We start from the raw sequence: 56,983 nt of genomic DNA, 5'->3' as shown, positions 1-56,983 counted from the left end.
TCCGGCTCGCCTATTCCCACTGGAGTGACACATGGCAGATGCGCTTTCGAACGGCCGGATGATGTCCGGGGCCAGGCGGACGGCGATGCTGGGCGCGGTGTTCCTGATGGCCACGAGCGCCATCGGGCCCGGGTTCATTACCCAGACCACGGTGTTCACGGTGCAGATGGGCGCGGCGTTCGCGTTCGCCATTCTCGTGTCGACGCTGCTGGATATTGCGGTGCAGCTCAATGTCTGGCGTGTGGTCGGCGTGTCGGGGCTGCGTACGCAGGAGCTCGGCAACCGGGTGGCGCCGGGGTTGGGCTGGTTTTTGTCGGCGCTGGTTTTTCTTGGCGGGGTGGTGTTCAACGTCGGCAACATCGCCGGTGCCGGGCTGGGCGCGAACGCCATGCTCGGCGTGGACCCGAAGATCGGCGGTGTGGTCTCGGCGGCGATCGCGGTGGGCATTTTCTCGATCCGCAAGGCTGGCGTGGCCTTGGATCGGGTGGTGATGGTACTTGGCGTGGTGATGATCGCGCTGATGCTGTATGTGACATTCGTGTCCAGCCCGCCACTCGGGGCTGCGCTTGTGAACACAGTGCTGCCGGGCCAGATCAATTTTCTGGTGATCACGACACTGGTCGGCGGCACGGTCGGCGGTTACATCACCTATGCCGGGGCGCACCGGCTACTGGATTCGGGCGCAAAGGGCCCCGAGTACGCGGGCGAGATCGCCAGGAGTTCGGTGCTGAGCATCGTCATTACGGCCGTGATGCGGGCGTTGTTGTTCCTGGCGATTCTGGGCGTGGTGGCGGGCGGTGCGCATATCGCCGGCGAGAACATGGCGGCGGATGCCTTCAAAGCGGCGGCCGGCGACATCGGCATGCGCGTGTTCGGCGTGGTGTTGTGGGCGGCGGCGCTCACTTCGGTGGTTGGTGCGGCGTTTACGTCGGTATCGTTCATCACGCTGTCGAGCACCGCGCCGCGCACGCGCCAGTGGGTCACGGTCGTGTTCATCGTCTGCTGTGCCGCGATCTACGCCGCGCTCGGGCAGGCGCCGCAGGTGCTGTTGATCTTCGCCGGCGCCTTCAATGGGCTGATCCTGCCGGTGGGCTTCGGGCTGCTGCTGTGGGTGGCCTGGCGTCGGCCCGATCTGCTTGGCGGTTACGCGTATCCGCGTTGGCTGCTTGTTATCGGTGCGGTGGCCTGGTTGCTCACGGTGTTTCTGGGTATCAGTTCGCTTGGCGGGCTGGCCAGGCTGGCTGGCTAAGGGTGTGCCTGATCGTCGCGTCTTGGCTGATCGACGGTGTGTTCGTCAGGGAGCGGCGTTCTGGTTCTAACCACGAGGCGACCAAAACCTCGTTTTCGCACTGATGTGCGAGTCACCTTTCTTGCTTGCCCAAGAAAGGTAACCGAAAGAAGGGCACCCGACACGGCGCCGGCTAGCGCCGGTTCACTGCGATGCTCGCGACGACGGGATGCCGTCTGAACTCGGGCCGCTTTGGCGGCCCTCAAACATGCAGACCGCACCGGCGCTGTGCGCCGGATACCCGGCGCCACTGCGCTTCTCGTCGCCGCGTAACGGGACTGAATGCAGACGAGCTACTCGCAGGCTTGCGCAGTAGTGCGACACATCCGGCTGAATCGAGCGCGTGATTCGTTTCACGCCGCAAAGCTAGGCGTTATCTTCCAGATGCCCGAGCAGTTCGGCTTCGGCGGCGTCGAGGTAGTGCCGCAGGCGCTCGGCGGCGTCCTGCCGCCGGCCGGCGCGTAGCAGGGCGACCAGTTCGCCGTTGCGTTCGACGTAATGGCTGTGGAAGTCGGGCATGGACGCCATCGCGTGGAAGATCAGGCGCATTTCGGCCAGCACGCGTTCCATGAGCCGTTCGAGCGTGCGGCTGCCGGTGAGCGTGACGATCGCCTTGTGCAGCGCCTGGTTGGCGTCGGCCATGGCGGTGATGTCGCCGGCATCGCGGGCACGGCACGCCTGATCGATGATCGCCGCCATATGCGCGAGCGCGTCTTCGCTCGGCCGGCCCCAGAGCACCGCGCCGGGTTCGATTGCACGGCGCACGTTGTAGATTTCGCGCACGTCGTCCGGCCCGGGTGCTGCGACGAACACGCCGCGGTTGGGGATGCGCCGCACGATGGATTCGGCCGCCAGCATGGTGAAGGCTTCGCGCAGCGTGTTGCGCGAAACCCCCAGCGCGGTCGCCAGCGCCTGTTCGGACAGCCGGGAACCCGGCTTGAGCTGCCCATCGGCGATTCGCGTGCGCAGGATGCCCGCAACCCAGGCGCCCGTGTGGGCGTGTTCGGCCCGCGGTTGGTCGTTGATCGTGACTGGTGTGCTGTCGCGCAAATTCATGGTCCTGTTTCGGCGTTCTGGCGGCGAAAGCGCGATGCTACTCGATGCGGCCCAGCGCCTCGCCGTTGGTCACGTGATCGCCAGGCTGTTGTTCGCCGCGTGAAAACCGCCCGGCGCGCGGGGCGGCGACGGTGGTTTCCATTTTCATGGCTTCGAGCACGGCCAGCGCATCGCCGGAGGCGACTTCGGCGCCGTCTTCGACCACCCATTTCACGAGATTGCCGCTGATGGAGGCGACGACCTGCGATTCGTCGGCCGCGTCCTCGCCGGCGTCCGGCGCCCCGCTCGCCGCGCCGTGCTGGCCGGGATGCATCAGGGCCGCATAGAGCGCGGCCGGCAGGCCGAGCTGTACCGCGCGGCCATCGACATCGATCGTCAGTTTTTGTCGCGTGCCCTCCGGCGTGGCGGCCGCCAGCTCCGGCGACGCCGCCAGCCGCTGCCTGAATTCGGTCTCGATCCAGCTTGTGTGGACGCCGAAGGTGTGGGCATCGGTGAACGCCGGCTCGTTGAGCACGGCGCGATGAAAGGGCACGACGGTCGGCAGGCCTTTGATCACGAGCTCGTCCAGCGCGGCCCGGGCGCGGGCGAGCGCCTGCGGGCGCGTCTCACCATGCACAATCAGCTTGGCCAGCAGCGAGTCGAAGGTCTCCGGCACCACCGAGCCCGAGCGCACGCCGGTGTCAACGCGAACGCCGTGGCCGGTCGGTGCTTCGAAAGTTTCAACCGTGCCCGGGAACGGCAGGAATCCGCGCGCCGGGTCTTCGGCGTTGAGACGGAATTCGAAGGCGTGGCCGGTCGGTTCGGGGTCCTCGGTCACGCGCAGCGCCTGGCCGTCGGCGATACGAAACTGTTCGATCACCAGATCGATGCCGCTGGTGGCCTCGGTGACCGGATGCTCGACCTGAAGGCGGGTATTGACTTCGAGAAAGGAGATTTCGCCCTCGTGGCCGACCAGGTATTCGACGGTACCGGCCCCGGTATAACCCGCCTCGCGGCAGATCGCCTTGGCCGAGCGATGGATTTCGGCGCGCTGTGCATCGGTGAGAAACGGCGCCGGGGCTTCCTCGACCAGCTTCTGGTTGCGCCGTTGCAGCGAGCAGTCGCGCGTGCCGACGACGATGATATGGCCGTGGGTGTCGGCCAGGATCTGCGCTTCGACGTGGCGCGGCTTGTCGAGAAAGCGTTCCACAAAGCATTCGCCGCGGCCGAAGGCCGTCTTGCCCTCGCGCACCGCCGAATCGAAGGCGTCCTCGATATCCTCGGCGCGGCGCACGATCTTCATGCCGCGTCCGCCGCCGCCGAAGGCCGCCTTGATGATAATCGGCAGCCCGTGCGCCTCGGCGAATTCGCGCACCGCATCGGCATCGTCGATCGGCCCGTTCGAGCCCGGCACCAGCGGTGCGCCGGCGGCGACCGCGATTTCGCGCGCGGTGACCTTGTTGCCGAGATCGCGAATCGCCTGTGGCGACGGCCCGATCCAGATCAGCCCGGCATCCATGACCGCCTGGGCGAAATCCGCGTTCTCGGAGAGAAAGCCGTAGCCCGGGTGTACCGCATCCGCGCCGGCGTGTTCAGCGACGTCCAGCAGTTTGTCGATACTCAGATACGTCTGTTCGCCGGTGGTCCCCTCGAGGCCGTAGGCGGCATCGGCCAGACGCACGTGCAGCGCATCGGCGTCGTTGTCGGCATAGACGGCCACCGAGGCGAGCTCGGCATCGCGGCAGGCCCGCACGATACGTACGGCGATTTCGCCGCGGTTGGCGATCAGCACTTTCTTCATGGCGATTCCTCGGCCGGCGGCCGGCCGTCGTCCTGGTCGTCTTCGATCGGCGCCAGCGTGTCTGGATCGACCACCGCGAAGCGCACGGCCTCGCCCGGCGCGATCTGGGCGGCGAGGGGCAGGTCTTCGGCGATGACCACGGCGATCACGGGATAGCCGCCCGTGACCGGATGATCCTTCAGAAACAGCACGGGCAGGCCCGACGGCGGTATCTGCAGGGCGCCGGGCACCGTGCCCTCGCTCGGGAGTTCGCCGTCGCGGTCGCGTTCGAGCGCGGCGGCGTCGTTGTCGGTGTCCAGATTCAGGCGTACGCCGATACGGTTGGACTGCTCGGTCGCGCGCCAGCGCTGGCGGGTGAAGCGCGCCCGGGTCGCCGGGCTGAACCAGTCGTCCCTGGGGCCGAGGACGACGCGCAGCACGAGGGTGTTGTCTTCGTCGCGCTCGGCGAGGGTCGTGGGTTCGGGCGCGCCGACGATATGCGATGGTCCGGCGGCCCCGACCGGCAGCACGCGGCCGGCGGCCAGCGGTTCGGGCCCGATGCCGGACAGGGCATCGTGCGAACGGCTACCCAGCACCGCCGGTACATCGAGCCCGCCGCGCGCGGCGAGATAACTGCGCAGGCCTCGTTGCGGCGTGGCCAGCGTCAGCGTTTCGCCATCGTGCAGGGCGAACGGCGCCCGCAGCGGCGCGGTGCGCGGGCCGCGTTCGCTGTCGATCGTGGCCTGAGTGTCGGCCCCGGTCCGGGCCAGCGTCAGATCGCCGTGGGCGCGGATCGTCAGTCCGCCCAGCAGGGTTTCGATCACCGCGTCGTCGGCCGGGTTGCCGACCAGCCGGTTGGCCTGGCGCGCCGCGGTTTCGTCGGCCGCTCCCGAGACCGATACGCCGAGATGGCTCAGCCCGGGCCGACCGAGATCCTCGATCAGCGACTGCAGGCCGGGGTCCACGATCTCGAGGGCCGGTTCGGCGACGGTGTCCGGTGCATCCGCGCGGGCCGTGGCCTCGTTACCCTGTTCGCGCTGCAGGCGGTCGACGGCTTTGTAGCGCACGAGATCGCCGGCCTGGATCAATGCCGGTTCCTCGCGCTCGATATCCCAGACGCGCGCATCGGTCCGGCCGATCAGCTGCCAGCCGCCGGGCGAGCGGCGCGGATACACGGCGCTGAACGGGCCGGCCAGGGCCACCGAGCCGGCCGGTACGGCGGTACGCGGCGAATCGCGGCGCGGCACATCGAGCGTGTCGTCCTCGGCGGCGAGATAGACGAAGCCCGGGGCGAAGCCGCTGAAGGCGGCGCGCCAGGTCTGGCGCGTATGGGCTTCGATCACGCCGTCCACCCCAAGCCCGGTCAGTTCGGCCACGGTTTCCAGATCCTCGCCGTCGTAGACCACCTCGATCTCGACGGTCTTGCCGTCGGTTTGCTCGATCGGCGGGGCGTGGATGTCGTGCACGGCGGCGTGGGCCCGGGCCGCGTTGCGATGCGAGTCGCACTTGATCAGCAGCGTCTTCGCCGCCGGCACGAGATCGATCTGTCCGGGCAGGGGGTGATCGAGCAGATACGCATGCAGGGCAAGCACCTCGTCCAGCGTGTCCCGCTCGACCATCACGGCCCGGCTGCCGACCCAGCGTATGGGGCCGCCGCTCATACGAAGCTGCGGATCTCGATTCCGGCGTCTTCCAGCGCGCGACGCACGGCCGCCGCGGTCGCCACGGCATGCGGGTTGTCGCCGTGCACGCAGATGCTGGCCGCGTCGACGTGGATTTCGGTGCCGTCTCGCGCGATCAGCACGCCCGCCTTCGCCAGCCGGATCATGTTGGCAGTGATGGTGTCGTTGTCCTCCAGCACTGCGTCTTTCTCGCGCCGCGAGACCAGCGTGCCGTCGGCGTTGTAGGCGCGGTCGGCGAAGGCTTCGACGATGCCGCGCAGGCCTTGACTCTCGGCTTTCTTGAGTACCACGGCACCCGGCAGACCGAGCACCGGCAGGCTATCGTCGTAGGCCTGGATCGCGTCGACGACGGCCTGGGCGTGCGCCTCGTGGGCCACGACGGCGTTGTAGAGCGCGCCGTGCGGCTTGACGTAGCGCACGCGTGCCCCGGCGGCCCGGGCGAATGCGTCCAGCGCGCCGATCTGGTAGAGAATATCGTCGGCGAGTTCGCTTGCCGTGCAGTCGAGAAAGCGGCGGCCAAAGCCCGCGAGATCGCGATAGGACACGTGCGCGCCGATGGTCACGCCCGCGGCGACCGCGTCGCGACAGGTTTGGGCGAGCGTGGACGGGTCGCCGGCATGAAAGCCACAGGCCACATTGGCACTGGAAACCGACTCGAAGATCGCGGCATCGTCGCCAAGGTGCCAGCGGCCGAAGGATTCGCCCACGTCGCTGTTGATGTCGATGGCCGTCATCGCGAATAGCCTCTGGTGCGGTATCTTGCTAAACCATGCCTCAGCGCCTTAGATTGTTCAACAATCACGCGCCGCCCGGCGCCGGGATATTTTCAAGCGGTGCCAGTGGAGCAGGCAATGGACGATCAACGCGATACCGGATCGAACGCCCCTTACGCGGACTGGTCGCCCCAGGCCGCGCGCGACGCATTCCGCGGCGGCTTGTCACCGCAGACGTCGCCGTTTTGCCACGGTTATGCACAGGCCAATCTGATCATCGTACCGGCATCGCAGGCGTTCGATGTGCTGCTGTTCGCCCAGCGCAATCCCAAGCCCTGTCCCTTGCTCGGTGTGCTGGAGGCCGGGCAAGTCGACGGATCCCTGCTGCCGGGCGGCGATATCCGTACCGACCTGCCGCGCTACACCGTCTACGAGGACGGCGTGAAAACCGCGGAGCCAACCGACATCCGCGACCTGTGGCGCGATGATTTCGTCACCTTCATCATCGGCTGCAGCTTCACTTTCGAAGCCGCGCTAATGGCCGAGGGCATCCGCATGGCGCATATCGATCAGGGCGTGAACGTGCCGATGTACCGAACGGCACGCCGCTGCACGCCGGCCGGCACCATGGACGGGCCGCTGGTGGTCTCGATGCGGCCGATCCCGGCCGGGCAAGTGGCCGACGCCGTGCGCGTGACCTCGCGCTACCCGTCGGTCCATGGCGCGCCGGTGCATGTCGGCAATCCGCACGAGCTCGGCATCGATGATCTTTCGCGGCCCGATTTCGGCGAACCAGTGACGATTGCCGAAGGCCATATCCCGGTGTTCTGGGCCTGCGGCGTCACGCCCCAGGCGGCGGTGATGGAAACCCGCCCCGCGATCGCCATCGGCCACGCGCCCGGTCATATGCTGATCACCGACGCACCGGATCGCGCCTATCTGATTCCGTAGTACCGAGCCCAGCACACGCGGTTCGCGATGCGCTATGGTCCGCCGGTATCACCGTCGACGCCGATTGATCGGTGCCGGGACGAGCCCACCCAATGATGCTATTCGACGGTGGTCAGCATGTGCATCACCAGCCGGATCATCACATCCTTATTGGCCGGGTCGGACTCGGCGACGAGCAATGTGAGCGCGGCCAGGCCGACGTCGTTGATGAGGACATTGCCGTTGTCGTCCAGCAGCCGATTGTTGCGATACAGAAAATCGACGAACAGGAATGCTGCACTGCGCTTGTTGCCATCGGCGAACGGGTGGTTCTTGATCACAAAGTAGAGCAGGTGGGCGGCCTTGGCTTCGATGGTGGGATAGGCGGGTTCGCCGAATACGCTTTGATCCAGATTGGTCAATAGGGCGTCGAAGCCGTCGCCTCGCTCGCGTGCGAAAAGATCGGTGGCTTCGCCGCGCTCGATGAGATCGGCCTTGAGATCGGCAAGCGCCTTGCGCGCCTCGGCCAGGCTCGGCAGGCGCCCGCCGGTCTCGGCTCGTGGTTCGGTGAGCAGGCCTTCGTCGTAGCGCTGCAGCAGCAGAAAGGTTTGCGCGTAGCGGGTCGCGATATCGACCAGGCCGCGGCCTGTTGTGGCATCGAGCGCTGGGCTTTGGGCGGTCTGCCGCAGCAGCCGCATCGCGGCGTCGAGTTCCTGCGCATTCGTTTCGAAGCGCTGTCGCGCGAGCGTCCAGCCTTGTACAAGGTGTTCGCGCAATACGCGCGTTGCCCATTGGCGGAACTGCACGGCGCGCTTGGAATTGACGCGGTAGCCGACCGAGATGATGGCGTCGAGGTTGTAGTGTCGGATCTCTCGCCGGACCCGGCGTTTGCCTTCCTGGCGAACTACTAAGAAATCCTTAGTAGTTGCCGATGCCGCCAGTTCGCCGTCGGCGTATATGTTTTGCAGATGCATCAGCACGTTTTCCGGTGAGGTGCCGAATACCTCGCCCATCTGCCGTTGTGTCAGCCAAACCGTTTCTTGCGATGTGTCCAGTCGAACTTCGACGGATTTGTCATCGTCTTGATAGATCAGCAGCGGCGCTTGTTTGTTATCACTCATTCGCAGACGGCTCGCCCGAATAATTCACCCCACGACCCAGTTCGCAGCAAAACCCGCCACAATGCAATCGGCTGTTCCGGTTTACCGAACCGGAATCACTGTCAACGATCGCACCCCCTGGGCACCGCGTACCAGCACGCCCTCGATATCCGCCGTGGCCGATGGGCCGGTGTGGAAAACCGTGTAGCGGGCGGTTTTGTAGTCGTCGCGCCGGTAGGCCCGGTGCAGGTTGGTCTCGATCGCGGCCGGGTCGAGCAGGACGACGAGGTGCTGGGCGAGATAGGCCACGGCGTTGACGGTGAGTTCGGCTTCGGTGAAGCACACGCTGCCGGTTTCGGCCACACCGAAGCGCGCGCGCAGCACGGCAACATCGATGTCGTGCAGCGACGCTGGGGTGTCGTCGGCGCGGACGGGGCGGTTGCCTTTAATCTCGCCTACGTTGGAGGCGATGATGCTGTTGGCGTCGAGCCGGTCGGCCAGTACCCGGCGCAGGGTGGCCGCAAGGGACTCGCCGGGTTCCGGCTCGGCCCAGGCGCCGCCCATTTTTTCCAGCACGTCGATGAAGCGGGCCTGCAGGCCGGCCGTATCGCTCGGGTAATCGCCGTCGTAGTTCGGCACATCCGGCGCGGCGGCCGCGAATTTCGGCTTGTTGGCACGAATGTCGGCCAGGATTTCGTTGCGGCCTCTCATTCGCTGTCTCCGGTGGCGGCTTCTTCTTTTTTCAGACGATGCTTGCGATACCAGTCATGGAAGCTGCCCTCGGCCGGCACTTCGGGCAGATCGCGGACCTGGCCCCAGGCATTGAGCTTGTTGTAGAGCGCCCAGTCGGGGAGGTGTTTGAGCGCCGAATGGGCGGATTTGATCGCCGTACGGTAGGCACGCGGCGAAGCCAGCGTACGCCCGGCAGCGGCGAGCGTGGATTTCTTGGTCCACGGGATCATGTCGTCCTCGGCCAGCACCTGGCGCCATTCGAAGATCTGCTCGTGGATGTTGATCTTGACCGGGCAGACATTGGTGCAGCTGCCGTTGAGCGTCGAGGCGAACGGCAGGTTCGAATAGCGATACGCGTCGATCGACGGATCGAGAATCAGCCCGAGCGGGCCGGTGTAGGTCGCGCCATAACTTAGCCCGCCCGAGCGACGGAACACCGGGCAGGTGTTCATGCAGGCGCCACAGCGGATGCATTTCAGCGACGACCAGAAGCGTTCGTCCGCCAGGCGCTTCGAGCGGCCGTTGTCGACCAGCACGATATGCATTTCGCCGTCCGACTTCGGCGCGCGGAAGTGCGAGGTGTACTGGGTGATTGGCGAGCCGAGCGCGGATCTGGAGAGCAGCCGGATGAACACGCCCAGGTCGGAGAGCTTCGGCACGATCTTTTCGATGCCGATGGAGGCCACATGCAGATTCGGCACGTTGGCCGAGAGATCGGCGTTGCCTTCATTGGTACAAACCACGAAGCCGCCGGTTTCGGCGATGGCGAAGTTGGCGCCGGTCATGCCGGCATCGGCATCCAGAATCAGTGGACGGGTGGCCTGGCGTTGCTGCTCGGTGAGGTAATGCGCATCGTCGTTGTCCGGGTCGGAGCCGAGTGTCTTGGCGAACACCTGCGAGACGTCCGAGCGCATCTTGTGCACGGCGGGCACGACCACGTGGCTCGGGTCCTCTTTGTCGAGCTGCTGGATGCGCTCGCCGAGGTCGGTTTCGACGATATCGATGCCCACGCCTTCCATGTAATGCCGGAAGCCGCATTCCTCCATCAGCATCGACTTGGACTTGATGACCTTTTTCACGCCGTGGCGCGTAAAGATCTCGTGCACGATGCGGTTGTGATCGGCGGCGTCGCCCGCCCAGTGCACGTGCACGCCGTTGGCGGCGGCATTGTCGGCGAACTGCTCCAGGTACTCGTCGAGATGGGTCAGCGCATGGGTCTTGATCTGGCTGGCCAGATCGCGCAGTTCTTCCCATTCTGGAATGGTCTCCATCGCCGCGTCGCGGCGCTGGCGCATGGCCCAGACGCGTTCGTCGTGCGATTGGGCGTGGACCGGCGAGTGCAGGAACTCGCGCGCCGCACCCGCGTGGTCGACTCGCTGGCCGGCGCGGGCCTTGGCCGGTTTCGGCTGGGCTTCGCGCACCGCCTCGGCGGAATTGAGGGTCTGGTTCGGATCGGGCGTACTCATGCCGCGCTCCCGTTGAGGACTTCGGCGATGTGCTTGAACCGGATCGGCGCACCGATGCGCCTGGCGCAGCCCTGCTGGTGCATCAGGCAGGAGGTATCGGCGGAGACGATGTACTCGGCGCCGGCGCGGCCGTGATCGGCGATCTTGTCGCGGCCCATGCGGCCGGAGACTTCCGGCTCGGTAACCGAGAACGTGCCGCCGAAGCCGCAGCATTCATCCGGCCGGGCCGGGCTGACCAGTTCGATGCCCGCGACTTTTTCCAGCAGCGCGCGTGGTTTAGAGAAAGAGCGTCCGCGCAGCTCGCTCGGTTTGCCGTGGCCGAGGTTGCGCAGCGTGTTGCAGGAGTCGTGGTAGCCCACCTTGTGCGGGAATTTGGCCCAGGGAAAGGCCTCGACCTTGAGCACGTCGTGCAGATACTCGACCAGCTCGTAGGTGTTTTCGCGCACATGCCTGACCGCGGCGGTCTGCTCGATCGCGGTGAGGTTGTCGCGGATCTGGTGCACGCAGGAACCCGAAGGCGCCACGATCACGTCGTAAGCGGCGAAGTTGTCCACGAACAACTGCTCGGTCGCCGCAGCTTCCGCGTGGCAGCCGGAGTTGACCATGGGCTGGCCGCAACAGGTCTGGTCGAACGGATAATCGACATCGCAGCCGAAACGCTCCAGCAACTCGAGCGTCGCAACGCCGACCTGCGGATAGAAGGCATCAATAAAGCAGGGTACGAACAGACCGATGCGCATGGGCCACCATTGCGGATTGCCGGGAGCACCAGATTAGGGCCTGTTGCCGTTTCGTGCGAGCGCCGCGTTGGCGACCGCAAATCGTGTCCGGCAAGGCGCGAGTCGCCGATCGTGGCGTGTCACGATCAAGACTTGCAACGCCGCCGGGCGCCCCAAGTAAATTTTTATGGGCGGCCCAGCCCTTCGGGCCAAGCGCTGTTTTGCGGCAATCCAGCGTTGTAGCTCTCTCACGTAGAATAACTACGCCACGTTCGCTACGCCTCGTCTTGCCGCAAAACAGCACTTGGCGCGGACTCGCACGAAACGGCAACAGGCCCTTGCGCGTCTGGCGCGAACGGCAATGGCTGGGCCGGGGCTGTGCGATGCAATCCGTGATTGGGCCGATGTCTTCGGGGTGGTGTAGACGACCACGGCTTGCGCCGTGGCCGCTCGGCCTGCGCTATTTCGGCTTCGGCCCCTGAACCACGCGCACCAGATCGCCCGGCCGGAACCATTTCTTCACGGCCGCCTGGATCTGTTTGGCATCGATGGACTGGTAGGCCCTGGCCGCGCGATAGGGCTCGTCCAGCGGCTGGTCGAGTTCGACGCGCGACAGCAGGCCGTAGCCGATCGAGTCGGCGCCAGCTTCGTTGAGCGGCACCTGCCGGATCAGGCCGGCGCGGGCGCGGTGCAGTTCGCCGCTGGAGATCGGCACCTTGGCCATTCGTACCAGTGCCTGGCGAATCAGCTTGTCGGCCTCGTCGACCTTGTCCGGGTCGCTGCCGTACTGGAAGGCAAGCTGGGTTCGGGTACGCGAGGTACCGAGGCCCGACGACACGTAATAGACCAGCCCGCGCTGCACGCGCAGTTCGCGATACAGCCGGCTGGCGAAGGCGCCGCCGGTGAGCACCTGGTTGGCCATCTTCAGCGCACGAAAGTCGGGCGCGTTCGACGTCAGCCCGAGCGACTCGGCGAGCTGGACCGTATCCTGCGACTGTGCCTTGTCCGGCACGTGATGGAAGCTCGACTTGTTGTCGCCGATCTTCGGCAGGGTCACATCCGGCTTTTGGCCTTCGGCCTTCCAGTCACCGAACGCGCCGGCCACGGCCTGCTTCGCCGTGTCGGGGCTGATGTCGCCCACCACCACGATCGTGGTCAGGTCGGGGCGAAATACCTTGTGGTAGTAGGCGGTGACATCGCTATAGGTGAGCCCGGCGATCGATTTCGGCGTGGCGAAGCGCAGGGCCGGATCGCCCTTCGGCAGGATGCCCTTTTTCATCGCCTGGTTGGCCTTGAAGTCCGGGCTGGCGATGGTGCCGGCCTGGGACGCCGCCGCGCGCTGCTTGAGAACCTCGAACGCATGCTTGGGCAGCGCCGGGTGCAGCTCGTTCTCCGCCAGCAGACCGAGGCCCTTGTCGAAATGATCGGGCAGCACGGTGAGCGAGAAATCGGTACCGGCCGAGGCCTGGGCGCCGATGGCGTCGAGTGCGGCCTGGTAGGCCTTGCGATCGTGCTGGGTGGTGCCAAAGTCGAGCAGTTCGGAGAGCACGTCGCTCACGCCCTCCTGGTGCTTCGGCGTTTCCAGATCCGGCTCGTTGCGGATATGGCCGTAGACGTGCACGGCATGGACCGAGCTCGACTGCACCGTGATCAGCTTCACGCCGTTATCGAGCGTGGTTGCCACCGGCTTGATCGACTGCGCCGGCGTGGTGATCCTGGCCAGCGGCTTGGCGGCCCAGTCCGGCAGTTTCACGTGGCCGACGTTCTTCGGCGAGAACGATTCGCTGCCGCCGTAGCCGCCGCCGGTCTGCGGCGCGCCCGAGCCTTCCGGCTTGAGAATGGCCAGCACGCTCTGGTCCGGCTGGACCAGTTTGGCCAGCATCTTGTTCACGTCGGCCGCGGTGACGTTCTTGATCGCGGCCAGTTGATCCGCCGGCGACTGCAGGTGATCCACCGCCACGGCCTGCGTCCAGCGATGCGCCAGCCCCGAGATCGAATCGCGTGCGGCGGTGTCCCGGGTGATGAGCTGGCGCTTGGCCGCGGCCACCTGGTCGGGGCTGATGCCGTGCTTGGCGATACCGCCGAGAATCGAGCGCATTTGCTTGACCAGCGCATCGGCATCCGCGCCCTTGGGAAACACGACATAGCTCACGCCGATCGAACCCAGCGCCGCCGGCAGGGTGGTGTACTGCGCGGCCAGACTCTTGCCGCTGGCCACCATCTGCGTGTACAGCGGGCCGCGCGGGTTGTTGAGCACGCTGGCCAGCACTTCGGTGGTGGCCATGGCCCGGGCATCGCGGCTGCCCGGGGCCCGCGAGCCGATCAGCGCGAAGCCGTAGCCGCTGTCGGTGGGCATATGGATGGTCTTGGATTCGATCTTGCCCGGCTTGACCGGCTTGCGCTCGGGCAGCTTCTTGGCCGGGATGCCGCCGAACAGATTCCTGGCCTCGGCCAGGATCTTGTCGGCGTCCACGTTACCGGCGACCACCAGCACCGCGTTGTTCGGCGCATACCACTGGTCGTGGAAATGCTTGAGCATCTTGGCGGTCGTCTTGTTGAACGACGCACGTGTGCCGAGCGCATCATGCGAGTAGGGCGTGCCCTGGTAGAGCGCTTCGCGCATGCGCTTGATCGCGACCTGGATCGGCGAGGACATGTCCTGATTGACTTCCTGCTCGATCGCGCCGCGCTCCTGTTTCCAGGCGGCGGGCTTGTCGAGCACGCTCTTCATCCGCACCGACTGCAGACGCAGCGCGACGTCCGTGAACTGGTTGGGCACCGTGTAGTAGTAGGTCGTCGAGTCGTTGGTCGTGAACGCGTTCGATTGACCACCGAGCGCGGCGCCAATGCCGGCGATCTGCTCGGCCGACAGCCCCTTGGCGCCGCGAAACATCATGTGTTCCTGGGCATGGGCCATGCCCGGGAAGCCCTTCGGCGCTTCGCGCGAGCCCACCTTGTACGTGAGCATCGTGGTCGCCACCGGGGCCATGCGATTCGGCACCACGATCACCTGCAGGCCGTTGTCGAGCGTCTCGCGGGCCACCCGGTCGGGGCTCGCGTCGCCGGCGGTTTGGGCCGGCGGTGTATTCGGCGTGGACGCGGTGTCGGCCCAGACGGTCTGGGCGCCGGCGGCCATAAAGGCCGCGGCGGCAAGCGGTAGAACGCGTTTGAACATCAATTTTTCCCCGTGAATCGGTTTCGCCGACGCGTAAAATATTAACCCGGCTTCGCGGCCGATGGCCGCAGCGAGCATGCCTGCGCATACTCGCGTTATTAATCCGGCATGAAGGTATTTTCATGCTGGATTAATAATGACGGTGTATCACGAAGCGGTGCGAGCCCGGAAAACGATCAGGGCTTCGGGCCGAGTATGTCGGTCAGCGTGTCGCCCTGTGGCATGCCTTGATGGATATGGATCCCGCCCTGCTTGTCGCGGGTTACGATGCCCGGCGTCCCGCGGATCCCCAGGCCGGTCATGAGGGCGTCGTTGGCGGCGAGCTTGCCCGACAACGACGACGGAACAGGGTTGAGCGGCTGAATGCCGCCGGTGCGGTCATCGGCCTCGTGCCGGCGATAGGCCGCGACCGGGTTTTTCGCCGCCAGGATCGCCGCGGCCTTGCCCGGGCTGGACGGCTTGAGCACACCAACGAGGATCGTACGCAGCTGCACCTTGCCGGCCTTCACCCACGGCCGCGCGGCTTCATAGAAGCGATGACAGTACGGGCAGTTCGGGTCGGTGAACACATAGACCGTGCGCGGCGCGCTGGCGGGCCCGTCGGCGATCCAGGTCGCGGCTTCCAGTTGCGGCCAGGCCGATTGCTGCTGCGGCTGCGTGATCGCCGCGTCGAGTGCTTTCTGGCTCAGGTCGTGGCCGTGCGCGTCGAGCATGGTGCCGACGATCACATGGTGCCCGTCGGGGGTGAGATAGAGTGCAACCGGCGTATGCCCGGCGCGCGCGGCATAGCCGGTCAGCCCGCCCGGCGCATCGAAGCGCTTGACGACGGTCAGCCCCTTGTCGGCCAACTGCTGGATGGGCGCCGGCCAGTCGCCAGCACGGGCCGCGCCGACGCCCAGCAGGGTGACCAGCATGCAGGTCAAACCATAACGCACGGCCATGAGCCATCCGGTTTGAAGATCGGGGCAACAGCCTAAGCGGCGTTTTTCGTCTGCGTCCAGTGGTTTTGCCGTGGGCTCAGACGCCGCCGTCGACGTCGAGCAAGGCGCCGGTGGTGAACTCGGCCTCGCTGAGGTACAGAATCGCTTCGGCGATGTCCTCGGGCGTGCCGATGCGGCCCAGCGGAATCCGGCCCGCCGCCTGCTGCGGCTTGTCCGGCTGGCCGCCGCTGGCGTGGATCTCGGTGTCGATGACGCCCGGGCGCACGGCATTGACGCGGATATTCTCGTTGGCGACTTCGCGCGCCAGGCCCTCGGTGAAGGTATCGATCGCGCCCTTGGAGGCGCCGTAGTCGATGTACGTACCGGCGCCGCCGCCCCCGCCCGCATGGCTGGCCGCGGACGACACGTTCACGATCACCCCGCCGGCGCCGCCGTGGGCGGTGCCCATGCGCCGGATCGCCTCGCGGGCACAGATAAACGGGCCGACCACGTTGACTTTCATCATCCGCTCGATGCGCGCCGCGCTCATATCGGCCACCGCGCTCGGCTCGTCCACGATGCCGGCATTGTTGACCAGTGCGGTGACCGGGCCGAGATGTTCGTCGACCGCCTTGAACATGGCCACCACGTCGTCTTCGTTGGATACATCGGCCTGCACCGCGATGGCGCGCCCGCCGTCCTTCTCGATCGCCGTGACCACGGCTTCGGCCGCTTCCCGATTGCCGCGGAAGTTCACGGCCACGGCATAGCCGTATTTGGCCGCCATCAACGACGTGGCGGCACCGATGCCGCGGCTGCCGCCGGTAACGATCATCACTTTATCCATGAGATGGGTCTGGTTTGGGTCGATCGCGCCAGATTAAGCCAGTGCTGTCGGGCTGACCAGCGCACGCCGCGACAACTCAGACGCCGCGCCAGAACATGAGCGCGGTCATGGCGGCGCCGATCGCCACAATGCCGATGCGATGCCAGCGCGGGTTGATGGTGTCACCGGCGGCGGCGCCGACCCATCCGCCGATCAGCGCGCCGGTGGCCATGAGGGCCGCCAGGCGCCAGTGCACGAGCCCGAACGCAGCGTAGGTGATCACGGAAATAATGGTCAGCACGGACGAGGTGACCGCCTTCATCGCCACCGAGGACAACAGACGCTTCTGGCCCAACAGGCCGAGCACGGCAATCATGATGATGCCGACGCCGCCGTTGAAATAGCCGCCGTAGGCGCAAGTGAGGTATAGCCCGGGTACTGCCACCCAGCGCGGCGCGCGGCGGTCGCGGGTCGCCCGTTTGATCCAGGGCCCGGCGGCGAAGATCAGCGTGGCCGCGGCCATCAGCCAGGGTACGATCACCGCGAACGCATGGTTGCCCGTCGCCAGTAGCAAGGCCGCGCCGCTCACCCCGCCGGCCGCGGCGATCGCGATCATGGCGGCCAGGTTCAGCCCTGGCGGGGCTTCGACGGCGTGCCGCAGGCGAAACAGCGTGGTGACGTAGCCCGGCAGCACGGCACTCGCGCTGGTGGCGTTGGCGGCGGTGGGCGGCAGGCCGTAGAACAGCAGAGCCGGCAGAGTGATAAAGCTGCCGCCGCCGGCCAGGGCGTTGAGGGCGCCGGCGGCGAGTGCGGCGCCGAAGAGCAGGATCCATTCCATGGTGTGTCCCCGATGTCCAGAAAGCGGCCGGCGCCGCCGCACCGGAAAGCTGCGAATTTCAAGGGCCGGGGCCGACGTGTCGGCCTTGGCCGTGAATACCGCATGCGTCGCCCCCGATTATGCCCGGTCTGTTTGATGGCGCGAGCGCGTGCATCGAGCCCGCGCTTGATCCTGCCCGGATTTACCGGGGTGTCGCCCAGCCGGATGCCACGCGCATTGACCACGGGACTCCGTGCGGCCGGATATTCCCACCAACGTCGGCGGCGTGTCGGTGAGCCACTTCGAGTCGGGCCGGAATCGCCTGGCCCGGTACCGGGACGACCCAGACCGTCGCCGAGCGGCTGCACGATCACATGGTCGAAGCCGCCCGGGCCCCGACCGACCGTGCCAAAAACGACGATGTCGACCTGCCCGCCACGGCCTGCATCATGGCGATCGAGATGATCGGCCAGGCCGCCGCGACCGTTGGCGCCAGCGAGTTCTTCCGCGCCGGGCCGCGCCTGAAATAACGCGGGCACGAAGCCGGGCGTGGACGATGGCTGTGGTTCTTCGCGCCGCACGCCCTGCGGGCCTCGCGACCGTGTTCACGGGCCGTTACGACCTATGGAGCGTATGGCGCCGCGCGAGGCTTGCGTATATTGAATCCAGGGTGCGTACATTTGTGCGCTTTGTGAACATCAACCTGGAGGCGAGCCCGCGGCGAATGCATCCGCGGCTCGGCGATGTACGCCATGCGACACGATTCCCGATACGAAACCTTCATCGTCGGCCTGATGTTTCTTACCTGGGGGACGGTTTTCCTGGACCGCATGGCCGAGCTCTATCTGGCTCCGTTCATTGCCGAGGATTTTCATCTCAGCGCCGGCCAGATTGGCGAGCTGGCCAGTATCCTGGCGATTACCTGGGCCGTGTCGTCGTTTGTATTCGGCGCTGTTTCCGACCGCTTCGGCCGCAAGCCGGTGCTGGTGCCGGCGGTGTTTGCCTTCGCCGGGTTGTCGTGGTTGTGCGGCGCGGCGCGCAACTTCTTCGACATGCTGATTCTGCGCGGCGCCGTCGGGATTGCCGAAGGCCCATGCTGGTCGGTCATGAACACGCTGGTGGAAAAGGCCTCGCACCCGAAGCGGCGCGGCCGGAACACGGGGATCGTCGTCTCCGCGGCCGCGCTGATCGGCTTTGCGGTGGCGCCGGTACTGACGACGCAGATCGCTTCCCGCTTCGGCTGGCGCTGGGCATTCGTGGTGGCCGGGGCGCCCGGCGTGATTCTCGCGATCGTGATCTGGCTGTTCGTGCGAGAGCCCGGCGACGCCCGTCAAGGCGAGCCTGCGGCCCCGGCGCCCGCCAAGCCGCGGGCGCGTGACTTCCTGGCCTTGCTCAAGTACCGCAATATCCAACTGGCCGCGATCGGTAACATCGGTTTCGTCGGCTGGTTGATCCTCTACAATACTTTTTGTCCGCTTTACATCATTCATGTGGCCGGCCAGCCGCCGACGACCGCCGGCTTTCTCATGGGCGCCGCCGGGCTGGGCAGCTTCTTCATCGGCTGTGCGGTCGCCACGGTGTCCGATTGGATCGGCCGGCGGGCGACCCTGCTGGTCTCGGCACCGCTTTGCACCGTGCTGCCGCTGATCCTGCTCTGGCCGCCGATGTATGACCATCTCTGGTTGCTGGCCGCCGTATTGTTCGTCTCCCAGGCGGGGCAGGCGGTCGCGGCGATCGTCATGGTGCTGGTTCCGACCGAAACGGCGCCGCCGAACATGGCAGCGGCCGCGATCGGTGTCGTCACCCTGTTTGGCGAGATCGTCGGCGGTGCGGTGGCGCCCACGGCAGCGGGCGACCTGGCGGACAGTTTTCCGTCGCTGGGCCTGGCCATCCCCTTGCTGATGGCGGCGGCCGGTTCGATGCTGGTCTTCGTGGTCGCGTTGTTCATGAAGGAAACGGCCCAATTTGCCCAGCGTCGGGACGAGCTGGCAGCTGCCCATACATAGCTCGCGCGTGTTCACGCCATGAATTGTGCGTGGTCTTTCGTGCCGGGCGCGCCGCGGTGATGAGCCGTATGAATGCAGACGGCGAATGGCCGTCGCGCCGCGTGAATTGTGCCGACAGCGGGCGATGCGTGGGGCGAGCGCGCAACGCGTGTATGGGCCGCACATCGGCGTCGCCCATCGAGAATCGACGGCGCTCGGGTACGCGGGGTGAGCCGCCGGTTGTACTGCAGCGGCCATTGAACCGAGGTCGGCGGACAGGCCTGTGATCGCTTGGCACGGGCGAGCCGATGCCCCGGTTCTATCGCTTCAGGGCATGACGGACGTCTGCAATCCCGCGTTCTTCATTGTTGCTTCTTCAAGGCGGTCTTCATCAGTTTGCCGCTGGCATTGCGGGGCAGTACGTCGATAATGTGGAAGCGTTTCGGCACCTTGTAGCCGGCGAGAAGCGTCCTGCAGTAGCGGGATAGCGCGTCGGGATCGAGGTGGGCGCCTGGGGCCGGCACGATATAGGCATGCCCGACTTCGCCCCAGGTGTCGTCCGCTATGCCGACGACGGCGGCCTCGCTCACATCGGCATGGCCGAGCAGCGCGTTTTCCACTTCGGCCGGAAAGACGTTTTCGCCGCCGGAGATGAACATGTCCTTCTTGCGGTCCTTGATGGTCATGTGCCCGCGGGCATCGGCCTGGCCGATATCGCCGGTGCGCAGCCAGCCATCGTGGGTGAACGCCCGGGCGGTTTCCTCGGGACGGTTCCAGTAGCCCGGCGTCACGTTGGGGCCGCGCACCAGAATCTCGCCGGGTTCGCCCGGCGCGACATCGTTTTCTTCCGCGTCGACCAGGCGGATCGCCACGAACGGCGGCGGCAAGCCGACGCCGCCGGCGGTTTGATCGATCAGCCCGGGCTCGAGCGGCACGTGCATGATCGTTCCGGCCTCGGTCATGCCGAAGCCATTCGAGATCTGAATGCCGCGTTCGAGCCACCAGCGCACCTGGTGTGGCGAGATCGGCGAGCCGCCGGTGAACAGGGCCCGCAGATGATGCCAGCGCGAGGGCTCGAAATTGGTCTGCTCGGTGAGCATGGCGGCCATTTTGGGGACGCAGAAGTAATGCGTGGTGCCGGTTTCGGCATCGGCGAGTAACGCGTTGGTGCGCTGAGGGTCGAAGCCCGGCGCGACATGCAGCGCGCCGCCGAACAGCAAAGGGGCCCGGATGCTCGGCAACAGGCCGATGACATGGAACATCGGCGCGTCGCACAGGAACACGCTGTCGCGGGATACATGGCCGATGAGGCCGAAGTTGACGGCGGTCGCGTAGATATTCTCGCCGGTGATCATCACGCCTTTCGGTCGGCCCGAGGTGCCCGAGGTGTAGAGAATGATTTTCGTGAGATCGCCCGGCAGTGGCGCCAGGCGTGGCGATGGCGGGCAGGCCGCGATCTCGCCTGCCAGATCGGCCGTGTCGATGGATCTGGCGCCCGCGGGCAGGGTGGGCGGCTGTTCGCGATGGTCCATCGCGACCAGTCGGGGCTGGCAATCCGCCAGAATCGTGGTCAGTTCCGCCGTCGACAGTCGATAGTTCAGCGGCACGAAAATCGCGCCCAACCGTTCCGCTGCGATGTTGAGGATGAGTAGATCGGCGCTGTTGCGCGCGATCACGGCGATGCGCTCGCCGGCATGGATGGCGGGCTGTTGTTGCAACCAGGCGACTGCCTGCTGGATATTGCGGTCCAGTTCGGCATAGCGCCAGCGCCGGTCGGTGGCGATGTCCCGGCAAGCGAGGCGGCCGGGTTGTCCGCGCGCGTGCAGGGCGATCGGGTCGGGTGTATCCCATTGCGACATGGCGTGTATCCCTTTTCTTCGATGCGGCCGACGGTTTTATGCGGCTCGCGACAGGCCGCCGGAGCCCGGGGGACTGTCGAATAAAGCCGGCCGTCCCGGTTGTCTGGCGGGCTCCGGCGCCCCCGGGCGGCACGCCGAATGGCGGCCCGCCCGGGGGGCGAAAGCTATGCAAGGTTGTCGCGGCTCAGCTCCGTCGATAGCTCTCCAGGCCGGGCTTGATCGATTTGTCGTCGAGGAACTGCTTCAGCCCCTGTTCGCGGCCATGCTCGGGATCGCGATGGCTGGACTGGTCGATCTTGGCGTACAAGTAGTCTTCATTCTGTTCCCAGGTCAGCTCGCGGCAGCGCTTGAAGCCGGTCTTGGCATAGCGCAGCGCGACCGGGTTCTTGTCCGCGAGCAGGCCCGCCAGTTCGGTGACGGCGTCGCGCAACTGTCCGATCGGGACGCTGCGGTTGACCAGCCCCATCGCGGCGGCTTCGGTGCCGGTAAAGGTTTGCCCGGTCATGATGTAGTACAGCGCCTCGCGGTGGCCGATGGTATCGGCCAGGGCCTTGCTGACCAGGTTGCCCGGCGGGATGCCCCAGTTGATTTCGGACAGGCCGAACACGGCTTCGTCCGCGGCGATGGCCAGATCGCAGGCCACCAGCGGCGAGAAGCCGCCGCCGAAACACCAGCCGTTGACCATGGCGATGGTGGGCTTGGCGTACATGCGCAGCAGTTTCCATTGCCACTGCGAACAGTCACGGCGAATCCGCTCCTGGACGATCTCGGGCTGGGCATCGATCTCACGGAAGTACTCCTTGAGATCCATGCCCGCCGTCCACGACTCGCCGGCGCCGGTGAGCACGACGACGCGGGCATCGCCGTCAAGCTCCAGCGTTTCGAGTACGTCGATCATCTCCCGATTGAGTGTCGGGTTCATGGCGTTGCGCTTGTCCGGGCGGTTGAGCGTGACCCACGCAATCCCCGATTCATCGACATCGACCCGTACGGTGCTCCAGCGGTCCCTGTAATCGCTCATAAGTCCTCCTGTTTGGATGCGTCATGGTTTCATGGCAAACAAGTTATTGGATATAACTAATACGTCGTATGCGTGAGTCGCTGTCGTTTTTGGTTAGTCTTCCGCACGCCATGCGTTTTTTGTCGAGACCGCGATGACCGATTCCGTGCCTGTATCCCCCGTTCTGACATACGTCTGCCGGCTGGAGGTCGACATCGGCGTGCCAATGGATTTCGGCGTTAATCCACAAGGACGTCGCCGATTCGTTCCGATCAGCGGCGGACGCGTGGTCGGGCCGTATTTGAATGGGCGGATACTGCCGGGGGGCGGAGACTGGCAGACTGTACGCAATGACGGTGTGGTGGATCTGCGCGCCCAGTACGCGATCGAACTCACCGATGGCACGTTGGTCGAGATGGATAACTTCGGCTTGCGGTATGTCGATGCCGACGCCCGCCCCGGCCCGGGCGAATCAACGGCCTATTTTCAGACCAGCGCGCGTCTGAATGTCGCGGCGGGCCCGTACGAATGGTTGATGCGAACACTTTTCGTGGCGGGGGCTGAACGATGCGCGGGCCAAGTCACGGTCGAACTGTTCGCGGTCGGCAACTTTTTTACGTGAGTGGAGGGCAGAGGTGAATCGAAACCTGGCATCAACGCGGCGATCGCCGCCCGGCGGGGGGCGGGACGAGGCTCTGGATGACAGCGGACTGCGTGAACTGGTCGGTTACCAGCTCAAGCGCGCGGATCTGGCCATGCAGAAGCTTTTCGCCCGGGAGATTGGCGAGCCGTTTCAGTTGCGCCAGATCGAGTTTTCGGTGCTGGTGCTTCTGGCCTGCAACGAACGCCTCACGCACAAGCGGATCAGTGCAGCGCTGGGCGTTGCCCCATCGAACATGGTGAGCGTGATGAGTGCGCTGGAGGCGCGCGATCTCGTGATACGCCGCCGGAATCCCACCGATGGTCGATCTGCCTTCTGGCAGATCACCGAAGCGGGCGCGACGCTCGAGCATCGCGCGGCCATGGCGGTGCGCGAAATGGAAACGAGCCGTTTCGGCATCCAGGGCGAGCAGGCGCGTCGCGACCTCGCGGACTCGCTTGACCGTCTCTGGGCAGGCGAGCCGATTTAGCTACGCGCCGCGTGCCGACTTGAGCAGACTCGCCACTGTGGTCAGCGCGAGCACGCCGACGATGATCGACAACGACAGCCAGATCGGGATCTCGGGGAGCGCGGTCACGGGTTGCCCGCCGTTGATGAAGGGCAGCGTGTTGCCGTGCAGCGCCTCGAAGATCAGCTTGATGCCGATGAAGCCGAGGATCACCGCCAGCCCCAGCGACAGATAGACCAGCCGGTTGAGCAGCCCGCCGAGCAGGAAATAGAGCTGGATCAGGCCGAGCAGGGCGAAGGCATTGGCGGTAAACACGATATAGGGCTCCTTCGTGAGCCCGTAGATCGCCGGAATGGAGTCCAGTGCGAACAGGATATCGGTGGCGCCGATCGCGATCATGACGATCAGCATCGGCGTGATCAGGCGCTTGCCGTTCTTGACGATCGTCAGCTTCGACTGGTTGTACTCGTCGGTGGCCGGCAGATGGTTCTGTGCGGCGCGCACGAGGAAGTTGGGCTCGTATGCCTCGCTCTGCTCGTGCGAGGACGTCGCCAGGCTGTAGCCGGTGTAGAGCAGGAACAGTCCGAAGATATAGAACACCCAGGAGAAATGCTCGATCGCGGCGGCGCCGAGCGCGATGAAGATCGCGCGCAGGATCAGCGCAATGATCACGCCGACCAGCAGCACCTTCTGCTGGTAGGCCTTCGGGACATCGAACGCGGCCATGATGATGACGAAGACGAACAGATTGTCCACCGACAGACTTTTCTCGGTCACATAACCCGCCAGGTATTCGACGCCGTGATCGTGGCCCCAGACGAACCAGAGGCCGGCGCCGAAGACGAGCGCGATAATCACGTAGAAGATCGACCAGCCCCCGGCCTCCTTCGCGGAAGGCTCGTGCGGGGTGCGCACGTGGGCGAAGAAATCGAAGAGGAGCAGGGCCGCGATACCGGCGATGGTGGCGGCCCAGACCCAGACAGGTACGTCCATAGAGTGGTCTCTTTACGCTGACTTGCGCGCGTTCGGTACGCGCGTGGGCAGCTTACGTGAGCATAACGGCGCGTGCAGTCATGCTTTCTTAATAGGCTTGTCGCGCGGGGATTCTCGTTATCCGGCAAGCGGTTTATCCTGATGCGGATGAATACCGCCCTCTCCGACTCCCATCGCTGGATCTGTGTGTACTGCGGCTCGCGTGACGGTGTCGACGCGCGTCATCGCCAGGCCGCCGGTGTACTCGGCACTGTCCTGGCCCGGGCCGGTATCGGGCTGGTCTACGGTGGCGCGCGCGTCGGCCTGATGGGCGCCGTGGCCGATGCCGCGCTTGCCGCCGGTGGCGTCGTGCTGGGCGTGATCCCGCGCGGGCTGGCCGACCGCGAGGTGGCGCACCACGGGGTCAGCGAACTGCGCGTGGTGGAGACCATGCACCAGCGCAAGCTCGCCATGATCGAGGCGGCCGACGGTTTCATCGCCATGCCGGGCGGTTTCGGCACGCTCGAGGAGCTGTTCGAAGTATTGACCTGGCACCAGATCGGCTGGCACGACAAGCCCGTTGGCCTGCTGGACGTGGCCGGGTTCTATCAACCGCTTATCGCCTGCATGAATCATATGCGCGACCAGGGCTTCGTCGGCTCAGAGCATGTCTCGCGCATCGCCGTGGCCGAGAATGCCGAATCCCTGGTCCAACAGGTGATCGCCCGACTGCCCGGCGCGGCCTGACCCGGTGGCCCGCCCGATTGCGCCGCCCGAGGCGCTGCGTCATGACCTCAATGCTTTTGTCGCGGTGGATGTGGAAACCGCGAACGGCGATGCGGGCAGCATCTGCCAGATCGGTTTCGCGCAGTTTGCCGACGGGCGGCTGGTGGATAACTGGTCCTGGCTGGTGCATCCGCAGACGTATTTCTCGGCCGGCAATATCGCAATCCACGGCATCCGCCCGGGCGATGTCACCCACGCCCCGGACTGGGCGGGCATCCATGATGCCGTGGCCGCGGTGCTGGCCGGGCAGATCGTGGTCTCCCACACGGCCTTCGACGTAACCGCCATCACGCGGACCTGTCTCGCGCACGGCTGCCCACCGATCGAAGCACGCTGGCTGGATTCAGTGCGCGTGGCGCGGCGCGCCTTCCCCGAACTCAAGAGCCGCGGCGGCCATGGTCTGGCCAGCCTGAAACGGCATCTTCATCTGCAGTTCGCGCACCACGATGCCGGCGAAGACGCCCGCGCCGCCGGCGAGGTCGTGACGGCTGCGGTCGCGGCCACCGGTCTGAGTGTGACCGACTGGCTCACCGCGGCCCACCGGCCGGCGGCGGCCGCGGTCACCGAACGAGATACACACTCCGGCGGCTGACGGGCGCGGCGCCGTGTATAGCGGTAACTGGCCCTGGAAATGCAGCGCGGAACGTTCGTGCAACGGGTCGAAGGCTTGATTGATCTGCTCGACCGATAACGCTTGCCGGCCTACCCGGCGACCGCTGCGCGTGATTTCATTGATTCTTCCTTGCGGCTATTGATCGTCGGGGCGGCCGGTGTCCACGCCGTGGCGGCTCGTATCGATGGTCAGGCGGCCGTTGTGAATACGCGAGACGCAGGCGCACATGCGCTTGTCGGATTTTTTCTGGCGGGCGCTGTAGAACACGTCTCGATGATCGAGGTCGCCGGTATGGTCGAGGACATCGATGGTGCACAGGCCGCATTCGCCGTGTTCGCAGTCGTAGAGAATGTCGTCGATACCCTGCGCCCGAAGCGCCTGCAGTAGCGATTGTTCGCGGCCGACCGTCAGCGTGACGTCGCGATTGGCCACGCGTACGTCGAACGGTGTATCGGGAAATCGGCCACTGCTGGCAAATGTTTCGAACCGGAAGCGGTCGCGCGGGCGGCCGCTGGCCAGCCATTGGCCGAGGAAATCCTCGCGCAGGGATTGCGGACCGCAGATGTACAGTTCGGCCTGCGGGTCCAGATTCGCCAGCGCTTTGCGGGCATCGAGGCGTTGGTTGTCTTCAGTCACAAACAACGTCAGCCGATCGCCCAGCCATTGCTGGAGTTCTTCAACGAATGCGAGCTGGCTGCGCGAACGCGCGGTATACAGGAGCCGGACGTTCGACTTGTTCCGGACCAGTGCCCTGGCCATGCCATAGATCGGCGTAATGCCGATGCCGCCGGCGACCAGCAGGACTTCCGGCGCGCGATAGGACAAGGGGAAGCGATCCTTGGGTTCGGACACGCGCAATCGTGCGCCGGCCTGCAATGACCATAGATACCGCGAGCCGCCGTGGCCGTTGGGGCGGTTCTTGATCGCGATGCGATAGCGGCCGCCCTCGCTGGCGTCGCCGACCAGCGAAAAGGAACGGTACTGTGGCTTGTCGTCGACCAGGACTTCGACATCCAGATGACTGCCCGGTTGATGAGGTGTCACACCGTCGGCGGGTTCGATCTCGAACAGTCTGACGTCCGCGGCCACATCCCGGGTCCGGGCCAGGGTCGCGGTCGTGAAATATTGATGGGTGGCCATGGAGGGCTCCGAGATGGGTTACGCGTTCTTGACCAGTTGCAGGCCGGGTAAGCGGTGTTGTGCGCGGTCATGATCGAGCACGATTTGCAGGTTGCGCCTCGCACACCGCGAATGTTCACGCGCCAGGGCTTCAGCCCGGCTGCCTTCGCCGGCTTCGATCGCCTCGAGCATGCCGTGATGCTGATCCTGTGCCACCTTTATGATGTGGTGTGCTTCCGGAATCGCCGCCTGGGCCATCACGAAAGCATTGGGCGAGGCAAATGGCAGCCGGACGATACGGTTGAGCGACTCGGCGATCACCGGGCTGCCGGCCAGATGCAGCAGTTCGCTGTGAAAGCGCTCATTGCCTTCCGTATAAGCCGCGAAGTCATCCTCGTTCAGTTCGCTCTTCGCCAGCACATCGTCCAGTTGCGCCACCGCGCGCGTCAGCGGCCCGAGAGCCGCGCGTGTCGGCCGGGCTTCGGCGGCGAAGCGGGCGGCGACGCCTTCCAGCGTGCCGCGCAACTCGATCGCATCGAACAAGTCTTTTTTCGAGAACGTGCGAATCTGGTAGCCACCCGAGGGGAGGGGCTCGATCAATCCCTCATGCTCGAGCTTGACCAGCGCGACGCGTATCGGCGTGCGGGATACAGCGATGCGATCGACGAGCATCGGTTCGGACAACCGTTCGTCGATCGACAACTCGCCCTCCAGGATCATCTCCCGCAGGCGCAATAACGCTTTGGTGCTCTGCTGCACGAGTTTCTCCTAGCCGACGGCGGCGGTTTGATCGACAGGACGAATCGCCGGCTCGGGCTCGGCCGCCAGTCGCTGCTCGATCAGACGACGCGCCCAGAGGGCGCCGGCATCGATATTCAAGTGATAGAACGGGGCGCGGCGATTGCGCTTGATTGCCGCCTGCTGCGCTTCGAGCACTTCCACGTCTTGTTCATAAACACCGGACTCACCGTTGACATGGGCCGTATGCAGATCGTCGGTCCACTGGGGGTCGTCGATATGATGATCGCGCACGAAGTTCCAGAAGTAGTGACAGGTCGTTTCGGTTTCCGGCGTGATCGCCGCCAGGAAATAGCCGGTCACGCCCTTGGAACGGTCGCCTTCCGGGGCGCCCGTGCCGGCCTCGGCGACCCCGACATCGCCCACCACCGTGGACGGGGCTTCGAACCGGATTTTGTGCCAACGGTCCACCGGCACGTCGCGGCCCAGCTGCCAGGCCCAGAACGGCGGCGCATCGTTGTTCAGCATCCAGCGCGTCATGGTGACGAACCGCTCGTCATGCTCGACCTCGAAGGGGGTGCGCGTGATGGCATCGTGGCCGATGCTGCCGGCATGCACGAAGGTCTCATGGGTCAGATCCATGAGATTGTCGATCAATAAGCGGTAGTTGCAGCCCAGGCTGTAGAAGGTGCCGCCGCGACCGGCCAGCGCCGGATCGTTATTCCAGTGGAAATCGGGCACGAGGTCGGGATCGGCCAGCGCCGGATTGCCCGTCCAGACCCAGACCAGGGCGTGGCGTTCCACGACCGGGAAATGCCGCACACAGGCCGACGGATTCACCGTCTCCTGGGCCGGCATGTACGTACAGCGGCCATCGCTATCGAATTTCAGGCCGTGATAGCCGCACATCACCTGATCGCCATCGAGCTTGCCCATCGACAGCGGCAGTAGCCGATGCCAGCAGGCATCCGCGAGGGCCGTGACTTCCCCATCGGTTTTGCGGTAAAGCACCAGATCGCGCTCGCAGACCGTGCGGGCGGTCAGGGCATGTTCGACCTCGTGGCCCCAGGCCGCGGCATACCAGGCATTGCGGGGATAGCTGCGTTCAGTCTCCGACATCATCGGTCTCCTCCGGCATCGCAAGCGATATCGTCTGTATTCAAAATGTATACAAGTTGATATCGAAGTTACCGCGCGACGTCAAAGCGGCCTGCCGAAGGGTGTTTTCAATACACTTATTTAAAACAATGAATTGGTTAGTTATTTGGTCTATTTTTCTGATTTTTTAAGACCAAAGTACTAAGCCGTGACTCGGGCCTCGCTCTCGGGATTTTTGCAGAATGTATACACCATCCGGCTTGATCGGCAGGCCATGGTGGCGTGGCCGCGGCTGAAGCGGGAGGGGGGGCTAACGGCGACGCGACAGTTGTTGCAGGCCGCATTCATATCCCGCTCTGGCGCCGTTTATCGCCGCAAGCGAACGAAAGGCGGGCTACGATAGCCGCGCAAACGTGGCGGCTGTGCGCGGCTCGGCATGATGCCCCTGACATAGGCTCTGCCAGCCTTTGTATTCGAGAGGCGTAATCACGGGCGTTCGGCGCTACGACTATTAGTTTACGACAAACGGCGAGTTGTATTGCGATCATGTCTCGCCGATATTTGTTCGCATCGCGTAACGTGATCCGTATTGCGAACATAAGTATGTCTCATCGGATCTTCTCTCGGCGCGACACAGGATGCGTCCGGTACCTGGGGAAGGGCGGAGCTCGAATACGAAGACGGCGTGCGCTGTTATGCCGGACGGTCGCTAAAAAATTGGCAAGTCAGAGGGGTATTCAGCATATGAAAAACACAATGCGACGCAACGGTACCGGGAATGAACCAAGGCATGCTGCGGGGATAAAGGCCGGGCTGCCGGTCTTGTATGGCGCCTCGGTCGCGGTATTGGCGGCCTTGTCTTTCGTGAGCGCCCCGGTGCTGGCCAGTGAAGGCGGTACGACCCACTATCCGACCGATATCAATACCATCGGTGCCGGCTATGCGCCGCCGCCGGGCACGCTTGAACTGTACAACTACACCACCGCGCAGTGGAGCCATACCCTGGCCAATAACCACGGCAACGAAACCGTGCCCGGCTTTTCGCTGCACGCGGATGTGGACGCGTTGCGCACGCTTTATACCTTCAAACAGCCGATCGGCCCGTTTCATTTCGTCCTGGGCGGCGTCCTGAACATCAACCATTTGAAGCTGGATGTGGGGCCTGCCTCCCGCTCGGTGACGAATCTGGGGGATATCGATGTCGAGACGTTGTTGTCCTATCACACCCCCGACCACCGCCTGTTTCTCCTGTTCGGCCTCGATACCTATGCGCCGACCGGTCGCTACAACAAGACCAAGTTGATCAGTACCGGCCTGAATTATTGGTCGTTCGATCCGAACGTCGTGTTCACCTACCACGCCACCCGCAAGCTCACCTTCAATGGCCAGGCGCTGCTGGAGTTCAACACCGAGAACAATGCGACCCACTATCAGTCGGGGGATATGTTCAATCTCGACTATGGCATCAATTACCGTGCCTTTGCCGATCGCCCCGAGTCGTCATTTGTTCATCATCTCGGTTTCGGCATCGTCGGCAACTATCTCAAGCAATTCACCAACGACACGGTGTACGGAAACACGGTGGAGCCGGGCGGTCATCGCGGCGAGGAGTTTTCCATCGGACCGCAGATCTCCTACGACTGGCGCTTCGGTGGCATTGCGTTCAAGTTCGAACACGATGTCGTGGTGCGCAATCGGCCGAGTATCAACGCGCTCTGGGTTCAGTTCGCGGTGCCGCTGCTGGGGGCGCCCAAGCACGGCTAGCCGTCACCACCCGGCGGCTTGTCAGCGCGAGCGGCCGGCTATCGGCCGCCCGCGCCTTTGCTATCCGGCGGTCTTTTGCGACGCCGCCGGGTGGCGGCGCGCAAGGTGAGGCTATGCCCAGACCTTGCGCGCGGTTTCGACCACGCGCTCGAGCTTGGCCCACTGGTCATCCTCGGTAAGGGCATTGCCTTCGACCGTGCTGGAAAAGCCGCATTGCGGGCTCAGGCAGAGCTGGTCGAGGTCGACATAGGCCGCGGCTTCGTCGATCCGTTTGGCCAGCGCGTCCATCGATTCCAGTTCGGGCGTCTTGGACGAGACCAGGCCGAGCACGACCGTCTTGTTGTCCGGCACATGCCGCAGCGGGGCGAAATCGCCCGAGCGCTCGTCGTCGTATTCCAGAAAATAGGCATCCACCGCGAGTTCGTTGAACAGCACTTCGGCCACCGGCTCGTAACCGCCCTGGGCAAACCAGGTGCTGCGATAATTGCCGCGGCACAAATGAATGCCGACGGTCAGGTCGTCCGGCCGGCCAGCCAGGGCGGCGTTGATCAGTTCGGCATACTGCTTCGGCAGGGTGTTGGGGTCCTCCCCGCGCTCCTTGGCAGCTGCGCGCATGTCCGGGTCGCAGAGATAGGCCAGGTTGGTGTCGTCGAGCTGGATATAGCGACAGCCGGCGCGGTACAGCGCGTCGATCTCGTCGCGGTAGCAGGCGGCCAGATCGTCGAAGAAGGCGTCCAGTTCCGGGTAGGCCTCGATATCGATCGCGGCCCGACCGCCGCGGAAATGCACCATCGTCGGCGAGGGGATCGAGACCTTGGGCAGGGCCCGGGCCTGCGCGGCCAGGAACTCGTAGTCCGCGACCTGGATCGGACGGGCATGAGCCAGCTTTCCGGTGACCGACAGCTGCGGCGGGGTGAAGCCGTCATCGGAGGCCTTCGCGCTCTTGTTGGCCGCGATGCCGCCGGTCACGGACACGCCGTCGAGCTGTTTCAGAAAATCCAGATGGAAATAGGCGCGGCGGAATTCGCCGTCGGTGACGTCCTTTAACCCAACAGATTCCTGCTTGCGTACCGCATCGGCGATGGCGCGGTCCTCGACTTCGCGCAGGGCCTCGGCATCGATCTCGCCGCTGGCATGGCGCTGGCGGGCATCGAGTACGGCCTGCGGACGCAGCAGGCTGCCGACGTGTTCGGCGCGAAACGGGGGGTTGATATGACGCATGGGATTCTCCTGTGGGTCGCCTACGGTTCGAGTTTGGCGAACGGCAGGCCGACGTAGTTTTCCGCGATCGTCGTGCGACCGGCCTTGGAATTCAAGTAGTAGCCGAGTTCGGCCTGCTGAATGCGGGTGTCGAAGTCTTCGGTTGCCGAGAACTTGTGCAGGTTCGTGGTCATCCACCAGGAGAACCGCTCGGTCTTCCAGATCCGGGCCAAACAGGTTGCCGAATAGCGCGCGATCAAGTCGGCACGACTATCGTCGTAGATGCGCCGGAACAGGCGATAGGCCGTGTTGACGTCCGCAATCGCAAGGTTCAACCCCTTGGCACCGGTCGGCGGCACGATATGGGCGGCATCCCCAAGCAGGATCAGGCGGCCGTGCTGCATCGGCTCGGTCACCGAACTGCTCAGCGGCGCGACCGACTTGTCGATCGAATCGCCGGTGACGAGCGTATCGGCTACGTTCTGCGGCAAGCGGCGCTTGAGCTCGGCCCAGAATTCGTCGTCGCTCCAGTTGTCGGGCGATTCCGTATCGGCGACCTGAATATAGTAGCGGCTGCGGGTGGGCGAGCGCATGCTGCACAGGGCAAAGCCGCGCTCATGGGTGGCGTAGATGAGTTCGTCGGCCACCGGCGGCGTGTCGGCCATTACGCCCAGCCAGCCGAGCGGGTATTTGCGCTCGAAGATCTTGAGCCGATCCGCTGGAATACAGCCGCGGGACACACCGTGGGAACCGTCGCAGCCCGCGATATAGGCGCAGTCGAGCCGATATTCGTGACCGGCGTGCTCGAAGGTGACATACGGCGCGTCGGTATCGATCGCATGCGGCTGGACGTTGTCGGCTTCGTACCAGGTGGTCGCACCGATGCCCTCGCGGGCGTTCATGAGATCGCGTGTGACCTCGGTCTGTCCATAGACCGTGACATGCTTGCCGTCGGCCAGTTCCGGCAGGTCGATGCGGACGCGCTCGCCGGCGAAGGCGATGTCGAATCCGGTGTGGATGAGCCCGCGGGCGTCGAGGTTGTCCGACACGCCGGCCTCGCGCAGCAGATCGACCGTGCCCTGTTCCAGCACGCCCGCGCGAATGCGGCCGAGCACATAGTCGGCCGACCGGCGCTCGAGAATTACGTTGTCGATCCCGGCGTTGGCCAGCAACTGGCCGAGAAACAGCCCGGACGGGCCGGCGCCGATGATGGCGACCTGGGTTTTCATTTTTTCTCCCGTGGTATCCCCGGGGGCATGAGCCCGGCGGCAGCGATCGCGTGTTTTCGCGCTAGAAGTCGAAGAACACGGTTTCGTCGTGGCCCTGAAGACGGATCACGAATTCATAGACCGGCTCGTCGTCATCGTGGTCCTCGACCTGCGTCGCGATCAGCGTGCGCCGGCGCTCGGCCGGCACTCGGTTGAGAAACGGGCACGCCGCGTTGGCCTCGCCTTCGTCGTCGAAATACAGCCGCGTATGCAGGTGGATGTTGATGCCGCGGGCGAAGATCATGAGGTTGATGTGCGGCGCCATCTCCGGGCCGTCGGGGTGGGGCAGGCGGCCCGGCTTGATGGTGGTGAACGACCACCAGCCGGCCTGGTCCACGCCCATGCCGGGGGCGACCCGGCCGAAGCTGTTGAAAGCGTTGTCGAAGGAAAAATCCGTGACGTATTGCCCGTGCGCATCCGCCTGCCAGGCCTCGACCAGCACGTCGTCCACCGGCACTTCATTGCCGTCGAGAACCAGGCCTCTGATATGGATGCGCGGGCCCTCGGCGTTCGTGCTGGCCATGACATTGGCGATCTCGTGCTCGCGCTCGGGCAGGCCGGCGACGTTCAGAGCCAGGCCGATATGCACATAGGGCCCGGCGGTCTGCGACGGCGATTCGGGCAGGAAAACGCTGTCGGGGTCCAGCGGCTGGCGATGGTTGTACTGCTGCATGGCGGGCTCCTAGAAGTTCTCGAAAAAGGTCTGCAGTGCGCCGCGGGTGACGATGTCGAAGCGATACACGAGACAGTCGAAGGAGCGCGAGCGGGCCATGTCGAGCCGCGAAGTCAGCGTCTCAACGGCGTCGGCATCGCGGATCGTGTTCACGATCGGGCAGTGCGGAATCAGCGGATCACCCTCGAAATACAGCTGGGTGATCAGCCGGGTCGAGATCGAGGGCCCCATGACCGAGATGTGGATATGCGCCGGGCGCCAGGAGTTCGGGTCGTTCGGCCAGGGGTAGGGGCCGGGCTTGATCGTGCGAAAGCGATACCAGCCGCCTTCGTCGCTGACCGTGCGGCCGACGCCGCCGAAATTCGGATCCAGCGGAGCGGCATAAGTGTCCTTCTTATGCCGATAGCGGCCGCCGGCATTGGCCTGCCACATCTCGACCAGCGTATGCGGCACCGGCTTGCCGAACTGATCGATCACCCGGCCGTAGAGCTGGATGCGTTCGCCCACCGGCAGACCGTCGTGGTCGGTGCCTTCGCGGTAGTTGTTGAGCAGATCGTTGTCATAGGGCCCGAGGGCCAGCCCCTGAAAATCCGGACCAGTGATTTCGGAGGCGCTCGGGGCCTGAATGGCCATGAGCGCCTGGCGCGGCGAGCGGGCAACCGAGGTCTTGTAGCCGGGCGCATACGCGGGTGGATGCCAGTTCCGGTCGCGCATGACGAAGGCGGTGTGTTCGTTGGCTGCCATTGGATCGTTCCTCTGCTCCGGGGTGGCCGGAAGCCCTCGGCCGTAGAGATTCGAAATTGCCGTGGCGGGCCGGCCCCGCCAATTGAAAAGTACGCTGCCCGGCATACCCGTTTGGTTATGTGGCCAGGTTGTTGGCCCAGTTCACGCCGGGGTATTCGGCGGCGGTGGATCGCAGGCAATCGCAGAGCTGGCGGGCTGCGAGCGACATCGGCTGGCTGCTGTTCACGGCGAATCCGACCGAGCCTCCGCGAATCTCCACCGGCGAGTCGACTACGACCATTTGATAGGTGCTTACGGGCGCCCGGGCCGTGTCGGCCGGCGTCACCCAGACCGCATCGCTGCGCAGCACATAGGCCTCTGACAGCGGCAGCGAAAGGGTTTCGATGGCATGGGGCGGGTCGATCGATTGTTCCACCCAGTATCGTTCGACCTGTTCGCGCAGGGTGGTGCCGCGCGGCGGGATCACCCATGGGTAATGGGTAAAGGTTTTGAGGCTGGGCGCGCCGCGGGTATCCAGCGCCGGATGGCCGGAGCGAACCACCACGATCATCGGCTCGTAGTACAGATGCTCGAAAGTCAGGTCACGGATTTCCTGGGCTTCGCTCATGCGGCCGATCACCAGATCGAGCTCGCCGAGCCGCAGCCGGGTGAGCAGGGCCGCACTCGTGCCGGTGTCCACCTCGACTCTCAGATTCGGTTGGCCGCGATGCAGCACGGTCAGCGTTTCCGGCAACAGGCCGCCTTCGACGTTGGACAAGGCGCCGATACGAATCACGGTTTCCGGCGCTTCGCTGCGCACCGCCTCGATGCCTTCGTCGATCGAGCGCAGGGCCGGGGCGGTATAGCGCAGGAGGGTGCGGCCCGCGGGGGTCAGCGTCACGCCGCGCGGGCCGCGTTCGAACAGCACCACGCCCAGATTCGTCTCCAGTTCGCGGATGGTCTTCGACATGCCCGGCTGGGTGATCGACAGCGCCTCGGCCGCCGAGGCGAACTGGCCATGTCGGGCGACCGCCGCGAAGGCGGCCAGATGGCGCAGTTTGATCGGCGAGTGGATCATGGCGTTCAGCGTAATGTAATCGAGCGGTCTTGCCGTGCACTTTGCGCGGCCGCCTCTCGGCAGCGACGGCGTTGCGGACGGATGGGCCGTAATGGCCGGAAACGACCGCCGATGCCGTCAGGGCGAACCGAGCATCAGGATGGGCTTCAGGGTTTCGCCCTTCTCGCTATCCGCGGCGGCCTGGTTGATTTCCTCGAAATCGTAGTAGCGTACGAGTTTGTCGAACGGGAACCGCCCTTCGAGATAGAGGTCGACCAGCTTGGGAATGAAAGTCCGGGCCACGCTGTCGCCTTCGACGATGCCGCGAATCTGCTTGCCGCCGATCAGCAGGTCGTTGACGTCGAAGTAGGTCTCCTCGCCAAGCGGCGGGGCGCCGACCGCGCCGATGACGCCGCGTTTGCCCAGACTGTCGATGCTCTGGCGGAACACGCTCGTGTTGCCGGTGGATTCAACGGCGTAGTCGACACCACCGCCGCTGATTTCGCGGATGGTCGCCACGGGGTCCTCGTTGCGGGCGTTGATGACGTGGGTGGCCCCGAGTTCGCGAGCCAGAGCCAGCCGGGATTCGATGATATCCACGGCAATGATTTCGGCGGCCCCGGCGACCCGGGCGGCCAAGATCGCGGACTGACCGACAGCGCCCGCGCCGAATACGGCGATCCGGCTGCCCGGCGCTACCGCCAGGGAATTCATCACCGCGCCGGCTCCGGTCTGGATACCGCAGCCCAGGGGGCCGAGCAGGGCCAGCGGGGCCTCATCGGGCACGCGGACTGCATTGTTTTCTCGGCACAGGGCGTAGGTTGCGAACGACGACTGGCTGAAGAAGTGGTCGTTGATCGCCGCGCCATGATCGTCGGTCAGCGCGTGTCCGCCGTCCGGACCGGCGCCGCCAAAGTTGCGGGCAAAGAAGTCCATGCAGTAGCTCGGCGCGCCGTCGTCGCAATTGGCGCAGTCGCCACAGTGGCCGTAGGAGAGCACAACATGGTCGCCGGGTTTCAGATGGCCCACATTCGGGCCGATGGCCTCGACGACACCGGCGCCCTCATGGCCCAGTACCGCCGGCAACGGGACGGGATAGAGCTGGTCGCGCACAATCAGGTCGGTATGACACAGCCCGGTGGCGACGATGCGCACACGCACCTCATCGCCGACCGGGGCGCGCAGATGCAGGGTCCGGATATCGAACGGCGCCCCGCGGCTGGGCGTCACGGCGGCCCGCACTGGCCGGGGTTGATTGCTGTCGGTCATGGCGTACTCCGTGATTGTCGGTCGTCGGTGGTGATCAAAGCGGATAGTCGGGCGCTTCGCCCTTGATCGTAAGCCACTGCCATCGGGTGAATTCTTCCCAGTTGGCGGGGCCGCCGATACTGGTTCCGTTGCCGGACGCGCCGACACCGCCGAACGGGTTGATGACTTCGTCGTTGACCGTCTGGTCGTTGATGTGAAGCAACCCGGTGTCGAGCCTTTCGCCAAGCGCCAGCGCGCGCCCGACGTTGTTTGAAATGATGGCCGCGGACAGGCCGTACTCCGTGTTATTGGCCAGGCGCACGGCTTGATCGTCGTCGTCGAAGGGAACGACCACCGCTACCGGCGCGAAGGTCTCTTCATGAAAGATCGGGTTGTCGGCATCGACATCGATCATCACGGTGGGCCGGAGGAATCGATCCTGGTGGTCGCCGCCCACCAGCAGCCGCCCTCCGGCCCGCGTTGCCGATTCGAGCAGCGCCAATGCATGCCGGAGTTGGCCGTCGTCGATCAACGGGCCGAGCGCAGCCCCGTCGTCGGTCGCCGGATCGCCGACGGTCAGGCTTCGCGCCCTGGCCACCAGCCGGTCGACGAACGCGTCATGGATCGCGCGGTGGACGAGAATTCGGCCCGTGGACATACAGACCTGCCCCTGGTGGAGGTAGGCGCCCCAGGTGGCATTGCTGACCGCCCGGTCCAGGTCGGCGTCGTCGAGCACGATCAGCGAGTTTTTGCCGCCGAGTTCGAGTGAGACTTTCTTGAGATGCTGGCTGGCCGCCGCGCCGATCCTGCGCCCGGCCGCCGTCGAACCCGTGAACTGGATCATCGCGATGTGTGCGTCACTGACCAGCGCCTGGCCGGTTTCGGCCCCGCCCGGGAGTACGTGCAGCAAGCCGGCCGGCAGGCCGGCCTGTTCCAGCAGGCGGGCGATGACGAAGCCCCCGCATACACTCGTGCGCGGGTCGGGTTTGAGCACCACCCCGTTGCCGAGCGCCAGAGCCGGCGCGACGGCACGCAGGGCCAGAATCAACGGAAAATTAAACGGCGCGATTACGCCGACCACACCCACGGGACGGCGCCGGGCCAGACTGAGCCGGCCGGGCGTGGATGGCAGGACTTCGCCATGACTCTGCGAAGGCAGGCTCGTGGCTTCGTGAAGAATCTTGAGGCTGTTCCGGGTTTCGAATTCGGCCTTGCCACGGGTCGAACCGCTTTCGCGAATGAGCCAATCCACGATGCTGTCTTGCTTCGCTTCGGCCAGTTCGGCTGCCCGCCGAAATACCGCCGCGCGCTGCTCGTAGGGTCGGGCGGCCCAATCGCGTTGGCACTGGCATGCGGTGGCGGCCGATGTGGCCACTTGTGCCTCGCTGGCCTGGCCAATCGTACCGAGGCGCTGTCCGGTCGCGGGCGACAGCGTGTCCATCATGTTCGGACTGGATCGCCATTCGCCGTCGAACAAACAGCCGTTCCAGTCGATCTCGGCAAATAAATCGGCATCGCTCATCGGGGACTCCTCGGGCTCGTGCGCCTCGCGCATGGGCAGAGACGTTTGGTTATGCGCTATAACGATATCCCGGTGTCCACCATCGGACCATTAGCCGAAGGGTTGAGCCGCTGTTGCTATGACCGGTGGGCGTGCAGCCGCCGGCCGTGGCGTCAGGCGTTTGTGTCTCGCTCGCCGATCGGTTGCCCCCAAGCGTGTTTCTTGGCCAGTTTGAAGGCATGATTGGCGGCCGGCACGCCCGCATAGATCGCCACATGCATCAATGTCTGGCGCAGCTGGGCCTCGGACAAACCGATACGCTTGGCGGTCTCCAGATGCAGTTCCAGTTCGCCGTCGCGGCCGAGCGCGGCCAGCACCGCCAGGGTGATCATGCTGCGCTCGGGCCGGGTCAGATCGGTATTGCCCCAGAGCTCGCCCCAGGCCAGACGCGTGATCATGTCCTGGAAGGGCGCGTCGAGCGTGGTGGTGTTGTTCGAGGCGCGCTCGACGTGTTCGGCGCCGAGGACCGACTTGCGGATCGCCAGACCATCGTCGTAGCTGGCCGGCGCTCGCGTGCTACCGGCCGAGAGCGCGTCGCCCAGCCACGCGACGAAGCGTTCCGGCGCCTCGACCGCCGGCACATGGCCCACACCGTCGAGCACGCTCTGTTGGCTGTCCGGCAGCTCATGGGCAAGGGTCGAGAGCGTGTCTGGCGGGGTCGCGCCGTCATCGGCGCCGGTCAGCAGATTCACACAACGGTCGACGCCGTTTAGGTTGCCGCGGAAATCGGCCTCGGCGAGCAGTTCGCACAGCCGGGCATAGGATTCGTCGTCGCAGCGGCCGAGCTGGGTCTGCCAGCCGGAAACTGACGCCGGATGGGCCGTCTTGAAGATCGGGCCGAACCAGCGATCGACCAGTTCCGGCGCCATGGCGGCCAGTCCTTCGTCGCGTACCCGGGCGGCGCGCTGATGCCAGAGGTCCGGCTGGCCGATGACCGCGCCCGTATTGGTCAAGGCAACCCGCCCGAGACGCTGGGGCGCCCGGCGGAGGAGTGCCTGGCCGACGACGCCCCCGATCGAGGTGCCCACGAAATGTGCGCGTTCGATATTCAGCGCATCAAGCAAGGCCACGGCCTCGGCCGCCAGATCGTCGGCGGATAGCGCGCCGGCCGCGGTCGCGCTCGCACCGTGACCGGGCAGATCCCAGGTGATCAGCCGGAAACGGCCGGCCAGGGCGGAGATCACCTCGTCCCAGACGGCCTGGGTCATCCCCAGCGGGTGGGCCAGCAGCACCGCCGGTGCGGATTTCGGGCCGGTGTCGCGATAGGCGACGGCGCGGCTTTGGATATCGACGAACGGCATGAGGCCTCCGAGTGGGTTTCGCGGTGTTTCCTTCTTCATTTATCCACAGATGGACGCAGATTCACGCAGATCGAAAAAAGAAGATGCGGACAGGGTGGCCCACGCTTCCATCGGTGGCCATCTGTAGACGGGCTTTTCGTCAATGCATATCAGACCCGCTCCAGCACGGTGGCAATCCCCTGACCGACGCCGATGCACATCGTCGCCAGTCCGTAGCGGGCATCACGACGCACCATTTCGTGCAGCGCGGACTGGATGATGCGCACGCCGGACATGCCGAGCGGGTGGCCCAGCGCGATGGCGCCGCCGTTGGGGTTGACCCGCTCGTCGTCGTCGGCGAGGCCCCAGCCGCGAGTCACCGCCAGCGCCTGGCTGGCAAACGCCTCGTTGAGCTCGATGACATCCATGTCGTTGATCGACAACCCGAGGCGGGCAAGCAGCTTATTGCTGGCATGCAGCGGGCCCATGCCCATGATCCGCGGCTCGACCCCGGCCGTGGCCATGCCGCGGATGCGGGCCATCGGCATCAGGTCGAAATCCTTGATCGCCTGTGCGCCGGCCACCAGCAGCGCGCCGGCGCCGTCGTTGACGCCCGAGGCATTGCCGGCGGTGACGGTGCCGTTGTCACGAAAGGGCGTGGGCAGCCTGGCCAGTTGGTCGAGGGTGGATTCGGGGCGCGGGTGTTGGTCGGTGTCGAAGACCAGCGGCTCTTGCTTGCGGCGCGGGATTTCGATGGGCGTGATCTGCTCGGCCAGCCGCCCGGCCTCGCGCGCCGCCTCGGCCTTTTGCTGCGAGCGGTAAGCGAAGGCGTCCTGATCCTCGCGGGATACCGCGAACTGCTCGGCGACGTTCTCGCCGGTCACGGGCATGGAGTCGACGCCGTACTGCTTCTTGAGCAGGGGGTTGATGAAGCGCCAGCCGATGGTCGTGTCTTCCATGGTCTGGCTGCGGGCGAACGCGCTCGGTGCCTTGGAGACCACATACGGCGCCCGCGACATCGACTCCACGCCACCCGCCAGCATCAGCCCGGTCTCGCCGGCCTTGATCGCCCGCGCCGCGGTGCCGACCGCGTCCATGCTCGAGCCGCACAGGCGGTTGATGGTGGCCCCGGGCACGGTGTGCGGCAGGCCGGCCAGCAGCAGCGACATGCGCGCCACATTGCGGTTGTCCTCGCCGGCCTGGTTGGCGCAGCCGGCGATCACGTCGTCGATCGCGGCCGGGTCCAGGTTGGGCGCTTCGGCCAGCACCGCCTTGAAGACATGCGCGAGCAGGTCGTCGGGGCGTACCGCGGCCAGCGTACCGCCGAAGCGGCCGACCGCGGTGCGGCGGGGATGGCAGAGAAAGACTTCATGGGCCATGGGTTACTCCGGGAAAGCGATTCGTTCTTTTACTTGTCCGCAGATCTACGCAGATACAAGAAGACGATTTCGGGTGCTGGTCTTGCTTCGAGTCGGTTCAGGGGCTGAGAGTCCGTGAGCGCGACCCTGATGAACGCGAAGTTCATGCAAGCGATCTCTTATGTACAAAGTTCAGTCAAAGCCTTGACGACGCCATTGCTAGCGCACCGGAAGCAGCACTGCCTTGATCCTGCTTCTTGTTTGCGCTCATTCGCGTGCATTTGCGGACAAAATGCCCCGGCTTATCCAGCTGAGTGTCGTACATAATCAAGCGCGACCTTCCTTTCTTCATCTGCGTAGATCTGCGTCGATCTACGGACAAAATCTTTGGAGAACGGTTACGCCTCGCTGTGATGGCGCTCCGTGCGTGCCTTCAACGCGCGCAGCACGGTCAATTCGTTGTCGTCCGGCTCGGCGGTGGTGGTCAGATCGTCGGCGAAAGCGATCTCCCAGCCGGTGGCGCCGGTCACATCCTCGCGCGATACGCCGGGATGCAGCGAGGTCACCGTCAGTGCCTTCGTCGCCGGGTCGGGCTGCATGACGCACAAATCGGTGATCACGCGGGTGGGGCCGGCGCCGATGTTGGGCACGCCGTCGCGGGCGGTGCCGTCACGCCCGAAGCCGACGGTGGTCACGAAATCGACCGCTTCCACGAAGGTCCGCCTGGAATGCTTGAGGGTGATGAAGATCTCGCCGGTGCAGGTGGCCATTTCCGGCGCTCCGCCGCCGCCCGGCAGGCGCACCTTGGGTTCGCGATAGTCGCCGATCAGCGTGGTGTTGAGGTTGGCGTACTTGTCGATCTGGGCCGCGCCCAGAAAACCGACATCGATCTTGCCGCCCTGGACCCAGTAACGGAACATCTCCGGCACGGAGACGGTGGTCAGCGCGGTTTCGCACAACTCGCCGTCGCCGATCGACAACGGCAGTACCTCGGGTTTGGTTTCGAGCGTGCCGGACTCGTAGATCAGCACCACGTCGGGCGCGTGGGTCAGGCGCGCCAGGTTGGCGGCTTCGCTCGGCAGGCCGATGCCGACAAAGCAACTCTGGCCGTTGCGCAGGGCGCGCGAGGCGGTGACCGTCATCATTTCGGCGGCACTGTAGCGTTCGCTCATGCCGAGGCTCCGTTGTTGGCGGTGGTGTTGAACACGTGTTCGTCCAGCCAGGCGGAAAATGCCGCGCGGTCGCGGGAAATCGGGTCCCAGTCCTTGTAAAACTTGTTCGAGCGCGGGTAGTAGCCGTGTGCATACGAGGGCCGGGCACCGCCCGGCGCCGCGCAGACCGCGCCGATCACCCAGGCCGGGATCACGCAGGCGTTGGTGCCGCAGTCCAGTTCGTCGACGATCTCCTCGACCGTGACGATCGAGTGCTGCGCGGCCATGACCGCTTCCTTCTGCACGCCGACGATCCCCTCGACCAGTACATTGCCGTGCCGGTCGGCCTTCTGGGCGTGCACGATCGATACATCCGGCCGGATCGACGGCACGGCGGCCAGCCGCTCGCCGGTGAACGGGCATTCGATGAACTTGATCTGGTCGTTGACCTTGGGCAGGTCCGAGCCGATATAGCCGCGCAGGATCGCCAGCGGCAAACCAGCCGCACCCGCTTCAAAGGCGTTGGCCATGGCCGCATGGCTGTGTTCGAGAATCTCGATCGGATGTGGCCAGCCGTGTTCGACCGCATCACGCAACCGGTGCAGCGAGCCCACGCCCGGGTTGCCGCCCCAGGAGAAAATCAGCTTTTTCGCGCAGCCGGCGCCGATCATCTGGTCGTAGATCAGATCCGGCGTCATGCGGATCAGGGTCAGCTCGCGTTTCTTCTGGCGGATGATCTCGTGGCCGGCCGCAAATGGAATCAGATGCGTGAAGCCTTCCAGGGCCACGGTGGCGCCATCGGCCACATATCGATCCACCGCCTCTGCCAGGGGCAGGAATTCGGACATGGATGCACTCCGGCTTTTTGATTCGCTATGCGAACCAAGGTTTGCTATGCGAATAATCTAGGGGAGCCGGCGCCGGTCGTCAATTCGTCTTTGGTCAACCGTGGATCAAGGCGCTGCACAATCGACGGGCCATGGGGCTTGTCACTTGTCATGGGCGGCGATGGCGGTCAGCGATTGCGCAGCGCAGCCTCAACACGTGATACCTGGGCCGCACTGGTGCCGACGTAGGCGGCGGGATCGACCGCCGCGCGAACGCGCTCTGTGTCGAACGCCGCGGCGATCTCGGGAATGGCCAGCAGCGCCTCGGCATAGTCGCAGCGCTCGCGCAGCGCGGTTTCGGCGGCCTGTGCCGCCAGTGTTCGGGCGCGATCGAGCGGCATCGCCTGTCGTAACAGCGCAACCGTCGGTGCCGAGAGATTGGCGCCACCGGACAGCGCCAGATTGGTACGCATGGCTTCGGTATCGACTTGCAACTCGCCGACCAGCGGCACGAGTGTTTCGAGCGCGCCTTCGAGTAGCAGCACGGCATCGACCAGCGGCGCCCATTCGGCATGCCATTCGCCGAAGGCGCGCTCATGGGCCTGGGCGCCGGCGCTGTGAATCGTGCCCACGGCGGCATGGATCTGGCGCGCCGCGGCCCGGATTCGCGCGCTGCCCACCGGGTTGGCCTTGTGTGGCATGGACGACGAGCCGCCGGCGCCGGTCGCGGCCGGTTCACGCGCTTCGCCGACCTCGGTCTGGGCCATCCAGGCGATGTCGGTCGCCATCTTTTCGGCCGCCACGGCGACCGCGCCCACCGCGTCCACGATTGCGAGTATCGGTTGGCGATCGGTATGCCAGGGCAGTAGCGGACTGTTCAGCCCCAGTGCCGCGGCCAGCGCCGTCATCAGCTCGAGCCCGTCGTCCAGGCCGTGATGCGCCGCCACCGGGCCGCCGAACTGCACGAACAGGCCTTCGGCGGCCACCTGCTTCAGGCGTTTTTCGGCAGCGGCCAGAGCCGTCAGCCATTGCCCGACCTTGGCGCCGAAGGTGATCGGCAGGGCCTGCTGGGTCAGTGTTCGCCCGATCATCGGGGTGTCGCGGTGGCGCTGCATGAGCGCGCTGCCGCCATCGATGGTCGCCTCGATATAGCCGAGACAGCATGCCAGACGCGGCTTGAGCATCAGCATGAGCGCCGAATCGATCACGTCCTGGCTGGTCGCGCCCTTGTGCAAACAGGGCTTGAGTTCGCCGGGTAGCAGGGCCTTGGCCTGCTTGACGAAGGGAATGGCGACATTGCCGCCATCGGCGGCCTCGCGGGCTAGCATTTCGGCATCGAATGCCTCGGCGCGAATCGTGCCGGCGATGGCCTGCGCCGTGCCCGCGGGCAGATGACCGGCCGCTTCCTCGACCCGGGCCAGCGCGATCTCGAACCGACACATGGCAGCGATGAACGCCCGCGCGTCGCAGGCGGCGATGCCGGCCGGGCTCATGAATGGATGACGGAGGAACAGGTCGTACATGGCGCTTCCGCAGTAATGGATGCCGGCGGGTGGCGTTAATGCGCGCAAGGTGGCCTGGTGCACGCCAACGTCGTTGTGAACGACGGGCCTCGCGAGCACGTCACGCGATCAAGTCTTCGGCCCGACACGCACGATAGCCAGCCGAGCGTGCCGCCGGCAAACAGGCCAAGCGCCGCCGTCGGCCCGCCCCCGGGTTGTTCACTCGACCGTGCGTTCGATTTGCCGGGCGGTCTCCAGCAGCAGCGGCAGGAAGTCCTGTTCCAGTGTTTCGCGGGCAACGCGTGCCGCATTGGTGCTGACATTCAACGCACCCAGCAGTTTGCCGTGCTGATTGCGCACCGGCACCGCCAGAGACCGCAGGCCGGACTCCAGCTCCTGATCGACAATGCAATAACCGTCGCGGCGTACCTCGGCGATGCAGGCGCGCAGCGCCGTCGCATCGGTGATCGTGTTCGGGGTATGGGCCACCAGGGCGTCCCGGGCCAGAATCTGGTCGAGCCGATCGGGCGTGAATGCCAACAACACACGGCCCATCGAGGTCGCGACCGCGGGCAGGCGCGAACCGATGTTGAGTGCGACCGTCATCAATCGGTGCGGCGCGGCGGAACGCGCGACATAGATCACGTCGGCGCCGTCCAGTACGCCCATCGAGGAGGATTCGCCGGTCACCTCCGTGATGTGCTCCAGATGCTGGCGCACGATCGACTGATAACCATTGGCCGACAGAAAGGCATAGCCCAGATCGAGCGTTCGCGGCGCCAGCTCGAAATAGCGGTCCTGTTTGCGGACATAGCCCAGCCCGTGGAGGGTGAGCAGAAAGCGCCGGGCCTTGGCCCGGTTGATGCCGTTGCGGGCCGCCACTTCGCTGAGCGTCATCCGGGGATGCTCGCGATCGAAGGTACGGATGATCTCCAGCCCGGTGGCCAGCGCGCTGACGAAATCGCGATGATCGGGCGCCAGGGCGGCGTTTTCGGTCTCCGGCAGATCCTGTTTCAAGCTACGCAATCCTCTATCGATGCATGGGCAACACGCGCGGCGACAGTGTGGCAGCTTTTGTGCGCAATGCGAACAACATGACGGTATCGGTGCGGCGATAAGCTCATTGATGGGTGGCGGGAGCGCTCGCGCCGCGAAACGCCGGGCACTACCCCCGTGCCGGTCGCGTTAACAGCCCCGGATCGCGCTCGCGAGACGCGCCTGTCGGCACAGGCCGACGGGCGGCTATGATGGGCGGCATTCATTCAGGCGTGGGAGCGCGGCGTGAAGATTCTGTTGCTCAATGGGCCCAACCTCAATCTGCTCGGCGAGCGCGAACCGGAGATCTACGGCGCGACCACGCTGGCCGATATCGAGGTCGCGCTGGCGCGCCGTGCCGAGGCCGGCGGGGCATCGCTCGAGGCCTTTCAGACCAACCACGAGGGCGAGGCGATCGAGCGCATTCATGCCGCCCGTGGCGCGGCCGACGCGATCATCATCAATCCGGCGGCCTGGACGCATACGTCCGTGGCGTTGCTGGATGCGCTGAACGCGTTCGATGGGCCGGTGGTGGAGGTGCATTTGTCGAACGTGCACAAGCGGGAATCGTTTCGCCACCAGTCCTATGTCTCGAAGCGGGCCGATGGCGTCATTGCCGGGCTGGGCGCCTTCGGCTATGCCGCGGCCCTGGATTTCGTGCTTCGGCATCGCGAAGGGGCCGCCTTCCCCTGACACGGCCGCCGCGCCGGCGTGCTCGGTCGGACTTGTTGTGCGACTTGCGGCCGGCTGGTCGCAGTGCGAACTTAAGGCGAGCGTCGGCTCGACCGGTGGGGCGAAAGTGCTCGCGGCCTGTGGCGCGATGAATTCGAATAACGAGGAGCGACCGACATGAAGGAACTGGCATTGCTGATCGGCGGGCAAGAGCGCGCCGCGGCCAACGGCGCGACGTTCGAACGGTGCAACCCGGCCGGGGGCGATGTGGTGACGCGGGCGCCGGCTGCGGCGGTGGCCGATGCCGAAGCCGCGGCCGAGGCCGCGTCGAAGGCATTCGCGGACTGGTCTGCCACCGGCCCCGGCGAGCGCCGGACCCGGTTGCTGGCCGCCGCCGACGCGCTCGAAGCCCGTGCCCAGGATTTTACCCGCGCCATGGTCGAAGAGACCGGGGCGACGTCCGGTTGGGCCGGTTTCAACGTGCATGTGGCTGCCGGCATGCTGCGCGAGGCGGCCGGGCTGACCACCCAGATTCAGGGTGCGACCATACCGACCGACGTGCCGGGCAATCTGGCGATGTCGATGCGCGTGCCCTGTGGCCCGGTGCTGGGTATCGCGCCGTGGAATGCACCGGTCATTCTGGGCGTTCGTGCCATTGCGACGGCGCTGGCCTGTGGCAACAGCGTGGTGCTCAAGGCGTCGGAACAGTGCCCGGCCGTGCATCATCTGATCGGCGAGGCGCTGATCGAGGCCGGCATGGGCGAGGGTGTGGTCAATGTCGTAACCAACGCGCCGGACGATGCGGCCGACGTGGTCCGGGCCCTGATCGAGCATCCAGCGATTGCGCGTGTGAACTTTACCGGCTCGAGTCCGGTCGGGCGGATCATCGGTCAGATCGCGGCCGGGGTGTTCAAGCCGGCGCTGCTGGAACTGGGCGGCAAGGCGCCGTTCGTGGTCGCCGATGACGCGGATCTGGATGCCGCCGTCGCCGCGGCCGCCTTCGGGGCGTTCTTTCACCAGGGCCAGATCTGCATGTCGACGGAACGGCTCGTGGTCGCCGAATCGGTCGCCGATGCCTTTGCCGACAAGCTCGCGGCCAAGGTGGCCACGCTCAAGGCCGGTGATCCGCGCCATGAGGATACGCCGCTCGGTACGTTGATCGGCGAGCCGTCGCGCGTTCATCTCAACGAACTGATCGCGGATGCCCGCGCCAAGGGGACGGCCGTGCTCGTTGGTGGCGAAGCGGATTCGGTGATCATGCAGCCGACCGTGCTCGATCGCGTGACCCCGGAAATGCGCATCTACGGCGAGGAATCCTTCGGCCCGGTGGTGGCCATGGTGCGCGTGGCCGGCGGCGACGATGAACTGGTGCGGGTGGCCAATGATACGGAGTACGGGCTGTCGGCAGCCGTATTCTCCGGCGACGGCGCCCGCGGCATGGCGATCGCCCAGCGCATTCGCTCGGGCATCTGCCACGTCAACGGCCCGACCGTGCATGACGAGCCGCAGATGCCCTTCGGCGGCGTGAAAGCGTCGGGCCACGGCCGTTTCGGCGGCCAGGCCGGGATTGCCGAGTTCACCGAGCTGCGCTGGGTCACACTGCAGACCGGGCCGCGCCACTACCCGATCTGAACCGTGTTGCGCGCGGCGCGCCCTCGGCTCGGACCGCGGCTGATGTGATCCGCCGGGTCGTGATTGCGTGTTATTGATTCGAAGCCAAAACAGCTGACTTCGTCAGCTGTTTTCAACGCCTTCAAAAATAAAAGCCGGCGCCTGTCCGTCTGTTATTTTCAAAGGCGTCGCGGCCGATGGCCGCGACGAGCATGCGGTCGCATACTCGCGCTATTAACCCGAAAAATCATCTATTTCTGTGCAGGGTTAATAGCTTGGCCGCAAACAACAAAGGAGGCACAGCCATGCCGATAGCGCCCGTCAACGGTCAGCAGTTGTTCTATCGCGATACGGGAGGCGAGGGTCCGGTCCTTGTGTTTTCGCACGGGCTGCTGATGGATCACGAGATGTTCGAGCCGCAATTGGAGGCGTTCGGCTTGATCTGCCGCTGCATCGCCTGGGACGAGCGTGCCCACGGCCAGACCGCCGGCGACGATGTCGCGCCATTCAGCTACTACGACTCGGCCGGCGACCTGGTGGCGTTGCTCGATTATCTGGGCATCGAGCGGGCCGTGCTGGTCGGCATGAGCCAGGGCGGCTATCTGTCGCTGCGCTGTGCGCTCACCCATCCACAGCGCGTGGAGGCACTGGTATTGATCGACACCCAGGCGCGTGTCGAGGAGCCGGCCAAGCTAGCCGGCTATGAGCAGATGCTCGATGTCTGGACCCGCCAGGGCCTGCCGGATTCCATCGCCGACGATATCGCCGACATCATTCTCGGGCCGGCCTGGCACGGCGCCGAACAATGGAAGGCCAAGTGGCGTGGCTGGCAATCGCATAATCTGAAACAGGCCTTCCGTACCCTGATTGATCGCGACGACATCAGCCGCGATATCGCCCGTATCGAGGTTCCGGCGCTGGTCATCCACGGTGAGGCGGATCAGGCGATCACGCTGGATCGGGCCGAGGACATGGCCGGGCACCTGCGGCACGCCGAGATGGTCACCGTGCCCGAGGCCGGCCACGCGCCGAATCTGACCCATCCGGAGCCCGTCAATGCGGCCATAAGCCGGTTTCTGAAACGGCTGGGATACATCTGAGGCGGGGTGCTTCGCTGGCGCGTCCGTGGCCGTGCGGCCGCTCGTGCATGATTTCGAACGTGCCGGCGCCTGGCTCGCTGCGGAATTCGCGGCAGACGTTCTGCCACACGGCGCAAACGCTGCCGGCAACATGCACGCGCATAGCCCGTGTTTGCGATTTAAACAACAGGCATCGACCCGTTACTTTGGGACCGAACAACAGGCGCTAATCCGGCCTGCGTAACGACCCGATATCGCTTTGATCCGCGGCCGTTGTCGGGTCGACACTCTCTTTTGCCCCGCGGCATTTATCCGCAGCCGAGCGCTGACTGACGGCGGGCGCGTACCCCGGGGTTACCGGCGCCGTGACCGGCGCGGATTCAGGAGGCGTCGGCGGTCAGGCCGTATTTTCGAAGCTTTCGGAAAATCGTGGGCTGGCTGGCGCCGAGTTCGCGGGCGATCTGATACGTGCTTGTACAGCGTTTCAACGCCGCCGCCAGGCAGTCCCGTTCCGCGGCTTCGACCGCCTCGCGCAGGCGTGGCAGCGGGGCGGCTTCGTCCGCGCGGCCGGGGCTGTGGTTCGCGCCGGGCACGGGACCGAGGGTTGGCGCTGCATGAATCGTGCTGTCGTCGCTCAGGACGTAAAGCCGCTCGAGCCCGTTTTCCAGTTCGCGCAGATTGCCGTCCCAGCGTTGTGCCAGCAGCGCCGACCAGGCATCCGGCGCCAGCGATTTGCGTTTTCCATAGCGCTGGTTGAGCGCTGCCAGCATGCGCTGGATGAACAGCGGGATATCTTCGGACCGGTCTCGCAGCGCCGGAATCGTGATCGGCACGACGTTGATCCGGTGATACAGGTCGAGGCGGAAACGTCCGTCCGCCACCATGGCGTCGAGATCGCGGTTGGTCGCCGCGACGAGTCGAAAATCGGCCACGTGTGATTCAGTGCTGCCCAGCCGCGTGACGCGTCGGTCCTGCAGGATGCGCAGCAGCTTGGTCTGCATGGCCGGCGAGAGTTCGGCAACCTCATCCAGAAACAGTGTGCCGCCGTGGGCGCGCTCGGCCAGCCCGGGTTTGCCGTTGCGGGCCGCGCCACTGAACGCGCCCGCGACATAGCCGAACATCTCCGACTCGAACAACGTCTCCGGAATGGCGCCGCAATTGGCTTCGACGAACGGGCCGTCCGCGCGTGGGCTGCGGCGATGGAGCAGGCCCGCGATCCGTGTCTTGCCCACGCCGGTTTCCCCCAGCAACACGACGCTCGCGTCGGTGGGGGCCACGCGTTCCAGCAGCGACACGATCTCGCGCATGCGCGGGTTGCAGGTCGGGATATCCGCGTCGGCATCCAGTGCCGTCGGCGGGGCGGTTTCGCGCGCGGCCAGCTGGCGCTGCAGCAATTCGTACTCGCGCTGCAGCGTACGGATGTCGGTCATGTCCTTGGACAGGCTCACGACCCGAACCAACTGGTCGCCATCCCAGACCGGGTAGGCGCTGGCCATCACCGAGCGGCCGGTACGCGTGGCCTGCATGAGATGGCAGGGGCGGCGCTGTTCGAGTACGCGCACCGTGATCGACGGCGAGAGGATGCCATCGCGTTGCAGATCGTATGTGGAGGCGTTGATGAAGTCCCGCAGCGGCAGGCCATAGACGCCGGCGCAACTTTCGCTGGCCTTGAGAATGCGGCCGCGCTCGTCGGCGATCACGACGTGGTCGTGGGAATAGGCGAGAACCGCATCGAGTTCCAGGGCATTGAGGGGGGCGATTGACGTCATGGCGATCGAGTCGTAATTGAATCAGGCAAATCTATTTTGAATCGCCTGCCGCAGTCAAAGATTCATTATTGAATTGTTCGGCGGGCTCGCTCATCGCTGAATCAAGGGGTTACATCCCGGCCCGCTTATTGCTCTACAAGACGTAGATATAACGAAGGCGAGAACCATGGCCAGCAACGAACGCAATCAACCGCTCGGCGGCAACACCATGCCGCGCTTTGGCGGCCCGGCCACGATGATGCGCCTGCCGAGCCAGGCCGATGCGGCGGGCCTGGATGCTGCGTTCGTTGGCGTGCCGCTGGATATCGGCACCTCCAACCGGCCCGGCACCCGGCTCGGGCCGCGTCAGATCCGCGACGAATCGCGCATGTTGCGGCCATACAACATGGCCACCGGCGCGGCCCCGTTCGATGCCCTGCAGGTCGCCGATATCGGCGACGTCCCGATCAATACCTTCGATCTGAAAAAGAGCGTGGACATCATCGAGGCCTTCCATGCCGAGATCATCGCCACCGGCTGCCGGCCGCTGACGCTGGGCGGCGACCACACGCTCACGCTGCCGATCCTGCGGGCCATGGCCCGGCGGCATGGCCCGGTGGGATTGATCCATGTCGACGCCCATGCCGATACCAACGAGCACATGTTCGGCGAGGCAATCGCCCACGGCACGCCGTTCCGGCGCGCCATCGAGGAAGGGCTGATCGACACGCCGCGCATGATCCAGATCGGGCTGCGCGGCACCGGCTACGCCGCCGACGATTTCGACTGGGCGCGCCAGCAGGGCACACGCGTGGTGCCGGCCGAACAGTGCTGGCACAAGAGTCTGTCGCCGCTCATGGCCGAAACACGTGAGCAGGTCGGCGGTGGCCCGGTTTACCTGAGTTTCGACATCGACAGCCTCGATCCCGGGTTCGCGCCGGGCACAGGCACCGCCGAGATCGCCGGCCTGACGCCGCCGCAGGCACTGGAGATCGTGCGCGGCTGCCGCGGCCTGGATCTGGTCGGGGCCGATCTGGTCGAGGTCGCGCCGCCCTACGACCCGAGCGGCAATACGGCACTGCTGGGCGCCAATCTGCTCTACGAAATGCTCTGTGTGCTGCCGGGCGTGACGTATCGCGAATGACCCATCGCCGGGTAGCAGCCGGCATGACCCAACCGACATAAAAACCACGGGGGAGACAATGAGCCAAACAGCAAGCGATACCGCACGGTCCACGGGCCGGGCCGGCGTGGTCGAGGTCCGCTCGATCGATTACGTGCCCAAGTCCGAGCGCCACGGCAAGGTCTGGCACCAGGGGCCGTTCTGGTTCACGGGCAACTTCGTGCTCACGACCATGGTCACCGGCTTCGTCGGCCCGTCGATGGGGCTGGGTGTGTGGTGGAGCGTGCTCGCGGTGGTGCTGGGCGCGGCTTTCGGCACGTTCTTCATGGCGTTCCATGCCAATCAGGGGCCGCGCCTCGGGCTGCCGCAGATGATCCAGTCGCGCGCCCAGTTCGGCTCGCGCGGGGCGATTCTGCCGTTTGCTGCCACCATCTTCGTCTACTGCGGCTTCAACGTGTTCAATGTCATTCTGGCCACCGAAGCACTGCGGCTGGTGCTGCCCGGCGGGCCGCTGTTCTGGTATCCGTTGCTGGTGCTGCTGGCCATCGGCATTGCCGTCATTGGCCACGATCTGCTGCATTTCGTGCAGCGCTGGCTCACGCCGATCCTGATTGCCGTATTCGCGGTGCTTACGATTGGCGCGGTGGTGCTGCACGGGCACGCTGCGGCGCATCAGTCCGGCGCGGGCTGGGCCGTTTTTCTGGTGCAGTTCTCGGCCGCGGCCGGTTACCAGATCAGTTATGCCGTGTATGTGTCCGATTATTCACGTTATCTGCCGAGCAACGTGTCGTCGCGCGGCGTGATTTCCTGGACCTATCTCGGCGCGGGCGGTTCGGCGATCTGGCTGATGTCGCTGGGCGCATTTCTGGCGGCGGCGCTGCCGCACCCGGAAGCGATCGGCAGCCTACAGTCGGTGGGCAACGAAATACTGCCCGGCTTCGGTACCTTCGCCGTGCTGGCCTCGGTGCCGGCGCTGATCAGCGTGATGGCCGTGAACATGTACGGTGCCATGCTCACCGGTATCAGCACCATCGACGCCTACCGGCCGGTCCGACCCACGATCTCGATACGCGTGGTCGGCATCGTGTTGTTCGGCGCGATCGCGACCGCGGTTGCACTCACGATTCCGGACAGTTATCTCGGCAGCTTCAACAACTTCGTCATCCTGATGCTGTATTTCCTGGTCCCCTGGACCGCCGTGAATCTGATCGATTTCTATATCGTGCGCCACGGCCGTTACGCGATCACCGAGATATTCAATCCGAACGGCATCTACGGGCAATGGTCCTGGCGCGGCATGCTGGCCTACGCGGTGGGCTTTGTCGCCATGATCCCGTTCTTCGATATTTCGTTTTACACCGGCACCGTGACGCACTGGCTGGGCGGGGCGGATATCTCGTTTCTCGTCGGTCTGCTCGTCGCGGGCGGATTGTATGGATGGCTCGCTTCCGGGATCGACACTGTTGCCGAGCGGCGCGCGATCGAGGCCTCCGACCGGGCTCTGGCCGAGCGCGAGACCAGTTGATGAGGCGCGGGCGCCGACTTCGTTTAAGATGGACGGTGCCCGAGCCACGCTCGAGCTTTGTGCATCGAGGTTGTTGTGAACCCCCAGGATCTGGAAAAACTGGTCACGCGCACCATGCCGTTCGGTAAATACGAAGGGCGCGTGATCGCCGATCTGCCCGGCGGGTATCTGGCCTGGTTCTCGCGCACCGGTTTCCCGTCCGGCGAACTGGGCCGGCTGCTCGCGTTGATGTATCAGATCGACCACAACGATCTGCGCGGATTGCTCAGCCCGTTACGACGCGACGCCGATCCGAGGGGATGACTCGACAGGCACGCCTAGCGATGCATGCTGGCCGGCAGTTCGCCGCAAAGATACGGTCTCGCCACAATCCAAGGCGTGGCGTCTGGCGAATTTCGCGGCTATCGATCGGCTGATGTTCGCAGTCGATACCCGACGCCGGGCTCGCTACCGATCAACTCCGGGTCGGCGCCCGCATCGATCAGCTTGCGACGCAGTCTCTGTATGTAGACGCGTATATATGCCGTGTCGTCGCTATGGACGTTCCCCCATATGTGCTCCATGAGGTGGGCGTGGGAGACGACCTTGTCCGGGTGGCGCATGAGTTCTTTCAACAGATCGAACTCTTTAGGCGTCAGACGTACGTTCACGTCTGCCCACGTGACTGTATGGGCCGCGTCGTCGAGCGCCAGGTCGCCGCATTTTAAAACGGCCGGGTTCGATGTTCCGAGTGCTTTGCGTCGATTGGCGCGCAGCCGCGCCGCCAGCTCCGCGAAATCGAACGGCTTGGTCAGATAGTCGTCGGCGCCTGCGTCCAGCGCGGCGATTTTATCGCGTTGCGCATCCCGCACCGACAGCACGATCAGTACGGCGTCGCTCACGCCGCGAATGGCGGGTACCAGGTCCTGGCCGTCCATATCGGGCAGCCCGAGGTCCAGTACGACGACGTCCGGGCGGCGGGCCGAGACCGCGCGCAGCGCCTCGCGGCCGGACGCCGCTTCGAGGACTTCGTAACCCTCGGTCTTCAGTCCGATGCGCAGGAACCGGCGAATGCCGGGGTCGTCGTCGACAATCAGGGCTTTCATGGCGATGGCAAGCTGACCTCGATGCGTGTACCGGAGCCAACGGCCGGCGAAACGGCACGGATGTGTCCGGCCATGATTTCTGTCAACTCCTTGCAGATCGCCAGCCCCAGCCCGGTCCCGGGTGCGTTGCGGTCCGCCTGTTCCACGCGATAGAACATATCAAACACACGCGATTGTTCGGCGGCGGGAATGCCGGGGCCGGTATCGCAAATCGCGATCGTGACCTCGCCGTCTCCCGACCTTGTTTCAATCAGGATCTCGCTGGCTGCCGGCGAATATTTGGCGGCGTTGTCGAGCAGGTTGGCCAGTACGCGCCGCAGCAGCGTGGCGTCGGCCAGCACCACACGCGCATCGTAGGCGATATCGAACGCGAGCGTCTGGCTTGCGGAAGCGCCCAGCGACAGCCATGCGGCCTCGACTTCCGGGCGGATCGGGCACGGCTTGAGCTCGGGCATGAGCGCGCCGTAGCCGACCCGGGTCATGTCGAGCAGGTTTTGTACGAAACGGTCGAGCCGGCTGGCTTCGTCGATCGTGCCCTCCAGCAGTTCCAGTCGTTCGCCGGCATCCAGCTGATCGAATCGATCGCGCAGCAGCGCCGTGCTGCCGATGATCGAGGAGAGTGGGGTGCGCAGATCATGCGATACCGAGGACAATAGCGCCGCGCGCAGACGCGCGGTTTCCTGGGCGAACTGAGCCGATTCGATCTCGGCGGCGAGCCGGGAACGACCGAGCGCGACCGCGGCCTGGTCGCGTACTGCGAACAGCAGCCGTTGTTCCTCGACATCGAGATGCCGCTTGCGATCCGGCCAAGCCACGCCGATGACCGCCAGCATGTCATCCGTGCCGCGCAACGGCACGAAAAACCAACGGGATCGTGGCAGGGTGCCGGTGCCACGGCCGGCCGGCATATTGTGCTCGTACACCCAGCGGGCGGCGACGTAATCCAGGTCGATCAGCCCTTCGCTACCGCTGTCGCCCGCGGCCAGCGCCAGTCCGCCATCGGCATCGGCATCGGGATAAAGCACCAGACTCTGCAGTCCGAGCGCGGCCTCCAGATATTCGGTGATGGTCCAGGCCAGATCGACCGGCCCCACGGCGCCGGCGATCCGGCGCGAGAAATCGTAGAGTCGGGCATGCCGTTCGCTCGCGGTACGAATCAAGCGCATCTGCGTGCGTATGCGCGCCGCCTGGCCACCGGCGATCAACGATACGATCAGGAAAAATACCAGCGTCAGGATGTCGTGGGTGCTGTAGACGGTCAGCGTCAGCCGCGGGTCAGTGAACAGGAAATTGAAGACCAGAAAACAGGCCAGACTCGCCGTGACCGCCGCGCCAATGCCCCGACGGACCGCGACCATCAATACGGCACACACGAAGATCAGCGATAACGAACCGGTATCCACGACCAGCGAAAGTGGCCAGGCGAGCGCGGCCGAGGCGGCGGTGGTCGCAGCCACCCAGCCGATGTTCGTGGTGTCGAGCCAGCGCACGCGGGGGGCTCGGCGTGTGCGCGAGCCTGGCTTGACGGTTGCGTCATCGGAGCGCGGCGCCAGCGTCACCGTGAACTCGCCGGCCTCTCGAATCAGCGTGCCGGCCAGCGATCGACGGAACGCGAGCCAGCGCAGCCGTCGCTGTGACCGCCCGACGAGGATCTCGGTCACGTTCTGATTGCGGGCGAAGGCCTTGATTTCGGCCACCAGATCGATACCCGACAGGGTGGCGACTTCGCCGCCCAGGCTTTCGGCCAGTCGCAGTGCATTGCCGATCTCCGGCGCCTGCTCGGCGGCGGTCGCGTCACGCCGGACATGCGCGACGATCCAGGACGCCTGCCGGCGTTCGGCCAGCCGTTTGCCCAGCCGCACCATGGATTCCGCGGCCGGCCCTTCACCCACCACGACGAGCAGGCGCTCGTGGGTCGGCCATATCCCCGCTTCCGCCCGGGCGCGAAGATGATTGCGTACGTCGGCGTCCACCCGTTCGGCTGCCGCGCGCAACGCGATTTCACGCAGCGCCGCCAGATTGCCGCGGGAGAAGAAATGCTCCACCGCGCGGGCCGCCTGGTCGGGCACATAAACCTTGCCTTCATGCAGGCGCTGGATCAGCTCATCGGGGGGTAGATCCACCAGTTCGATGCTGTCGGCGGCCTCGATCACACTATCGGGCACGGTCTCGCGCACACGAACCCGGCTGATCTGCGCGATCACGTCGTTCAGGGAGGCGAGATGCTGGATATTGAGCGTCGTGAAGACATCGATCCCGGCATTCAGCAGTTCCTCGATGTCCTGCCAGCGTTTTTCGTGGCGACTGCCCGGGATATTGCTGTGCGCCAGCTCGTCGATCAGCGCCAGGTCGGGGGCCGCACGCAATACGGCATCGAGATCGAGTTCTTCAAACTGCCGGCCGCGAGAACGAAGCCGCCGGCGCGGTACGAGAGCAATCCCGCGTAACAGCGCCTCGGTTTCACGCCGACCGTGGGTTTCGACCAGACCGGCGAGGACCCGCACGCCCGAGCGTGCCAGGGCGGCCGCTTCGGTGAGCATTTCGTAGGTCTTGCCCACGCCGGGTGCTGCGCCGAGAAAAACCTTGAGCCGCCCGCGACCCGGTCGCCCGTCCGCTGCACGCGCGGCTTCGAGCAGCGCATCGGGATTGGGGCGTTGATCGGAAGTCGAGGCGGGCATGGGAGGCAGTCTAGCGCGTCGCGCGAGCGGCGCCGGTGCCATCGATCCCCATATTCAGAGCGAGCACATTGACCACCCGCGTGCCGCCACGCGGCACCGTCCAGCGCTCGCAGGCCGCAACTACGGCAAACAACAGTCCGGAACAGGCCAGCCCGATGCCGAGCATCACAATAATCATCGACCGCTCCCTGCGGGGGATTCGATGGCGCAATGCTTGACTAAGAATCTGTTTAAAACGGATGGCCAATTTTTAACGATCGCGAAAACAATCTATAACTTGATTAGTTCGCAAACTCAGCTTGCCTCAATTGGGTTTCGGTACAAGGGGTTGTGCGAGCAGCGGCTTTCGCCAG

At 65.3% G+C, this 56,983-nt stretch carries 50 protein-coding genes; 15 read left to right on the top strand and 35 right to left on the bottom strand.

The annotated features are described in order from the left end of the window. The first annotated feature begins 31 nt into the window (after positions 1–31). A complete protein-coding gene (locus tag ACS8YF_RS13450; RefSeq protein ID WP_440850716.1) occupies positions 32–1,249 on the top strand; it encodes an NRAMP family divalent metal transporter in 1,218 nt (405 codons plus the stop codon). 405 nt (positions 1,250–1,654) lie between these two features. Here ACS8YF_RS13450 and ACS8YF_RS13445 read toward each other — a convergent pair whose 3' ends face one another. From ACS8YF_RS13445 to ACS8YF_RS13430, 4 genes are read right to left on the bottom strand one after another with little or no spacing between them, the layout of a single operon-like run. After that, positions 1,655–2,344: a GntR family transcriptional regulator gene (locus tag ACS8YF_RS13445; protein WP_440850715.1), complete on the bottom strand. Its 690-nt coding sequence runs from the start codon at positions 2,342–2,344 to the stop codon at positions 1,655–1,657. Between the two features lie 37 nt (positions 2,345–2,381). Beyond that, the gene (locus ACS8YF_RS13440) at positions 2,382–4,124 is read right to left on the bottom strand and encodes an acetyl/propionyl/methylcrotonyl-CoA carboxylase subunit alpha (protein WP_440850714.1); all 1,743 of its coding nucleotides are present in this window, start codon (positions 4,122–4,124) and stop codon (positions 2,382–2,384) included. Continuing rightward, complete coding sequence (locus ACS8YF_RS13435) at positions 4,121–5,764, bottom strand: 5-oxoprolinase/urea amidolyase family protein (protein ID WP_440850713.1); 1,644 nt, start codon at positions 5,762–5,764, stop codon at positions 4,121–4,123. The genes ACS8YF_RS13440 and ACS8YF_RS13435 overlap by 4 nt, the downstream gene beginning before the upstream one ends. Continuing rightward, positions 5,761–6,519, bottom strand: a complete 759-nt coding sequence (locus tag ACS8YF_RS13430; RefSeq protein WP_440850712.1) for a LamB/YcsF family protein — start codon at positions 6,517–6,519, stop codon at positions 5,761–5,763. Before ACS8YF_RS13430 ends, ACS8YF_RS13435 begins: the two co-directional genes overlap by 4 nt. A 117-nt stretch (positions 6,520–6,636) precedes the next feature. On the opposite strand from ACS8YF_RS13430, the gene ACS8YF_RS13425 reads away from it, so the two are divergent. Further along, the gene (locus ACS8YF_RS13425; protein ID WP_440850711.1) at positions 6,637–7,449 is read left to right on the top strand and encodes a putative hydro-lyase; all 813 of its coding nucleotides are present in this window, start codon (positions 6,637–6,639) and stop codon (positions 7,447–7,449) included. A gap of 98 nt (positions 7,450–7,547) precedes the next feature. Here the strand turns inward: ACS8YF_RS13425 and rhuM are convergent, their stop codons facing one another. The 8 genes from rhuM to ACS8YF_RS13385 form a co-directional block, all read right to left on the bottom strand. Then, positions 7,548–8,549 carry a RhuM family protein gene (rhuM, locus tag ACS8YF_RS13420; protein WP_440850710.1) on the bottom strand — a complete coding sequence of 334 codons (1,002 nt, stop codon included), beginning with the start codon at positions 8,547–8,549 and terminating at the stop codon, positions 7,548–7,550. Between the two features lie 81 nt (positions 8,550–8,630). Next, entirely contained in the window at positions 8,631–9,239 is a 609-nt protein-coding gene (locus ACS8YF_RS13415) for a LutC/YkgG family protein (protein WP_440850709.1), read from the bottom strand. Further along, a complete protein-coding gene (locus tag ACS8YF_RS13410; protein WP_440850708.1) occupies positions 9,236–10,726 on the bottom strand; it encodes a lactate utilization protein B in 1,491 nt (496 codons plus the stop codon). Before ACS8YF_RS13410 ends, ACS8YF_RS13415 begins: the two co-directional genes overlap by 4 nt. Beyond that, the gene (locus tag ACS8YF_RS13405; RefSeq protein ID WP_440850707.1) at positions 10,723–11,466 is read right to left on the bottom strand and encodes a (Fe-S)-binding protein; all 744 of its coding nucleotides are present in this window, start codon (positions 11,464–11,466) and stop codon (positions 10,723–10,725) included. Before ACS8YF_RS13405 ends, ACS8YF_RS13410 begins: the two co-directional genes overlap by 4 nt. Positions 11,467–11,905: 439 nt before the next feature. Then, positions 11,906–14,620 (bottom strand): M16 family metallopeptidase, encoded by a 2,715-nt coding sequence (locus tag ACS8YF_RS13400; protein ID WP_440850706.1) that lies wholly within the window; start codon positions 14,618–14,620, stop codon positions 11,906–11,908. A 176-nt stretch (positions 14,621–14,796) separates the two neighbouring features. Then, positions 14,797–15,561, bottom strand: coding sequence for a thiol:disulfide interchange protein DsbG (dsbG, locus tag ACS8YF_RS13395; RefSeq protein WP_440850705.1), 765 nt, complete (start codon positions 15,559–15,561; stop codon positions 14,797–14,799). 76 nt (positions 15,562–15,637) lie between these two features. Continuing rightward, positions 15,638–16,387 carry an SDR family NAD(P)-dependent oxidoreductase gene (locus ACS8YF_RS13390; protein ID WP_440850704.1) on the bottom strand — a complete coding sequence of 250 codons (750 nt, stop codon included), beginning with the start codon at positions 16,385–16,387 and terminating at the stop codon, positions 15,638–15,640. A 76-nt stretch (positions 16,388–16,463) separates the two neighbouring features. Then, the gene (locus ACS8YF_RS13385; RefSeq protein WP_440850703.1) at positions 16,464–17,204 is read right to left on the bottom strand and encodes a sulfite exporter TauE/SafE family protein; all 741 of its coding nucleotides are present in this window, start codon (positions 17,202–17,204) and stop codon (positions 16,464–16,466) included. Between the two features lie 353 nt (positions 17,205–17,557). Between ACS8YF_RS13385 and ACS8YF_RS13380 the strand changes: the two genes are divergently transcribed. Both ACS8YF_RS13380 and ACS8YF_RS13375 read left to right on the top strand, forming a co-directional pair. Then, positions 17,558–17,713: a hypothetical protein gene (locus tag ACS8YF_RS13380; RefSeq protein ID WP_440850702.1), complete on the top strand. Its 156-nt coding sequence runs from the start codon at positions 17,558–17,560 to the stop codon at positions 17,711–17,713. A gap of 222 nt (positions 17,714–17,935) precedes the next feature. Next, entirely contained in the window at positions 17,936–19,189 is a 1,254-nt protein-coding gene (locus ACS8YF_RS13375; RefSeq protein WP_440850701.1) for an MFS transporter, read from the top strand. A 341-nt stretch (positions 19,190–19,530) separates the two neighbouring features. Here the strand turns inward: ACS8YF_RS13375 and ACS8YF_RS13370 are convergent, their stop codons facing one another. After that, positions 19,531–21,027, bottom strand: coding sequence for an AMP-binding protein (locus ACS8YF_RS13370; protein ID WP_440850700.1), 1,497 nt, complete (start codon positions 21,025–21,027; stop codon positions 19,531–19,533). A 184-nt stretch (positions 21,028–21,211) separates the two neighbouring features. Then, on the bottom strand, positions 21,212–22,048 hold the full coding sequence (locus tag ACS8YF_RS13365) for a p-hydroxycinnamoyl CoA hydratase/lyase (RefSeq protein ID WP_440850699.1): 837 nt from the start codon (positions 22,046–22,048) through the stop codon (positions 21,212–21,214). Positions 22,049–22,181: 133 nt separating this feature from the next. On the opposite strand from ACS8YF_RS13365, the gene ACS8YF_RS13360 reads away from it, so the two are divergent. Beyond that, on the top strand, positions 22,182–22,649 hold the full coding sequence (locus ACS8YF_RS13360; protein WP_440850698.1) for a DUF3237 family protein: 468 nt from the start codon (positions 22,182–22,184) through the stop codon (positions 22,647–22,649). A gap of 13 nt (positions 22,650–22,662) precedes the next feature. Next, positions 22,663–23,157 (top strand): MarR family winged helix-turn-helix transcriptional regulator, encoded by a 495-nt coding sequence (locus ACS8YF_RS13355; RefSeq protein ID WP_440850697.1) that lies wholly within the window; start codon positions 22,663–22,665, stop codon positions 23,155–23,157. On the opposite strand, the gene ACS8YF_RS13350 is transcribed toward ACS8YF_RS13355, so the two are convergent. Continuing rightward, complete coding sequence (locus ACS8YF_RS13350) at positions 23,158–24,129, bottom strand: TerC family protein (protein ID WP_440850696.1); 972 nt, start codon at positions 24,127–24,129, stop codon at positions 23,158–23,160. It lies immediately after the preceding gene. Between the two features lie 141 nt (positions 24,130–24,270). Here ACS8YF_RS13350 and ACS8YF_RS13345 point away from each other — a divergent pair, with 141 nt between their 5' ends. Then, the gene (locus tag ACS8YF_RS13345; protein WP_440850695.1) at positions 24,271–24,855 is read left to right on the top strand and encodes a TIGR00730 family Rossman fold protein; all 585 of its coding nucleotides are present in this window, start codon (positions 24,271–24,273) and stop codon (positions 24,853–24,855) included. Positions 24,856–24,859: 4 nt separating this feature from the next. Further along, a complete protein-coding gene (locus ACS8YF_RS13340; RefSeq protein ID WP_440850694.1) occupies positions 24,860–25,486 on the top strand; it encodes a 3'-5' exonuclease in 627 nt (208 codons plus the stop codon). Positions 25,487–25,642: 156 nt separating this feature from the next. Here ACS8YF_RS13340 and ACS8YF_RS13335 read toward each other — a convergent pair whose 3' ends face one another. The 3 genes from ACS8YF_RS13335 to ACS8YF_RS13325 are packed head-to-tail and all read right to left on the bottom strand — an operon-like array spanning position 25,643 to position 28,483. Next, positions 25,643–26,647, bottom strand: a complete 1,005-nt coding sequence (locus ACS8YF_RS13335) for a PDR/VanB family oxidoreductase (RefSeq protein ID WP_440850693.1) — start codon at positions 26,645–26,647, stop codon at positions 25,643–25,645. 18 nt (positions 26,648–26,665) lie between these two features. Next, positions 26,666–27,385, bottom strand: a complete 720-nt coding sequence (locus ACS8YF_RS13330; RefSeq protein WP_440850692.1) for a GntR family transcriptional regulator — start codon at positions 27,383–27,385, stop codon at positions 26,666–26,668. 9 nt (positions 27,386–27,394) lie between these two features. Then, the gene (locus ACS8YF_RS13325) at positions 27,395–28,483 is read right to left on the bottom strand and encodes an aromatic ring-hydroxylating dioxygenase subunit alpha (protein ID WP_440850691.1); all 1,089 of its coding nucleotides are present in this window, start codon (positions 28,481–28,483) and stop codon (positions 27,395–27,397) included. 843 nt (positions 28,484–29,326) lie between these two features. Between ACS8YF_RS13325 and ACS8YF_RS13320 the strand changes: the two genes are divergently transcribed. Beyond that, positions 29,327–30,226 carry a SphA family protein gene (locus ACS8YF_RS13320; RefSeq protein ID WP_440850720.1) on the top strand — a complete coding sequence of 300 codons (900 nt, stop codon included), beginning with the start codon at positions 29,327–29,329 and terminating at the stop codon, positions 30,224–30,226. Between the two features lie 111 nt (positions 30,227–30,337). On the opposite strand, the gene ACS8YF_RS13315 is transcribed toward ACS8YF_RS13320, so the two are convergent. The 13 genes from ACS8YF_RS13315 to ACS8YF_RS13255 form a co-directional block, all read right to left on the bottom strand. Further along, positions 30,338–31,447 carry a 5-methyltetrahydropteroyltriglutamate--homocysteine S-methyltransferase gene (locus ACS8YF_RS13315; RefSeq protein WP_440850690.1) on the bottom strand — a complete coding sequence of 370 codons (1,110 nt, stop codon included), beginning with the start codon at positions 31,445–31,447 and terminating at the stop codon, positions 30,338–30,340. 20 nt (positions 31,448–31,467) lie between these two features. Then, positions 31,468–32,655: a 4-hydroxybenzoate 3-monooxygenase gene (pobA, locus tag ACS8YF_RS13310; protein WP_440850689.1), complete on the bottom strand. Its 1,188-nt coding sequence runs from the start codon at positions 32,653–32,655 to the stop codon at positions 31,468–31,470. Between the two features lie 61 nt (positions 32,656–32,716). Then, complete coding sequence (gene pcaG, locus ACS8YF_RS13305) at positions 32,717–33,367, bottom strand: protocatechuate 3,4-dioxygenase subunit alpha (RefSeq protein ID WP_440850688.1); 651 nt, start codon at positions 33,365–33,367, stop codon at positions 32,717–32,719. Between the two features lie 9 nt (positions 33,368–33,376). Further along, a complete protein-coding gene (gene pcaH, locus ACS8YF_RS13300; protein WP_440850687.1) occupies positions 33,377–34,111 on the bottom strand; it encodes a protocatechuate 3,4-dioxygenase subunit beta in 735 nt (244 codons plus the stop codon). 115 nt (positions 34,112–34,226) lie between these two features. Further along, entirely contained in the window at positions 34,227–35,168 is a 942-nt protein-coding gene (locus tag ACS8YF_RS13295; protein WP_440850686.1) for a LysR substrate-binding domain-containing protein, read from the bottom strand. 117 nt (positions 35,169–35,285) lie between these two features. Further along, positions 35,286–36,416 (bottom strand): NAD(P)-dependent alcohol dehydrogenase, encoded by a 1,131-nt coding sequence (locus tag ACS8YF_RS13290; RefSeq protein ID WP_440850685.1) that lies wholly within the window; start codon positions 36,414–36,416, stop codon positions 35,286–35,288. A 34-nt stretch (positions 36,417–36,450) separates the two neighbouring features. Then, the gene (locus ACS8YF_RS13285) at positions 36,451–37,917 is read right to left on the bottom strand and encodes a benzaldehyde dehydrogenase (protein ID WP_440850684.1); all 1,467 of its coding nucleotides are present in this window, start codon (positions 37,915–37,917) and stop codon (positions 36,451–36,453) included. 152 nt (positions 37,918–38,069) lie between these two features. Beyond that, positions 38,070–39,257: a bifunctional 3-oxoadipate enol-lactonase/4-carboxymuconolactone decarboxylase PcaDC gene (pcaDC, locus tag ACS8YF_RS13280; protein WP_440850683.1), complete on the bottom strand. Its 1,188-nt coding sequence runs from the start codon at positions 39,255–39,257 to the stop codon at positions 38,070–38,072. A gap of 149 nt (positions 39,258–39,406) precedes the next feature. Further along, the gene (gene pcaF, locus ACS8YF_RS13275) at positions 39,407–40,615 is read right to left on the bottom strand and encodes a 3-oxoadipyl-CoA thiolase (protein ID WP_440850682.1); all 1,209 of its coding nucleotides are present in this window, start codon (positions 40,613–40,615) and stop codon (positions 39,407–39,409) included. Positions 40,616–40,992: 377 nt separating this feature from the next. Continuing rightward, a complete protein-coding gene (locus tag ACS8YF_RS13270; protein WP_440850681.1) occupies positions 40,993–41,766 on the bottom strand; it encodes a CoA-transferase subunit beta in 774 nt (257 codons plus the stop codon). After that, entirely contained in the window at positions 41,763–42,593 is an 831-nt protein-coding gene (locus ACS8YF_RS13265) for a CoA transferase subunit A (protein ID WP_440850680.1), read from the bottom strand. Before ACS8YF_RS13265 ends, ACS8YF_RS13270 begins: the two co-directional genes overlap by 4 nt. A gap of 167 nt (positions 42,594–42,760) precedes the next feature. After that, positions 42,761–44,095, bottom strand: a complete 1,335-nt coding sequence (locus tag ACS8YF_RS13260) for a lyase family protein (protein ID WP_440850679.1) — start codon at positions 44,093–44,095, stop codon at positions 42,761–42,763. A 198-nt stretch (positions 44,096–44,293) separates the two neighbouring features. After that, positions 44,294–45,091 carry an IclR family transcriptional regulator domain-containing protein gene (locus ACS8YF_RS13255; protein WP_440850678.1) on the bottom strand — a complete coding sequence of 266 codons (798 nt, stop codon included), beginning with the start codon at positions 45,089–45,091 and terminating at the stop codon, positions 44,294–44,296. A gap of 264 nt (positions 45,092–45,355) precedes the next feature. Between ACS8YF_RS13255 and aroQ the strand changes: the two genes are divergently transcribed. From aroQ to ACS8YF_RS13240, 3 genes are all read left to right on the top strand, one after another. Then, positions 45,356–45,802 (top strand): type II 3-dehydroquinate dehydratase, encoded by a 447-nt coding sequence (gene aroQ / locus ACS8YF_RS13250; protein WP_440850677.1) that lies wholly within the window; start codon positions 45,356–45,358, stop codon positions 45,800–45,802. A gap of 156 nt (positions 45,803–45,958) precedes the next feature. After that, positions 45,959–47,413 carry an aldehyde dehydrogenase family protein gene (locus ACS8YF_RS13245; protein ID WP_440850676.1) on the top strand — a complete coding sequence of 485 codons (1,455 nt, stop codon included), beginning with the start codon at positions 45,959–45,961 and terminating at the stop codon, positions 47,411–47,413. A gap of 284 nt (positions 47,414–47,697) precedes the next feature. After that, entirely contained in the window at positions 47,698–48,492 is a 795-nt protein-coding gene (locus tag ACS8YF_RS13240; protein WP_440850675.1) for an alpha/beta fold hydrolase, read from the top strand. Positions 48,493–48,851: 359 nt separating this feature from the next. On the opposite strand, the gene ACS8YF_RS13235 is transcribed toward ACS8YF_RS13240, so the two are convergent. Then, complete coding sequence (locus ACS8YF_RS13235; protein ID WP_440850674.1) at positions 48,852–50,240, bottom strand: sigma-54 interaction domain-containing protein; 1,389 nt, start codon at positions 50,238–50,240, stop codon at positions 48,852–48,854. Between the two features lie 166 nt (positions 50,241–50,406). On the opposite strand from ACS8YF_RS13235, the gene speB reads away from it, so the two are divergent. The 3 genes from speB (at position 50,407) to ACS8YF_RS13220 (ending at position 53,170) form a co-directional block, all read left to right on the top strand. After that, the gene (gene speB / locus ACS8YF_RS13230) at positions 50,407–51,363 is read left to right on the top strand and encodes an agmatinase (RefSeq protein WP_440850673.1); all 957 of its coding nucleotides are present in this window, start codon (positions 50,407–50,409) and stop codon (positions 51,361–51,363) included. A 58-nt stretch (positions 51,364–51,421) separates the two neighbouring features. Further along, positions 51,422–52,867 (top strand): purine-cytosine permease family protein, encoded by a 1,446-nt coding sequence (locus ACS8YF_RS13225; protein ID WP_440850672.1) that lies wholly within the window; start codon positions 51,422–51,424, stop codon positions 52,865–52,867. A gap of 75 nt (positions 52,868–52,942) precedes the next feature. Further along, positions 52,943–53,170 (top strand): DUF3820 family protein, encoded by a 228-nt coding sequence (locus ACS8YF_RS13220; protein WP_440850671.1) that lies wholly within the window; start codon positions 52,943–52,945, stop codon positions 53,168–53,170. 98 nt (positions 53,171–53,268) lie between these two features. Here ACS8YF_RS13220 and ACS8YF_RS13215 read toward each other — a convergent pair whose 3' ends face one another. The 3 genes from ACS8YF_RS13215 to ACS8YF_RS13205 are packed head-to-tail and all read right to left on the bottom strand — an operon-like array spanning position 53,269 to position 56,808. Then, complete coding sequence (locus ACS8YF_RS13215; protein WP_440850670.1) at positions 53,269–53,952, bottom strand: response regulator transcription factor; 684 nt, start codon at positions 53,950–53,952, stop codon at positions 53,269–53,271. Next, positions 53,949–56,630 (bottom strand): ATP-binding protein, encoded by a 2,682-nt coding sequence (locus tag ACS8YF_RS13210; RefSeq protein WP_440850669.1) that lies wholly within the window; start codon positions 56,628–56,630, stop codon positions 53,949–53,951. The genes ACS8YF_RS13215 and ACS8YF_RS13210 overlap by 4 nt, the downstream gene beginning before the upstream one ends. 10 nt (positions 56,631–56,640) lie before the next feature. Next, positions 56,641–56,808, bottom strand: a complete 168-nt coding sequence (locus ACS8YF_RS13205; protein ID WP_440850668.1) for a hypothetical protein — start codon at positions 56,806–56,808, stop codon at positions 56,641–56,643. Positions 56,809–56,983 lie beyond the last annotated feature (175 nt).

It is taken from the genome of Salinisphaera sp. SWV1 (assembly GCF_052044155.1).
Taxonomy (GTDB): Bacteria; Pseudomonadota; Gammaproteobacteria; order Nevskiales; family Salinisphaeraceae; genus Salinisphaera.
Note: the sequence above shows the minus strand (reverse complement) of the source record. Positions and strands in the feature narration are given on the sequence as shown.

Excerpts from the sequence above, each read along its gene's own strand:
- ACS8YF_RS13375 (WP_440850701.1), top strand. The coding sequence starts at position 17,936 with ATGCGACACGATTCCCGATACGAAACCTTCATCGTCGGCCTGATGTTT.
- pcaG (WP_440850688.1), bottom strand. The coding sequence starts at position 33,367 with ATGCAGCAGTACAACCATCGCCAGCCGCTGGACCCCGACAGCGTTTTC.
- ACS8YF_RS13265 (WP_440850680.1), bottom strand. The coding sequence starts at position 42,593 with ATGTCCGAATTCCTGCCCCTGGCAGAGGCGGTGGATCGATATGTGGCC.
- ACS8YF_RS13285 (WP_440850684.1), bottom strand. The coding sequence starts at position 37,917 with ATGAGCGATGCCGATTTATTTGCCGAGATCGACTGGAACGGCTGTTTG.
- ACS8YF_RS13225 (WP_440850672.1), top strand. The coding sequence starts at position 51,422 with ATGAGCCAAACAGCAAGCGATACCGCACGGTCCACGGGCCGGGCCGGC.
- ACS8YF_RS13410 (WP_440850708.1), bottom strand. The coding sequence starts at position 10,726 with ATGAGTACGCCCGATCCGAACCAGACCCTCAATTCCGCCGAGGCGGTG.
- ACS8YF_RS13435 (WP_440850713.1), bottom strand. The coding sequence starts at position 5,764 with ATGAGCGGCGGCCCCATACGCTGGGTCGGCAGCCGGGCCGTGATGGTC.
- ACS8YF_RS13235 (WP_440850674.1), bottom strand. The coding sequence starts at position 50,240 with ATGACGTCAATCGCCCCCCTCAATGCCCTGGAACTCGATGCGGTTCTC.
- ACS8YF_RS13370 (WP_440850700.1), bottom strand. The coding sequence starts at position 21,027 with ATGTCGCAATGGGATACACCCGACCCGATCGCCCTGCACGCGCGCGGA.
- ACS8YF_RS13210 (WP_440850669.1), bottom strand. The coding sequence starts at position 56,630 with ATGCCCGCCTCGACTTCCGATCAACGCCCCAATCCCGATGCGCTGCTC.
- ACS8YF_RS13345 (WP_440850695.1), top strand. The coding sequence starts at position 24,271 with ATGCGGATGAATACCGCCCTCTCCGACTCCCATCGCTGGATCTGTGTG.
- ACS8YF_RS13325 (WP_440850691.1), bottom strand. The coding sequence starts at position 28,483 with ATGTCGGAGACTGAACGCAGCTATCCCCGCAATGCCTGGTATGCCGCG.
- speB (WP_440850673.1), top strand. The coding sequence starts at position 50,407 with ATGGCCAGCAACGAACGCAATCAACCGCTCGGCGGCAACACCATGCCG.
- rhuM (WP_440850710.1), bottom strand. The coding sequence starts at position 8,549 with ATGAGTGATAACAAACAAGCGCCGCTGCTGATCTATCAAGACGATGAC.
- ACS8YF_RS13350 (WP_440850696.1), bottom strand. The coding sequence starts at position 24,129 with ATGGACGTACCTGTCTGGGTCTGGGCCGCCACCATCGCCGGTATCGCG.
- ACS8YF_RS13445 (WP_440850715.1), bottom strand. The coding sequence starts at position 2,344 with ATGAATTTGCGCGACAGCACACCAGTCACGATCAACGACCAACCGCGG.
- ACS8YF_RS13400 (WP_440850706.1), bottom strand. The coding sequence starts at position 14,620 with ATGTTCAAACGCGTTCTACCGCTTGCCGCCGCGGCCTTTATGGCCGCC.
- ACS8YF_RS13360 (WP_440850698.1), top strand. The coding sequence starts at position 22,182 with ATGACCGATTCCGTGCCTGTATCCCCCGTTCTGACATACGTCTGCCGG.
- ACS8YF_RS13215 (WP_440850670.1), bottom strand. The coding sequence starts at position 53,952 with ATGAAAGCCCTGATTGTCGACGACGACCCCGGCATTCGCCGGTTCCTG.
- ACS8YF_RS13240 (WP_440850675.1), top strand. The coding sequence starts at position 47,698 with ATGCCGATAGCGCCCGTCAACGGTCAGCAGTTGTTCTATCGCGATACG.
- pcaH (WP_440850687.1), bottom strand. The coding sequence starts at position 34,111 with ATGGCAGCCAACGAACACACCGCCTTCGTCATGCGCGACCGGAACTGG.
- ACS8YF_RS13290 (WP_440850685.1), bottom strand. The coding sequence starts at position 36,416 with ATGACCGACAGCAATCAACCCCGGCCAGTGCGGGCCGCCGTGACGCCC.
- ACS8YF_RS13450 (WP_440850716.1), top strand. The coding sequence starts at position 32 with ATGGCAGATGCGCTTTCGAACGGCCGGATGATGTCCGGGGCCAGGCGG.
- ACS8YF_RS13425 (WP_440850711.1), top strand. The coding sequence starts at position 6,637 with ATGGACGATCAACGCGATACCGGATCGAACGCCCCTTACGCGGACTGG.
- ACS8YF_RS13390 (WP_440850704.1), bottom strand. The coding sequence starts at position 16,387 with ATGGATAAAGTGATGATCGTTACCGGCGGCAGCCGCGGCATCGGTGCC.
- pcaF (WP_440850682.1), bottom strand. The coding sequence starts at position 40,615 with ATGGCCCATGAAGTCTTTCTCTGCCATCCCCGCCGCACCGCGGTCGGC.
- ACS8YF_RS13335 (WP_440850693.1), bottom strand. The coding sequence starts at position 26,647 with ATGGCCACCCATCAATATTTCACGACCGCGACCCTGGCCCGGACCCGG.
- ACS8YF_RS13365 (WP_440850699.1), bottom strand. The coding sequence starts at position 22,048 with ATGAGCGATTACAGGGACCGCTGGAGCACCGTACGGGTCGATGTCGAT.
- ACS8YF_RS13430 (WP_440850712.1), bottom strand. The coding sequence starts at position 6,519 with ATGACGGCCATCGACATCAACAGCGACGTGGGCGAATCCTTCGGCCGC.
- ACS8YF_RS13315 (WP_440850690.1), bottom strand. The coding sequence starts at position 31,447 with ATGCGTCATATCAACCCCCCGTTTCGCGCCGAACACGTCGGCAGCCTG.
- ACS8YF_RS13295 (WP_440850686.1), bottom strand. The coding sequence starts at position 35,168 with ATGATCCACTCGCCGATCAAACTGCGCCATCTGGCCGCCTTCGCGGCG.
- pcaDC (WP_440850683.1), bottom strand. The coding sequence starts at position 39,257 with ATGCCGTTCGTCGATATCCAAAGCCGCGCCGTCGCCTATCGCGACACC.
- dsbG (WP_440850705.1), bottom strand. The coding sequence starts at position 15,561 with ATGGCCGTGCGTTATGGTTTGACCTGCATGCTGGTCACCCTGCTGGGC.
- ACS8YF_RS13205 (WP_440850668.1), bottom strand. The coding sequence starts at position 56,808 with ATGATTATTGTGATGCTCGGCATCGGGCTGGCCTGTTCCGGACTGTTG.
- ACS8YF_RS13405 (WP_440850707.1), bottom strand. The coding sequence starts at position 11,466 with ATGCGCATCGGTCTGTTCGTACCCTGCTTTATTGATGCCTTCTATCCG.
- ACS8YF_RS13385 (WP_440850703.1), bottom strand. The coding sequence starts at position 17,204 with ATGGAATGGATCCTGCTCTTCGGCGCCGCACTCGCCGCCGGCGCCCTC.
- ACS8YF_RS13440 (WP_440850714.1), bottom strand. The coding sequence starts at position 4,124 with ATGAAGAAAGTGCTGATCGCCAACCGCGGCGAAATCGCCGTACGTATC.
- ACS8YF_RS13270 (WP_440850681.1), bottom strand. The coding sequence starts at position 41,766 with ATGAGCGAACGCTACAGTGCCGCCGAAATGATGACGGTCACCGCCTCG.
- pobA (WP_440850689.1), bottom strand. The coding sequence starts at position 32,655 with ATGAAAACCCAGGTCGCCATCATCGGCGCCGGCCCGTCCGGGCTGTTT.
- ACS8YF_RS13415 (WP_440850709.1), bottom strand. The coding sequence starts at position 9,239 with ATGAGAGGCCGCAACGAAATCCTGGCCGACATTCGTGCCAACAAGCCG.
- ACS8YF_RS13380 (WP_440850702.1), top strand. The coding sequence starts at position 17,558 with ATGGTCGAAGCCGCCCGGGCCCCGACCGACCGTGCCAAAAACGACGAT.
- ACS8YF_RS13260 (WP_440850679.1), bottom strand. The coding sequence starts at position 44,095 with ATGTACGACCTGTTCCTCCGTCATCCATTCATGAGCCCGGCCGGCATC.
- ACS8YF_RS13245 (WP_440850676.1), top strand. The coding sequence starts at position 45,959 with ATGAAGGAACTGGCATTGCTGATCGGCGGGCAAGAGCGCGCCGCGGCC.